Source organism: Aneurinibacillus terranovensis DSM 18919 (assembly GCF_000430625.1).
Taxonomy (GTDB): Bacteria; Bacillota; Bacilli; order Aneurinibacillales; family Aneurinibacillaceae; genus Aneurinibacillus_B; species Aneurinibacillus_B terranovensis.
On the sequence record NZ_AUMJ01000037.1, the window covers coordinates 1 to 57,671 of the forward strand.

Here is a 57,671-nt window from a genome sequence, read left to right on the forward strand (position 1 = left end):
ACGCCTTGTCCGAAGCCGATTCATCTCATGACGGAAGTCACGAGTGTTCTCGGCTAATTCATAAAAGGAAGAAGGCATTAAAACGCAATGTCTTTTTCTTATCTGCTTATCCGGAAGTTGAAAAGAGCCCGATTCCCAGCCGCTCATGCTTAATAATGTAATGTTGCGGAGATTTTTTCCATTTCTGCACCCGAAAAATTGTGATGATTCGGGGGATACTAAGTATCAAATGAAAGCTGAGCATAAAAAAACCGGTAATCAGGCCCCACCAGGCAGCCGCAAATAAACCGGAGGCAATCCCTACAACAAAAAACATGCATTCCGCCTGTTGATAGTTCGAAATGGAGAGGAAGCTGCTGGTCCTCCATCCTCCCCACGGAGAGAGCAGTGCATCAATATGCCAGCGAGGAGACAGGGAAGACGTGAAGCAAAAAGTGGAAAAAGAAGCTCCCTGAATCAACCAGAGCACGGGAATAAGGCCGAACGAATGAATGATCGATTCTTTGCTTATATGGAGATAGCGCTGGGCAAAAAGAAATGAAGAAGCAAACAAAATAAGTTGAAGTCCAATCATCGGAAGTTTCCACCGGTATCGGTAATACAGTGTATACGTGTAAAAGGTATTATTTTTATCTAACTTTTCTTTAGGTGCCTTCTTTTGCTTCACGGAATAACTAACCTTTCATAATAAATTTTGATTTCCTTTTCAAATTTATTATGACATGAATTAATATGGTTGAATATCCCTTATTGTGATAGGGAGTGATTTTTTGACTACCGAAAAAGAATTGTGGGGGGTTATCGGCTCTGGAAAAGCGGGAGAAACCGTTTGCCGTTTTTTATCAGCCAATGGGTGTGCCGTATTGTATTTGGATAACGCACAGAAGCAGCTATCTTCAGCCAAAAGAAAGACAAACGGAGAAATTATCTATATTTCTTCCCTCGAAAATATTTTCGGGGTAGACTATCTTCTCTATATAGGTACGTATCCTTTTGTACGAGCTGATGATGAAGTAGCTGTGCGGGAACTTTACGATATGATTAAAAAATTGCAGGAGCATGTAAAGGTACGTTCTTCTCAACAAAGCCAGTTTCCGCTCCTCCTGCTTGGCCGCCCTTTCCCTCTCGGTACAGAACAGAAGATAACCCTTTTTTTAGTAGATAGAGGGATCAACATGTCTTTCGTTTCTTTTCCTGTTCTCATATCCGACAATGAAGTGGGGGGTGCCCGGGTTCCGCAGGGCGTTATCATTGGCTGCGCGGACTGCGCTGATAAAAGAGTTAAGCGGCTCAGGCTCGGATTGCGAAATTTCTCCCTGCCGATTATGATTATGCCCCGCCGCGAGGCTGAATTGCTTGCCATCATCTGCTGTTATCAGATGTACGAGGCACATACGGTTGAAACCCTTATGGAATGGTGTGAAAATAATAGATGTGATGGTGCGACGATTCTTCGTGGGGCAGGGCTTATTTCTACAATGGGACAGAAGGCTCCTTCCTATGAAATAACGCCTATCCGGTGGGTGATGAATCTTATTCGATCCGTTCTAATGGATAAGAACGAGGGCCCATTTACTATTGCCGTATGGAAAGCAGGTTTACATGGAGAACGGGCTAAAGTTAAGGAAATCGCGGGGCTTATCGGCACTGGCTCTCTTCATGTATATGGAACCTCTTTGGATGCAAACGAAGACATCCCCAAACAAGGCCATGTTTCATTTATGTCTTATCGTGATAAATGGGAAACACTGAACAGGGCAGATGCCCTCGTCATTTTATCTCCGCATCCGGAATTCTCTTCCGTGCTTTTGAAAGATTGGCTTACATATAAATCCCGCTTAACAAACCCGTTTATTATTGACTGCTGCAATTTCTATGAGCCGGATGAGCTCAGGGCCATCGGCTATACGTACATTAGTCTAGGGAGAAAAATGCACCTAAATACTGTCACTCAGGTATAAAACGGAATAGAATAGGGAAAAATGGCACTTAAAAAGCGAAGGATGATTTTTCCATGGAGAAGGATGAGCACTGTATTGTTTGTGGCAAACAAGGAACAGAGGGTTTATTTATATTTAATTCTTTTGTTTGTAAAAACTGTGAGCAGGAAATGGTAGCAACTGATGCCTGCGATGATAAATATCTTTATTTTATTAAACAGATGCGTCAGATTTGGATGAAACAAAATGCATAGGCCCGTAAAACAAATTCCTTCTTGAACCCTAAGAAGGTTTTTTTCTTTTTCCCCAGGTATGGGAGAATGATAGAATAGAAAAAACAAAAGGGAAGGGGACCGCAAGACTTGAACCAGAACAAGGCGCCGCTCTATGAAGCGCTTTTAACCTATGAAAGAAAAAAAAACGTATCTTTTCATGTTCCTGGTCATAAGGACGGGACTATATTTGATGGACAGGCAAAGGAGCGTTATGCAGCAGTTCTGGCGATGGACGGAACAGAAGTGGAAGGCTTAGACGACCTTCACCATCCTCGCGGGGCAATTGCTGATGCCCAGCAGCTTGCCGCCGAAGCCTTTGGCGCTGACCAAACGTTTTTCCTGGTTGGAGGTTCGACAGCGGGGAATTTGGCGGCTGCCTTAAGTCTCTGTGATGCAGGGGATTGCATTATTGTGCAGCGGAATGCGCACAAGTCGGTATTTAATGGACTCCTACTTGCAGAAGCCCATCCGGTCTTTGTTTTTCCAAATGTGGAGCCGGAGACCGGAGTCGCACTCGGTTTAACGGACGCGGATGTTTCCCCGGCATTACAGGCCTACCCGGATGCAAAGGCGGTTTGGATTACAAACCCTAATTATTACGGGATGGGTCAAGATATAAAAAAAATTGCCCACGTGTGCCATCGTGCAGGAGTTCCGCTCATCGTCGACGAGGCGCACGGAGCCCATTTTGGACAGTCCGCTAATGTACCGGTATCTGCCTTAGCTTCAGGGGCGGATCTAGTGGTCCAATCTACACATAAGATGCTGACTTCCATGACGATGTCTTCTATGCTTCACGTTAAAGGAGACCTGATCCCACGGGAACGGCTGGCGGCGGTGCTTGCGATGATTCAGTCCAGCAGCCCATCCTATCCTTTGATGGCATCCCTTGATGTCGCACGCAGGCATCTTGTAATAGAAGGCAGAAAGATACTTTATCGGACGGTAGAGAGGTTGGAGAATAAGAGAGAGCAAATTCAAAGCGAGCTTACCTGCCTTTCCATTTACGGAGGAGGCTCGCATGTGTTCAGCAGGGACCCGTTGAAGTGGGTCGTTACCTGCAAACACCCATCGGTGAGCGGGTATCGGCTGCTTACGTGGTTACAGGAAATGGGCTGTATTGCCGAGATGGCCGATACGCGAAATGTTGTACTTGTATTTTCCATCGATATAAACGACATCTACATAGACAAACTGCACACCGCTCTCTTGCGAATCGATGAAACCATAAGGAATTCTTCTTCCCTAGAAGAACAGGACATACCCATAAGCGATACTGTTGCGGTTTTCGCCAAACCGGGTACGGTATCAGAAGTAACGATGTCTCTTCGAACGTCTTTTATGAGCACGAGAAAAATCGTGCCAATAGAGCAAGCCATTGGCTGTTATTGCGCGGAAATGGTGATTCCATATCCACCTGGTATCCCTCTTCTCCTTCCTGGAGAATCAATCATGCCGCATCACCTTGAGGCCATTCGCCACATTAGAGAAGCAGGAGGAGTATTCCAAGGTGCGGCTGATGATGAAATGAAGACGATAGCCGTGTTGTCCAAGAAGCAATTATAAAATAGAAAAAAACACGAGAGTGAGAAATTTTTCTTACTCTTTTTTCATATCTACTTCTTAGTCCTAAATATTCAAAGTTAAGTTTCTTTATTCTATTATTTTGCCCTATATACAAACGGTATGCAGTATAAGAAAAAAAGGATTATGGATGAAAAGGCTTACAGAAACCTGACTTTTTTAAAAAAAACAGGGGCTGCTCACTTCCCGGATGTTTATGAATTAATGAATATTCATTCGTATAGTTGGATTGTCATAACAGGAAAAAGTGATTATTTTCACAAGCGGGCAGCGCAGTACGCCACAACGGTGCTAGAGCAAGTCTCCTATAATAAAAGCATCAAGAGGAATTCCTCATGAAAGGCTAGCAAAATGGAGGAGAACGATATGAGACATCCATTGCATGTAACATCAGAAATAGGTGAACTGAAGACGGTCCTTCTTCATCGGCCGGGTAAAGAGGTTGAAAACTTAACGCCGGAATATCTTGAGAGACTTCTATTTGATGATATCCCGTATTTACCTGCTGTTCAAAAGGAGCACGATTATTTTGCGACAACACTCAGGAACCGGGGAATTGAAGTGGTATACCTGGAAAAGCTCGCAGCGGAAGCTCTGCATACAAAAGAACTCCGTGAAATGTTTGTCGAGGATATCCTGAATGAAAGCAAAGCGAACATCAATGGTGCCTACCATACGCTGAAAGAGTTTCTTTTGTCGATGGCCAATGAAGAGTTAGTTCTGAAGACGATGGCGGGAATTCGTAAAAACGAAATTAAGGAAGAAAAGAAAACGCATTTATATGAAATGATGGAAGACAAATATCCTTTTTATCTCGATCCGATGCCGAACCTGTATTTTACGAGGGACCCGGCAGCAGTCATCGGGGAAGGAATATCAATCAACAGGATGAGCCGTGGGGCACGCCGCCGCGAGTCTCTATATATGCAGTACATTATGAAGTATCACCCGCGGTTTGCGCCTCACAAAATCCCCATCTGGTTTAACCGGGATTATCGGTTCTCCATGGAGGGTGGCGACCAACTGGTCTTAAGCAAACATGCGATTGCCATCGGCATTAGCGACAGGACAACCGCTCATGCGGTTGAACGGATGGCTCTGAGCCTGTTTGTCGGACAAAAAGATATCAAAAAAATTGTGGCGATAGAAATCCCAAAATCACGCGCATTTATGCACCTGGACACCGTATTTACCATGGTGGATTATGATAAATTTACGATTCATCCAGCCATCCAGGGACCAAACGGTGAGATGAGAATTTATATTCTCGAACCGGGAGAGGAAGCGGATAAGGTCAAAATAGACGAACGCAGCAATTTAATTGAAACGTTACAGGAAGTACTGGAACTGGACGAAGTGGTCCTTATTCCATGCGGTGGCGGAGACAGCATTGCGGCAGCCCGGGAACAGTGGAATGACGGTTCCAATACGCTGGCCATTGCTCCAGGTGTTGTCGTCACGTATGACCGAAACTATGTTTCCAATGAACTGCTCCGCGAGAGCGGCATTGAAGTCGTGGAAGTCATGAGTTCAGAATTGGCCCGCGGTCGCGGCGGCCCACGCTGCATGAGTATGCCGCTTGTCCGCGAAGATATCTGACTATAGCAAAATCTTAAATCTATCATGAAATAAAAGGGAGAGATTCATCATGGCATTCAATTTAAAAGGCAGAAGCTTCCTCACATTAAGAGACTTTACGTCAAAAGAAATCGGGTATCTGCTTGATTTAGCAAAGGAACTGAAAGAGTTAAAATATGCCGGCATTCAGAAAAAGATGCTGGAAGGGAAGAACATCGCATTAATTTTTGAAAAGCCGTCCACCCGTACCCGCTGTGCTTTTACTGTTGCCTGTATTGATGAAGGAGCCCATCCTGAATATTTGGGCAAGGGGGATATTCAGTTAGGGAAAAAAGAATCGACAGCAGATACCGCAAAAGTATTAGGCCGTATGTTTGATGGCATTGAGTTCAGGGGATTTAAACACGAAACCGTGGAGCAATTGGCAGCCAATGCGGGTGTCCCGGTTTGGAACGGGCTGACGGATAAATATCATCCGACCCAGATTCTCGCTGACTTCCTCACAATTAAAGAACATGTCGGCCGTTTAAAAGGAGTTAAACTCGCATACGTAGGAGACGGCCGGAATAACATGGCGAACAGTTTGCTTGTCGGTTCCGCAAAAATGGGGCTTGATTTCAGAATCGCAGCACCGAAATCCTTATTCCCGGACCCCGAAATTGTTGCGTACGCTGAAAACGTGGCAAAAGAAACAAATGCCCATATTCTTATCACCGAAAATGTCGATGAGGCTGTGAAGGGAGCGGATGCTATCTATACGGATGTATGGGTTTCCATGGGTGAGGAGGATAAATTTGAAGAGCGCATTAAACTTCTCCAACCGTACCAGGTTAATATGGACATGCTTGACAAGACCGAAAATGAAGATGTTATTTTCCTCCACTGCCTGCCGGCATTCCATGATTTAGACACGAGTGTTGGTCGGGAAATCTTCGAAAAATACGGCTTAAAAGAGATGGAAGTCACGGACGAAGTCTTCCAGAGCCGTCACTCTGTTGTATTCGATGAAGCGGAAAACCGGATGCATACGATTAAAGCTGTGATGGTGGCTACATTGTAACATGTCATTCGCTAAATCAATCAACCCTTTTTTCCATAAGAGGATGGCTTCCCTTCTTCTACTTCCCCTCCCCCTTTCTTTTTTACAGGAGGGAGGGAAGCCACTCCCTAATGTTACAGGAGGGAATTGAAATAAAACATGGGGTGAGAACCATGAAAAATAACCAACTTGGAATTTTACCGCTTATCGCGTTAGTTGTCGGGTCCATGATCGGTGGTGGAGCTTTTAACCTGCCAAGCGATATGGCTTCCGGCGCCAACAGCGGTGCTGTGATTATCGGCTGGGTGATTACCGGAATTGGCATGATTACACTGGCGCTGGCGTATCAAAATCTTGCAAACCGCAGGCCGGAACTTGACGGCGGGATTTACAGTTACGCGAGGGCCGGTTTCGGAGAGTTTATCGGTTTTAACAGCGCGTGGGGATACTGGATTTCCGCGTGGCTTGGCAACGTGGCTTACGCGACTCTATTATTCAGCGCATTGAGTTATTTCTTCCCTGTCTTTGGAAAAGGTAACAACCTGCCATCCATTATTGGGGCATCGATTATCATCTGGGTTGTCCAGACGTTAGTGCTGCGCGGCGTTAGAGAAGCTTCTCTCGTAAACGTCATTACAACGGTTGCGAAACTTGTGCCGATATTTCTTTTCTTAATCATCATGATTTTTGCTTTCCACAGCGATGTATTCCTAAAAGACTTCTGGGGGAAAGGAACCGGGTTTAACTGGCTTACGGTGAAAGATCAGGTTAAAAACACGATGCTTGTTACACTGTGGGTATTCATCGGAGTAGAGGGTGCTGTTGTTCTCTCCGGTCGTGCGAAAAATCGCCGTGATGTGGGGCGGGCAACCGTCATCGGTTTACTCGGGACGATGGTGATTTACATTCTTATCTCCGTGATGGCCCTCGGGGTATTAAACCAGCCGCAATTAGCAAAGCTTAGCACACCTTCTATGGCATTTGTTATGGAGCACGTAGTAGGTCGCTGGGGCGCCGTCATCATTAATCTTGGACTGGTTGTTTCACTGCTGGGTGCTTTGCTTGGCTGGACGTTACTGGCGGCAGAGATACCGTATGTGGCAGCCAAAGACGGTGTGTTTCCTAAAATACTGGCAAAAGAAAATAAAAACGGCAGTCCAAGCGCTTCACTGTGGCTGACGAATGGGTTAATTCAACTGTTTATTCTCCTTGTTTTATTTGCTTCATCAACCTATCAGGCTCTGTATTCAATGGCCAGTGTGGCGATTCTTTTGCCTTATTTGTTCTCCGCTCTCTTCCAGGTGAAACTTTCTGTGACAGGAGAAAGCTATCAACCGGGTGAGGCGCGCGGAAAAGACAAATTTTACGGAATCATGGCCACTCTTTATTCAATCTGGCTGGTGTACGCGGCCGGAATGTCTTACCTGCTTATGACCGCTATTCTTTATACACCCGGAATTTTGGTATACATGAAAGCTCGAAAAGAAAGCGGTGCAAAAGCATTTAAAAGTTACGAGGCAGGACTTGCCGTTGTTATCGCTATGGCGGCGATAACAGCCGTTTACTTAATGGCCACCGGCAAAATAGCCCCTTAACAATCGAAACGTTAGAACAGGTGAACGTATGCAACAGGAGGGATCACATTATGAACGGAAAAAAAGTAGTAATTGCCCTGGGAGGAAACGCGTTACAGAATGGAAATAATGCATCTTCGGCCGAGGCTCAGCAGAAAGTATGCCAAATGACAGCAGAACAGCTTGTCACGATTATTAAAGACGGTTATGAAGCGGTCATTGCCCACGGGAATGGCCCTCAGGTTGGAAATATCGTCCTTCAGCAGCAGGCGGCTGTATCCGATAAAACGCCGGCTATGCCGCTTGATACGTGTGATGCAATGAGCCAGGGCATGATTGGATATTGGATGCAGCAGGCCATTGACTTTGCTTTAGCCAAAGCCGGGATTGATAAAGAATCAGCCAGCATTGTGACGCAGAGTGTAGTCGACGAGAATGACGCAGCGTTTAAAAACCCGGCGAAGCCAATCGGGCCCTTCTATACGAAGGAGGAGGCGGAAAAAATTTCGCAGGAAAAAGGCTTTATAATGAGAGAAGACGCCGGAAGAGGCTGGCGCAGAGTTGTGCCTTCCCCGCGTCCCGTCGACATTGTAGAGCGAAATGTGATTCGTGACTTAGTCGATAAAGGTTATATTACGATAGCGGTCGGTGGCGGAGGTATCCCCGTTGTCCGTAAAGAAAACGGAGCGCTGGAAGGGGTGGAAGCCGTTATTGACAAAGACTTAGGTGCGGAGAAACTTGCGGAACTTGTTGACGCGGATATTCTGCTTATTTTAACAGCAGTAGACAGCGTTGCGATACATTTCAATACTCCACGGCAGCAGCAGCTCCGTGAGACAACGACCGGGCAAATGAAGAACTACATGGAGGAAGGAGAATTTGCCCCCGGCAGCATGCTGCCCAAAGTGGAAGCGGCGGTTCAGTTTGCGGAAACGAAACCGGGCCGGATTGCCATTATAACATCGCTGGAAAAGGCGGCTGCGGCACTTCGCGGGGAAGCAGGGACCCGGATTACAGCAAATTAAATCGGTCACGTAACCAATCGTGTAATTCCTTTACATGCAAAGGTTGACCGACTACACAAACAAGAGAGCCGAGTTGGCCCTCATGTTTGTATCCAGGATTACATTTTAAAGAAATCTGGATCATGTATCGTAATGATTTTCGATAAAAATTCAAGCTTCCCTTGATTCCGGTAGTCTTGAAGCAGATGGCTGACTGTTTCTCTGCTCGTACCGGCCATATCCGCTAATTCCTGGGTCGTAAGCGGACAGGGAATCGTAATCGTATTCTCCGCAGTCTTCTCGCCAAGATCGTACATCAGAAAACTAAGCAATTGATGGACCCTTTGCGGTGCGTGAGTATGTGTCAGAATTTGCAGCCGGTATTCGTGGTCGAACAGCCGCTGGCTTATGATGCGCACCAGATGAGTCAATGCAGCGTTACTGCGCTGCAGAATGCGTTCCAGGGGCTCTGTGGTCATATACAAAATTTCTACATCGGTGACCGCCTCCGCCGAAAACTTATAATGGCTGTCTTCAAATAAGCCGACATAAGGGAACATGCTGTATGGCTTAACAAATATATAAAGGGTCGGTATTCCTTCGGTATTGGTATTGGTCAGTTTAATGTAGCCGTTTAGTGAAAAGTAGATGCGGTCTCTCGGATCTCCTTCCATGAAAAGACACTGTCCTTTCCTGTATTTTCGGAAAAAGAGATAGTCTCTGACTTCGTGCAGGAGTTTATCAGGTAAGCGATTTAAAATTTCAAATTTATGTAGGTGCTCCATTTTACTTGCATCCATACGAAGTTCCTTTCTTGTAAATGGTTGTTAAAACGATGCATCTATTTATTATTTAACCATTGATGAAACGGCTTTCAAAGTATTTCTTAAAAATCGTCGATAAAAAGACAATATAACAAAACAGGGCTTCCTTGCACTGGTCAGGAAAGCTTTTTTTTATTATGATAACTGCATGTACAATAAGGGAGGCTTTTTCCGTTGCAAGGGTGTTTTATAACGTTTGAAGGTATAGATGGATCCGGGAAGACAACCCAGATCAAAATGCTGTATGAATTTTTGCTGGAGCGGGGTCATGACGTGCTGTTAACCCGTGAACCCGGAGGAACGAGTATTAGCGATAGTATTCGGGCTCTCCTGCTGGACCCGGTAAACCGTGAAATGAAGAGGGAAACGGAAGTGCTGCTATATGCGGCTTCCCGTGCCCAGCATGTCCGGGAAAAAATTAAGCCAGCGCTGGAAAGGGGGGCGATCGTTTTATGCGACCGGTTCGTCGATGCGAGCATCGCCTACCAGGGATACGGCCTGCAGCTGTCCAGGGAAGATGTTATTCAAATTAATCAGTTTGCGACAGGAGGAATTCAACCTGATCGCACATATTTTCTTGACGTGCCGATAGAGATAAGCCAGAAAAGGCTTGCCCAACGGTTCGAATCTTTAGAAGGTCCCGATCGCATTGAGCAAAAACCGCTTTCGTATCATAAGCGGGTGAAAGAAGGATTTACCGAAATATGCCGGGATTACGCAGACCGTATTGTTATAATAGATGCTTCCAGAAGTCCTGAGACGGTACAGGGAGATATCCGTGAGAATGTTCTTCTATTTCTACAAGACCTGAGTGGCACGTAAGATGATAAAACGTTAGGGGTAGGTGATTGTATGCGGATTGGAGAAAACGCACCAATCGATCAAACGCAGGGGGTAGAACAAAGGCAAAAGGTGCTTCCCCAGTATATCGCTTTTGAAGATGTCATGAATAACAAGAGCCAACAGCTGGATGTTGAGAAATTAAACAAACTAATCCAACAAATTGATATTCAGGGAGAGCGCCTGAACCGTTCACGTACAATCAAAGATTTAAAACACTACAAATCGCTTGTAAAAAATTTTATGGAAGAAGCGGTAAAAAACGGTGTGGCTCTGGAAGAGCGGCATGGATTCAGCCGCCGGGGAAGAAGCAAGGTATACAAAATCATAACTGAAGTAGATAAAAAATTAACCGAAGTAACGAATGCTGTCCTTGATAAGGAGAAAAAGGGAATTCACATCCTGGATGCCATTGGAGAAATCAGAGGGCTGCTCATTAATTTATACATGTAGTAAAATGCAGGAAAAATACAAGGGATGATGTTATGTGGAAGGATTGTGTAGAACAGAAGCGAATTGCGGAGTATTTACACCGAAGCATCAGTAATGACCGACTGGCGCATGCGTATTTATTTTCCGGCACCGCCGGTTCAGGCAAGCGAAAGCTAGCCTTCCAGCTTGCAAAAGCGGTTTTTTGCTTGCGCCAGGACGGGGACAGCTGTGAACAATGTGACAACTGCAGGCGGATTAACACGGGCAATCATCCGGATGTGCATTATGTTTCTCCGGAAGGAACACGCATTAAAATCAAACAAATTGAGGATTTACAGAGGGAATTTTCTTACCGGGCCATGGAGTCGCAACACAAAGTATATATAATGGACGCGGCGGATAAAATGACCGTGGATGCGGCGAATCGTCTGCTTAAGTTTCTGGAAGAACCGCCAAAAGGTGTGGTAGCGATTCTGCTAACGGAGCAGATCCACAGCCTGCTGCCCACGATTCTTTCGCGCTGTCAGGTCGTTTCTTTCCCCTCCCTTTCTGACGAAGCGATTCTCGCGCGCCTTATCGAAGACGGGGTGAAACCCGGGCTTGCAAGAGTAACAGCGGCCCTCACCCTTAATATAGAAGAAGCTCGTGCGCTGGTGGAAGCAGATTGGTTTGCGCAGTTTAGAAATCTAGTGATACAATTAAGTGAGGATATTGTGGAACGGGGTGTGTACGCCCTTGTTACCATTCATGATAAACTTCTTAAAGCCGAGAAGGCTGCCGACGAAATAAACCTGTTTCTTGATCTCCTTGTCGTATGGTTGCGTGACTTGTTGCTTTATCTGTTGGGAAAGGAATCCCACATTACGAATATAGATCAGATGGAGACCATACAAAGACAGGCTGTGCGTTGGGGTCAACGTAGGCTCGTGGACGGAATGGGCACAGTCTTGAAAACGAAGAATAGGTTAAGCCACTATGCGAACCTTCAGTTAACTTTGGAAGATATGGTGCTTCGTCTGCAGGAGGGATAACAAATTTGTATGATGTTGTAGGTGTCCGCTTTAAGAAAGCGGGTAAAATATATTATTTTGACCCGGGTGATTTTGCGGTTGAAAAAAATGATTATGTGATTGTTGAGACCGCGCGAGGGGTTGAATACGGTCATGTGGTCATCGGACGCAAGCAGGTGGGGGAAGAAGATGTGATTCTCCCGCTGAAGAAAGTGCTACGGATTGCGGATGAAAATGACTGTATCCAGGTTGCTGACAACAAGAAACTGGCAGGAGAAGCTTTTACAATTTGTCAGGAAAAAATTTCGACCCATGCGCTGGATATGAAATTGGTCGATGTAGAGTACACGTTTGACAAGAATAAAATCATTTTTTACTTTACGGCAGATGGACGCGTTGATTTTCGTGAGCTAGTCAAGGATCTTGCAGCCATCTTCCGCACCCGCATTGAACTGCGCCAGATAGGGGTACGCGATGAAGCGAAAATGCTGGGAGGGATTGGTCCCTGTGGCCGCGTCCTCTGCTGCTCGACCTTCCTTGGTGATTTTGAGCCTGTATCCATCAAAATGGCAAAGGATCAGAATCTTTCACTCAATCCGGCAAAAATATCCGGCCTGTGTGGAAGGCTTATGTGTTGTCTGAAATATGAAAATGATAACTATGAGAGTGCCAGGGATGTACTCCCGGATATTGGACAGGAAGTTTTAACAGCGATGGGTACAGGCCGTGTAGTGAGCGTAAACATTCTCGAACGAAAAGTCCAGGTTGATTTATACGAAGCGGAACGCGTAATCGCGTTTAGCCTCGAAGAAATTGGCCCGCTTGAAAAGACGGTGTAGAGGGTTGAGGTGGAGCTGTGGACAAGCAAGGCATTTTTCAACAAGTTGCTTTGATTGAAGAACAGGTTGGCAGACTGCACCAGGAAGTTGGACAGTTAAAAGCAACCGTTATCGGACTCCTGGAAGAGAATAAGAACCTGGTCATTGAAAATCAACACCTCCGAAATCGTCTGCAGGAAAAAGAAGTGGACAAGGACGAACCGAATAAACGTGAGGCGTCCCAACCTAAAAACAGCAAGGAAAAAAGGCAGCCGGTTGGGGAAGGTTACGACAATCTTGCCAGGCTGTATCAGGAAGGTTTCCATATTTGTAATTTACATTATGGGAGTTTGCGAACAGAAGGAGATTGCCTTTTCTGCCTGTCTTTTCTTAATAAAGAATGAATCGGAAAGCGACCCGTTTACGCGGGTCGTTTTTTTAGAAAGGAATCGTCTTGTGAAAAATGTACCCCTTTATCCGGATGAACGAGTGGATGATTTGCTGACAAAAAATATGAAGATCATTCAAAGTGATGAAGTGTTTTGTTTTTCCATGGATGCAGTCCTGCTCGCCCAGTTTGTTTCCCTCCCCAATAAAGGGAGAATGGTTGATTTATGCACCGGAAACGGGGTTATTCCGCTGCTTCTCAGCAGCCGGACCGAGGGATTGATTGACGGGGTGGAAATCCAGGAAAGACTATATGATATGGCCAGCCGAAATGTCGAAATGAACGGGTTAGAAAATCGGATTTCCATTTACCATGGAGATGTAAAAGACGCGCTGTGTTATCTGGGAAATGGGACATATGATGTGCTCACCTGCAATCCCCCGTATATGCCGGTGGTCGGTGGGGAAAAGAATAAAAGCCCGCACGTGGCGATTGCACGACATGAGATTATGCTTACCCTGGAAGAAATGATCCGTGTTAGCGGACAGCTCGTGCGTTCCGGGGGGAAGGTCGCCTACGTACATCGTGCCGGAAGGGCGGCGGATATCTTTTTTTATATGAGAAAATACAAAATCGAACCGAAGCGCGTCCGCTTTGTTCACCCCAGAAGGAGTGCCGGAGCAAATATGATATTGGTGGAAGGAATACGGGACGGAAAGCCTGATTTGAAGGTGCTGCCGCCGCTGATTGTTTATAAGGATAACGGGAACTATTGCGATGAAATTTATGAAATTTATTATGGGGGAAAGGGAGGAGTTTAATTGTTTGTCCAAAAAAGCTTTGCGGAGGGACACGAAAAAGGCACGCTCTATCTTGTGGCTACACCGATTGGCAATCTCGAAGATATGACGATGCGCGCGATTCGGACGCTGCGGGAAGTGGACGTCATCGCCGCTGAAGATACGCGGCAAACGCGAAAGCTGCTGACACATTTTCAAATTGAGACGCGCCTGATTAGTTATCACGAGCATAATAAATTTGCGAGTGGGCAGGAGATCATCCGCTTATTAAATGAGGGCACTTCTCTTGCGCTCGTTAGCGACGCAGGGCTGCCAGCTATTTCTGACCCGGGAGAGGATTTGGTGAGAGAAGCCGCTGCGCACCGCATTCCGATCGTACCAGTTCCCGGAGCCAATGCGGGGCTTTCTGCACTCATTGTTTCCGGTCTGTCAACGGAGTGCTTCGTATTCAGAGGATTTCTTCCCCGCGATAAGAAAGACAGGAAAGCAGAACTTGAGAGGCTGAACACGTATAGGGAAACGCTTATTTTCTATGAATCCCCTCACCGGATTACGAAAACGCTCAAGGAGATGGAGGAAACATTCGGGAATCGTTCTGTCGTCCTGGGCCGGGAATTGACCAAGCGATACGAAGAATTTGTACGGGGAACGATCCGGGAAACCCGGGAGTTTCTCGAGAATCAGGAGGAAATACGCGGGGAATTTACCGTGATTGTAGAAGGAAATAACAAGGCAGAATCGGATGAAGAAAAATGGTGGGGAGAAATGGACATCATAACTCATGTGGATATGTACATCGCACAGGGAAAGAGCAAAAAAGAGGCGCTAAAGCAAACCGCTGAAGACCGCAGCCTGCCCAAACGGGAAGTGTATAACCGTTATCATCAGGAAGAAAAACACCCGCCTTCTCGCAGCTGACAGAGAAAGCGGGTATTTTTGTTATCACCGTTAAAGAAAGTATATGTTGCTTTACAGTGTTAAAGCAACATATACTTTCCTCCATGGGTCACCTGAGAAAAACTCGCGGGAGTGTGCCGAACGTTGCTTTTTCGATGTGGAGCGTGTGACCGGAAGGTCGATCAGACCGACAATTGTCTCCATCATTGAGGTACCCGGATGTTTTGTCGGTCCGACCTTCCGGTCACTAAGCGGCCGTTTCGCTTCCCTGCAGAAAAAGGACGAGCGGCAACGCCCGCGAGTTTTTCTCATCTGCATAAGGGCAACCTTGGTTATCACCAGCGGTTATGCGCGGTTAGGAACAGGCATGTTCTCAAGGCATTCCCCACAGATGATTTTATTCTTATACGTAACCGTATTTTCTACACTGCCGCAGAAGATGCAGGCTGGCTCATATTTTTTTAACATAATTCGTTCACCGTCTACGTAAATTTCCAATGCATCTTTTTCCCCAATACCGAGCGTGCGCCGGAGTTCAATTGGAATAACCACACGACCTAGCTCATCTACTTTTCTTACGATACCTGTTGATTTCATAATATCGATGTCTCCTCTCAAATTCCCTATTGTATAATTGTGTTGTATCGGCAAAATTCGACAAAATTATTTATCACTATAATAGCAAGGCTTCCAATTGTAGTCAACCCATTTCTTTACAATTACTTATAGTTGATAAACATGTTCACTGAAAACGACAATGATATTCAATAGAAAAAACGTTGGTAATACTAGCTTTTATTCTATATTACTATTTTTTTGAAATTGAACCAGTGTAAAATTTGCAGTATGCACTATATCGAAATATTACATATGTTCCATTAGTTGGGGGACTGTGGAATATTGTATCTCTATATATTTCGACATAATAGGTATTTTTTGTCGTGTTTTTTCGACAAATGAATGGGGCTAATAGTTACTGCAATGATGATATGAAGGTCGGTGAAGGCTCTTGACGAACCAAGGGGGTTTTTGTATAGAATAAGAGTAGTGTGGAAAAGATAAGAAATAATTAAAGCGAGTACGCGATCATATAAGCAATGATGGGAAGAGTATTCTGTTACGTTTCTTTAGCCAGAGAGCCGGATAAGGTGGGAACCGGTAAGAAAAAACAGGAGAAGATGGCCCCGGAGCTTTTTACTTTCGAGCTGAAGTAGTAAGAGAGTAACGTTCCCCCTCGTTACGGGGTAAGAGCCTGCTTTTTCACAGGATACGGTGAAAAGACGGGGAATTTGGGTGGTACCACGGAGTCTTTCGTCCCAGTTGTTGGGGGAGAGGCTTTTTTTTATTCGTGTAATTTCATAGAAAAAAGAGAGGAAGATAGAGATGGCAAAACCTACGTATTATATTACAACCCCTATTTATTATCCAAGTAATACGCTGCACATTGGGAACGCCTATACGACAATCGCCTGCGATGCACTGGCCCGCTATAAAAGATTGCGCGGCTATGATGTGTTTTATTTGACCGGCACCGATGAACATGGACAAAAACTGCAGCGGCGGGCTGCGGAAGAGGGAAAAAAGCCGCTTGAATTCATCGACCCGATTGTAGACTGGATCAAAGATTTATGGTCGCGCCTGGATATTTCTTACGATGACTTTATTCGCACAACGGACCCCCGCCACGAAAAAACCGTTCAGAAAATTTTTCAAAAGCTTGTGGATAAAGGTGATATTTACCTTGGTGAATATGAGGGGTACTATTGTGTGCCGGATGAGGCGTTCTGGACAGAGCATCAGGCTAAACAAGGCGATAAATATGTCTGTCCGGACTGTGGACGGGAAGTTTCCCTCGTTAAAGAGAAAAGCTACTTCTTCCGCATGTCCAGGTATCAGGATCGTCTGCTGCAGCATATTGAGCAGCACCCTGAATTCATTCAGCCGGAATCCCGGCGCAACGAGATGGTCAACAACTTTTTGAAACCGGGGCTGGAAGATCTGTGTGTATCGCGTACGACATTCGATTGGGGCGTTAAATTGCCGAACGACCCGGAACACGTTATTTACGTATGGATTGATGCGCTGGCCAATTACATTACGGCGCTCGGTTATTTGCAGGAAGACGACTCTAAATTTAAGCGTTATTGGCCCGCGGATTTGCATATGATTGGAAAGGATATCCTTCGTTTTCATACGATTTATTGGCCGATTATTTTAATGGCGCTGGACCTCCCGCTGCCGAAGCAGGTGTTTGGGCACGGCTGGCTGCTGATGCCGGATGGAAAAATGTCAAAATCGAAAGGAAATGCCATCGATCCGAAGTTTCTTATCGAACGCTACGGTTCCGATTCCATTCGCTATTTTCTGCTGCGTGAAATTCCGTTTGGCCAGGACGGGGTTTTTACACCGGAAGCGTTTATCCAGCGGCTGAATTTTGACCTGGCAAATGACCTTGGCAACCTCGTCAGCCGGACGGTTGCGATGATCGATAAATACTTTTCCGGAGTCATTCCGGTTCCTACGACAGGGGAACCAGTTGATGAAGAGTTGAAAGAAACCGCACAGCGCGCTTTCGCTGGGGTTGAGGAAAGCATGGAGGAAATGCGCTTTGGTTCCGCTTTGACCCACCTGTGGGACCTCATTAGCCGGACGAATAAGTATATTGATGAAACGGCGCCGTGGGTGCTGGCTAAAGACGAGGAAAAAAGGGAACGGCTTGCCACCGTTATGTATAACCTGGCGGAAAGCATTCGTATTGTATCCATTGGGCTACAACCATTTATGACGAAAGCCCCGAAAATAATATGGAGCCAACTAGGTATTACAGATAAGGAAGCGGAAATTGGCTGGGAAACTGCCAAAACGTGGGGCCAACTGCCAAGCGGGAGGAAAGTTAACCGGGAAGATGCATTATTCCCGCGCCTTGAGCTGGAAAAGGAAATTGCCGTTATTGATGCAACGACGGCAGCCGCCCGGAAACACGCGGAAGAAAATAAGAAAAGGCAGGACGAAAGCAGCCGAAATGCTGCAGAAAAACCGGCAGAAAAGCCCGAGATTACCATTGATGATTTTATGAAAGTTGAGCTTCGCGTCGCTCAGGTGATGGAAGCTGAAAAAGTTCCAAAGGCCGATAAGCTGATGAAGCTACAGCTTGATTTGGGATTTGAAAAGCGACAGGTCGTATCCGGTATTGCTAAATTCTATACGCCAGAGGAATTGGTTGGGAAAAAGGTGATTTGTGTAATCAATCTTAAGCCGGTCACTCTGCGCGGACAATTATCAAATGGTATGATACTGGCCGCCTCAGAAGGGGACAAACTCACGCTGGCTACAGTTCCCGATACGATGCCAAATGGTGCGATTGTAAAATAGTCCCCACACCGTAAGGAGGAAATTACTGAAGTGCTATTTGATACTCATGCTCACCTTAACGATGAAAAATTTAATGAAGATCGGCAGGATGTTATCGCCCGTGCAAGGGAGAATGGTGTTTCCCTTATCTGCAATATTGGTTACAATCGGGAAACGATTACTACTTCGCTTGAGCTTACCCGGCAGTATGATTTTATCTATACGGCTATCGGCTGGCATCCACAGGACGCAAAAACGATGACCGATGACGATTTGGCCTGGATTGAAAAATTGGCTTCAGAAGAGAAAAAAGTAGTCGCCATTGGCGAAATTGGCCTGGACTATTACTGGGACACATCGCCGAAGGACGTGCAGCACGATGTTTTCCGCAAACAAATCCGGTTGGCAAAAAAATTAAAGCTGCCGATCATTATCCACGACCGGGAAGCGCATCAGGATATTATCAATATTTTGCGGGAAGAGGAAGCGGAAGAAGTAGGCGGCATCATGCATTGCTTTTCGGGAAGCCCGGAAATGGCCACCGAATGCATAAATATGAATTTTTACATTTCACTTGGAGGCCCTGTTACCTTTAAAAATGCGAAGAAGCCGAAGGAGGTTGCGGAACACGTTCCACTTGACCGCTTATTAATTGAAACAGACTGCCCGTACCTAACTCCCGAACCATATCGTGGAAAAAGAAATGAGAGTGGGTATGTGCGTTATGTGGCCGAAAAAATAGCCGGGTTAAAAAATATTTCGTTCGAAAAAATAGCCGAAATCACGACAGAAAACGCAAAAAAACTGTTCCAAATACAGGTATAGAAACAAAAAATTGAATAATGATTGTCTCCGTTAAAGCGCGGTATGAGAGTATTTTAGTTCTATATCCCTATTTATTTTTGTTGAAGTGCGTCGAATGGACTGTAAGAAACTGGTTTGACAAACTTTTGGGATTTGGTCTACAATGGCTCTCGACCGTTAAGGAGGCAGATATGAGTTTTAAACAAAAGTTTATTCAGTTGCAAAATTTGAGATATCGAAAGACGATTCTCTGTACAGCTGGAGCGATGATTGTTGCCGTTAGCCTAGGGTTATTATTACATTCAGCTCAGAAAAAAAGCATACAATTCATCCAAATTGAAGAGGAGACACAAAAGCAGCCGGTTACGCTAAACATTGCCGGGAAGAAGTATATCGTGTATACACAGGGGCGTACCGTCGGTGATGTTTTGCAGGAGCAAAACATTCACGTAAACCCGTTAGATCAAGTGAATCCAGCGCTTAATCAGCCGGTAAGCGGCAACCAGACGATCACACTTACCCGCGTCACCAAACGAATGGAAAGTCAATTGAAAACAGTAGCCTTCAATACACAAAAAAAAGCAGAACACACTATGATGGAAGGACAGACCAAGGTTGTTCAGAAAGGACAGCCGGGCAAAGTTCTTGAAGGGTATGAAGTTGTTTATACGAATGGGAAACCTACTGGAAAGAAGCTGATAACTTCCAAAGTAATTCAGCCGGAGAAAGATCAGGTTGTGGCGATTGGAACTTCCCGTATGGTTGCGCTATCACGCGGTGAAGAATCCAGCCGACGCGCGATGATGACAGATGGCACAGGCAACGCCGATTTTACCCCGCGGAAAGTGCTGCACGTGACCATGACCGCCTATTCCTCTGACCCGGCTTCGAATGGAACAACAGCGAATGACCCGGCTCGTATGATTACGAAATCGGGAACTACTCTGAAGGAAGGAAGAACCATTGCCGTAGATCCTGATGTCGTACCGTTAGGATGGTGGGTTTATATTGAAGGGTACGGTTTTCGCAGGGCTGAAGATACCGGCGGTGCTATTAAAGGCAACCGCGTTGATTTATACTTTACGTCAGAAGAGGATGCCAGAAACTTTGGAATTCGAGAGAAAAAACTGTATGTGATCGGTCCGCATAAACCATAATAATGATATGATGATGCAGGGGAGTCAAGCTTCCCTGTGTTTTTTGTTTTAAAGGGAGAGGTCTTATGATTAAAGAAGTGATTGTTGTGGAAGGTAAGTCAGATACAATAGCGATTAAACGGGCGGTAGAAGCGGATACGATAGAAACGGGAGGTTCGGCTGTATCGGAGCGTGTACTTGAACGCATTCGCCGGGCCCAGAAGACAAGAGGTGTAATTATTTTTACCGATCCGGACTACCCTGGGGAGCGAATCCGCAAGATTGTCAGCCAGGCTGTCCCGGGCTGTAAACATGCCTTTATCAAGCGGGAAGAAGGTAGAGGAAAGCGCAATCTGGGCGTGGAGTATGCAACCCCGGAATCGATTCGGCGGGCGCTGGCCGAGGTGCGGACGGAAGCGGAAACTCCTGTGGAACAAATTACGATGCAGGATATGTCCGCCGCAGGGCTTGTCGGCGGCCCACAGGCAAAGAATCGGAGGTTTCTTTTGGGCGAGGAGCTCGGCATCGGCTATGCGAATGCGAAACAACTGCACAAAAGACTTCTTATGCTGGGAATCACGCCTGAGGAATTCGCACGCTCGCTTGCGTGGGTAAAAGCACAGGAGGAACAGAATGACTGACATTGCCACACCGACCAGAACGAAAGAAATTTTGAAAAAATATGGCTTTTCATTTAAAAAAAGCCTCGGGCAAAATTTCCTGATCGATTTAAACATTCTGCATAAAATTGTGGCGGCAGCTGAACTGACGCTTGAAAAAGGAGTCATAGAGATCGGTCCCGGAATCGGGGCCCTGACAGAGCAGCTATCAAGAGAGGCTGGCAAGGTGGTTGCCATCGAGATAGACCAGCGCCTTTTGCCGATTCTTGCAGACACTCTTTCTGTTTATCCTCATACAGAGGTTATGCATGGCGATGTGCTGGACATGAATTTATCCGCTTTAATTGAGGATAAGTTCAACGGAAAAAAGGTGAGCGTGGTGGCTAACCTGCCGTACTATGTAACGAGTGCGATTCTCATGAAGCTTTTAGAGGAACGACTGCCGCTTGAAAATATTGTAGTCATGATTCAAAAAGAAGTGGCTGAACGTATCGCGGCAAATCCGGGGAGTAAAGCGTATGGTGCGTTAACGGTGCTGGCTCAATTTTATGCGGAAGCGGATATTGTTACCATCGTTCCCCGTAGTGTGTTTATTCCTCAACCCAACGTGGATTCTGCCGTGCTCCGGCTCCGGATTCGCCAAACTCCTGCGGTTGAAGTGCAAAGCGAAGAGGCGTTTTATCGTGTGGTGAAAGCCAGCTTCGCCCAGCGGCGAAAAACGCTGGCAAATAATTTGCTGCATAATTTCTTTGGCAAAGAGCGCAGGGAAGAGATGTTTAACCTGCTTGAAGAAGTGGGAATCGACCCTACGCGAAGAGGAGAAACATTGTCCATTGCTGAGTTTGCCGCACTAAGCAATGTAATTACCAGACAGAGCAAATGAGGATTTCAGAACCCTTTTCACGGGCGGGCATATACTGACACCATGAGGAGGGGTTTTTCATGGCGCTTTCGGATTTCCAGATTGGCGATATTGTTGCCCGTAAATCGTACGGCCAGGATATTCTGTTTCAGATTATCGACTTTAATCGGGAGGATGGAACCGTATTTCTTCTCGGTCTCGAATATCGGTTGCTGGCTGATGCGCCTTATGACGATTTAGTCAAACTTAACCCCAAAGATGTGGAAGAACGCACGAAGGTAAACCAGCAGCGGGCGCAAGAGACCCTGCGTTTAATCGCCCAGGAGCGCCGTTTAATGCGGGAGAGTCACGAATGGCGGCTTGTTGTTCATACGGAGGATAACGAAGGGGGCACATTTGACTGGCCCGGTAAGGTTCTTCATATTGACGGCGATGCTAACTACCTAAAGAAATGCCTGACCGTTTACCGGGAACTAAAGATTCCTGTAGACGGATATTATATAAGAGAAAAAGAAATGCCCGAGAAAATACAGGGTCTGCTCCAGCGGCACCGGCCCAATATTCTTGTGATTACGGGGCATGACTCCCTGCAGCCCAAACGAGGTCCCTGCGATGATTTAAGTGGCTACCGCAACTCGAAGCACTTTGTGCAGGCGGTGGAAAGAGCGAGGGATTATGAGCCCGGAAAAGACAATTTGGTGATATTTGCTGGTGCCTGCCAGTCTTATTTTGAGGCTTTAATTGATGCGGGTGCTAATTTTGCCAGTTCGCCTAAGCGAATCAATATTCATACCCTTGATCCAGTATACATAGCAGAGAAAGTAGCGTATACGTCCATACGCCAGTCGGTGAATATGTTTGAAATGATAAAAAATACAATTACAGGCTTGGATGGGGTTGGTGGCCTGGAAACAAAAGGTTCTTTTCGCTTCGGTGTTCCACGGCATATGGAACAAAAAACGAGCAGTTTATAGCTGCTCGTTTTTTGTTGAATTTTGACCATAAAAATTCATTGACAATTTACTTATTCGATTGCTATAATTTTTGTTTTGTTTGACATAATAACGTAGGAGTGTTATACTTTTTGTAGTGAGGTGGTCTGATTGGCGAGAAGTACGTTATTGGAAATCAAACGTAGTTTGGATAGCCATCTTGGCGAACGAATTTTACTTCGTGCGAACGGTGGCCGTCGCAAGACCGTAGAAAGAGCGGGTGTTCTCGAAGAGACGTACCCGTCTGTGTTTATTGTTAAACTTGATGAGGACAAGCATTCTTTTGAGCGCGTGTCCTATAGCTATGCGGATATTTTAACGGAAACAGTGGAACTCACCATTTGTCGCAATGATGAACAAATCCGCATTCCTATAGAACAGTAGGATATATTATCCTGCTGTTTTTATTTTTTACAGTGAGATACTAAGTAAACCGGGGAAAAAGGGAGGATGCATCCATGGGTCGAAGAAGAAGCATCATGTCTGAACAGTTTAAAATGGAACTTGCGAAAGATTTGGGTTTCTACGATACCGTCCAGCGGGAAGGATGGGGTGGCATCACCACGCGCGACGCCGGAAATCTGGTGAAGCGGGCCATTCAACTGGCGGAGGAAGCTTTGGCCAAGCAATACTCAGAATAAACGCATTTCCCCGGACAAAAGACCAGGAGATTCTCCTGGTCTTATTCGCGTTGTGTTGCTTTACAGTTAATGCTAAAATGGTCAAAGCGATGTTTAGTAAAGGAGTAAAAGGCAAGTGACTGAAAAGCGGATGACCGATGTGCGTTTGATGGTGAAGGCCCCGGCTAAAATCAATTTAACTCTTGATGTACTGTACAAAAGGCCTGACGGCTACCATGAAATTGAAATGGTCATGACTACCATTGATTTGGCGGACAGATTAACGATTGAACCGCGTAGAGAAAATAAAATAACCTTGGACTGTTCCGCTTGCTACCTGCCGCTGGATGAGCGAAACCATGTGTACCAGGCGGCGAAGCTCGTAAAGGAGCGGTTTCACGTTGACGAAGGTGTGCATATTTATATCGATAAACAAATTCCAATTGCCGCGGGGTTAGCCGGGGGCAGCAGTGATGCTGCCGCTGCGATTCGCGGCTTAAATAAGCTGTGGGACTTGAACATGAGCGTGGAGGAAATGGCGGAGCTCGGTTCCCATATTGGCTCTGACGTTTCCTTCTGTGTATATGGGGGAACTGCGGTTGCCCGCGGGAGAGGGGAGAGAATTGAACGCCTTCCATCACCTCCTTCCTGCTGGGTAATTCTTGCTAAACCTCCGATTGGTGTCTCTACTGCTGAGGTATACGGAGCCCTGCGGATGGACCGGCTCACCGAGAGAGGGAAATCACAGCAAATGATCGAAGCGATTTGGCACCGGGACTTTCCCGGGATTTGCCGTTCGCTCGGCAACCATTTAGAGTCCGTTACTCTGGTGAAATATCCGGACGTGTGTGTAATAAAAGACAGAATGAGCCGTTTTGGCGCAGATGGTGTGCTCATGTCGGGAAGCGGTCCTACAGTGTTTGCCTTAACGGATAAGGAATCGAGAGTCAACCGAATCTATAACGGGTTACGGGGTTTCTGTAAAGAAGTGTATGTGGTTCGCCTGGCGGGGGAAAATCAATGGTGAGCTCTTGCACAAATCCGTACATAAATGGTATATTCACTTCATAATATTCGCCTTTTACGGAGGAACGTACATGAAAAAATTACGGAGGAGTGCTCGTCTGGTTGATATGACGCAGCACCTGCTAGCTCGACCACATAAGCTGATCCCTTTAACGTTTTTTGCCGAACAATACGGCTCTGCCAAATCTTCAATCAGTGAAGATTTATCGATTATTAAAGAATTATTTGAAACCGAAGGAGTCGGTTTGCTGAAAACAGTAGCCGGGGCAGCGGGCGGGGTGAAATACATTCCTAAGGTTAGCCGGGATGAAGCGGTTTTGATTATGAAAGAGCAGTGTCAGACATTAGAAAGCCCCGGCCGTCTGCTGCCCGGCGGCTACCTGTACATGGCCGACCTGCTCGGCAATCCGGAGGAATTAAGCCGAATCGGGAAAATTTTTGCTTCTATTTTTGCCGATTCGGGTGCGGAATTAGTGATGACAGTGGAGTCCAAAGGAATTCCGCTGGCATATGCTACCGCTCAATACCTTAACATTCCCGTTGTCATTGTTCGCAGGTACAGCAAGGTGACAGATGGTTCCGTGGTCAGCATCAATTATGTGTCCGGTTCGAGCAAGCGGATTCAGACAATGTCCCTCGCCCGGCGCAGTATGCCTGAGCTATCAAAGGTGCTTATTATTGATGACTTTATGAAAGCGGGCGGCACTGTTCGCGGTATGATGGATTTGCTGGAGGAATTCAAAACAGAAGTTGTCGGCGTAGGTGTTCTCATGGAAACGGCGAATGTGGAAGAACGGCTTGTCGATGAATACATTTCTCTGCTAAGCATGACGGAAGTGGATATACGCGATAAAGAAATTCGGCTCGAATTAGGAAATTATTTTTTCAAATAAGTTGATACGGAGGGATACATATATGAACGCTATTTCAACAAATCAGGCACCGGCTGCAATAGGCCCTTATTCACAAGCCATTAGGATGGGGAATTTTCTTTTTACGTCCGGCCAGATTCCGTTGACTCCGGAGGGAGAATTAATTACCGGTGACATTCAGGCGGCTACCCACCAGGTGTTTGCCAATTTAAAGGCAGTTTTGGCAGCAGCGGGCGCAACGCTTGAAAATGTGGTGAAAACCACGGTGTTCGTCAAAGATATCAATGATTTTACAATTGTTAATGAAATATATGGAAGTTACTTTGGAGACCATCGTCCGGCTCGCTCCCTTGTCGAAGTTTCTCGCCTGCCAAAAGATGCGGATCTTGAGATTGAATTAATCGCATTTATATAGTGTAAAACTGGTCAGAAAAACACCCGAACCACGGTTATTATCATGTAGGTGATAAAAAGTATATAAAATTCAAAAAAAGATCTAGTTTTTTTTTTGAATTAGGAGGAATTCACTAGCCTTTGGAGAAAACAGTTATCAAGCTTCAGATAATTGGTAAAAGGTGGTGAGCAGACATGGAAGTGACCGACGTGAGACTCCGCCGAGTGAACACGGATGGACGCATGAAAGCGATTTGTTCCATTACGATTGATAATGAGTTTGTCGTCCATGACATTCGAGTTATTGATGGAAATAACGGTATGTTTGTCGCAATGCCAAGCAAACGTACACCTGAGGGAGAATTCCGCGATATCGCACATCCCATCTCTTCGTCTACTCGCGAAAAAATTCAGGCGGCTGTTCTTGCCGAATTTGAACGTGCGGGGGAGTCGTCAGAGGAAGAATTGGTGGAAGAAGGAGCTTAGAATCAGTTGTGTAAGGGGGGCCTGCTGTTAGGAGGCCTCTTTTTCTTTTTACGTGTCTTGAAATCAGGCATTAATTAAGATATAGTCAGTGTGGAACTTATCAAAAATGGAGGTTACCATGTCTGAAAAATTTGCGGTTGTCCTGGCTGCCGGTCAGGGCACCCGAATGAAATCCAAATTATATAAAGTTTTACATCCGGTGTGTGGGAAACCGATGGTCCAGCATGTTGTGGACAATCTGGCTGAACTGCAGATGGACCGCATCGTCGTTATCGTAGGCCATGGGGCCGATAAAATTAAACAACAGCTTGGGGATGCAATCGAATATGCAATGCAAGAACAGCAACGGGGAACGGCTCATGCTGTTATGCAAGCGGATTCGATACTGAGTGGAAAACCTGGAACGACGCTTGTTGTCTCCGGTGATGAGCCGCTCATTAGCTCTGGAACGCTTGCTGCCCTCATCCAAGCGCATACTGATAATAAAGCGGCCGCCACGATTTTAACCAGAGTGATGGATGATCCCACAGGCTATGGGCGCATTATTCGCGAAGCAAACGGCAGGGTCGCCCGAATTGTGGAACAAAAGGACGCTTCAGAGCAAGAACGGCTTGTTCGTGAGATCAATACGGGCACGTATTGTTTTGATAATGAAAAATTATTTGCTGTCCTGAAGCAAATTGATAACAACAATGCACAGGGAGAATATTATTTACCTGATGCCATTGAAATTCTCGCCAAACAGGGCGAACGGATTGAAACATCGGTTACAGACGAACAAACCGTAGGCGTGAATGATCGGGTTGCTCTGGCCAAAGCGGAAGCCCTGATGCGAAACCGTATTCTTGAATACCACATGCGTGAAGGGGTAACCGTCATCGACCCGTCAAATACGTATATCGAGACCGGCGTAACGATTGGCAGAGATACTGTTGTTTATCCGGGTACCATCATTGGGGCAGGTACGACGATAGGGGAAGATTGCATCATCGGACCGCATGCGCAGGTAACGAATTGTGTAATTGGAGACGGGGTGGAGATCAAGCACTCCGTCCTAATGGACAGCCGCGTCGATAATCGAACTACCGTAGGTCCCTTTGCTTATATACGTCCAAATTCACATCTTGGCGAAGGGGTAAAGATAGGGGATTTTGTAGAAATCAAAAATACCAAGCTGGGCAAAGGAACTAAAGTTTCCCATCTGACGTATCTTGGGGATGCCGAGATTGGGCAAGATGTGAATGTGGGATGCGGCACCGTTACGGTTAACTATGACGGGGTTCATAAACATAAGACAATTGTTAAGGACCATTCCTTTATAGGATGCAATGCAAATTTAGTCGCTCCGGTAACCGTTGGGGAAGGGGCGTACATTGCTGCCGGCTCTACGATTACCGAGAATGTGCCGGATAAGGCGCTTGCGATTGCGCGTGAACGCCAGACAAATAAAGAAGACTATGCGGCAAAAATCATAAAGAAATAATAAGTGTGGAGGTCATAGAGTAGCATGGCGAATTATCGCGATCCTAAATTAAAAGTCTTTACGTGTAATGCGAATCCGGCACTGGCTAAAGAAATTGTTGACCATATCGGAGTTCCGATGGGCAATGCCCAGGTTGTACATTTTAGTGATGGTGAAGTTCAAATTAAGTTAAACGAAAGTGTTCGCGGCGCAGATGTATTCGTGATCCAGTCGACAAGCGCTCCTGTTAACGAACACCTTATGGAATTGCTGGTTATGGTGGATGCGCTTAAACGTGCTTCCGCTAAAAGTATTAACGTGGTCATCCCGTATTACGGATATGCGCGCCAGGATCGGAAAGCGCGGGCGCGGGATCCGATTACGGCTAAACTGGTTGCCAATTTGATAGATAAAGCGGGTGCCCACCGCGTTATTACCATGGATCTTCATGCTACTCAAATTCAAGGGTTCTTTGATATTCCGGTCGATCATTTACTCGGCGTTCCTATTCTCGCCAAGTATTTTGCGGAGAAGAAACTGGATGATATCGTTGTGGTATCTCCGGATCACGGGGGGGTTACCCGTGCCCGTAAATTAGCGGAACGCCTGGAAGCCCCGATCGCGATCATTGATAAACGGCGTCCGGAACCGAATGTAGCCGAGGTGATGAATATCGTCGGCAATATTGAAGGGCGCACCGCTATTATTATTGATGACATTATCGACACAGCAGGGACGATTACACTGGCTGCGAGCGCCTTGATGGAGTCGGGGGCAAAAGCTGTATATGCCTGCTGTACCCATCCGGTGCTATCCGGCCCGGCCATTAAACGCATTGATGAGTCGAGCATTAAAGAATTAATTGTCACAAATACGATTCCGCTTGGTCCGGACAAGCAAATTGCAAAAATCAAAGCCCTATCCGTTGCACCGATAATAGGGGAAGCCATTATCCGCGTCCATGAAGAACTATCCGTAAGCAAACTTTTTGATTAGAAGACGATTGATTTTCCTATGTTTTGGGTACAGTAAATACTATTGAATGTACGAATGAGGCATAGGAGGTTGAGGATAGTGACGATTGAATTACTGGCGGAAAAAAGAGATACATCGCATCGTTCAACCTTGCATGGATTGCGAAAAAACGGCAAAATTCCTGCGGTCATATATGGAAGCGGTTTGCAAAGCCAGCCGATTACCGTGGATGAAGGGCAATTCTTGCAAGTTATACGCAAGCAGGGCATAAACCATATTATTACGTTAAAAGTGGACGGCAGTCAGTATGATGTTTTAATTAAAGACGTTCAGCAAGAGCCGTTAAAGGGAAAAGTCATGCACCTTGATTTTAACAAGGTGAACATGAATGAAGAAATTGAAACCATGGTTCATATTGTGCCTGAAGGGGAGGCGGCCGGTATGAAGGAGGGCGGCATTCTGCAGCAATCGCTTCGCGAGCTTACTATTCGCTGCCTCCCGAATGCTATACCGGATGCCGTTACCGTATCGATTGAGCATCTTGCTATTGGCGATTCTGTATCGGTAGGCGAACTGCGAATCCCGGCCGGGGTGACACCTCAGCATGAAAAGGATGAAATCGTATTGAGCATTACAGCTCCACAACTCGATCCGATTCCTGATTCAGAAGAGCGGGCGGGTGAAGAGCAGCCGGCGAATGCAGCGGGTGGTCCCTCCGATGAAGAGAAATAACGTGAACTTGGCAGAAGAAAAGGTGTAACCAGGAAGGTTGCGCCTTTTTGCCGCGTTAAAAGGGGAGAATGTGGAACGATGAAAGTCATTGTTGGATTGGGAAACCCGGGAAGAGAATATGAAAAGACAAAGCATAACGTAGGCTTCTGGGTAATTGACCGTTTGGCAGACCAGTGGGATATTGCGCTTAATCAGGGGAAATTTAAGGGATTAATCGGGGAAGGCCGCGTAGGCAATGAAAAAATTATCCTTGTAAAACCCCTCACCTATATGAATTTATCCGGTGAGTGTGTAGCTCCGCTCCTTCATTTTTATAAGCTGGCACCCCAAGATGATTTACTCGTTGTCTATGATGATATGGATTTGCCCTGCGGGAAAATTCGCCTTCGCACGAAAGGAAGTTCAGGCGGGCATAATGGAATAAAATCCTTAATCGCCCATCTCGGATCCGAGGAATTTAAGCGGATTAAAGTTGGCATTGACCGTCCGCAGCCAGGCCGGAAAGTTGTGGATTATGTCCTGACTCCCTTTTCCATGGAACAGCAGGCAGAGGTAGAGGATGCGGTAAAACGGGCTTCCGAAGCGGTTAAAGCATGGACGGAGATTTCATTTTTACGGGTGATGAATCAATTTAACGGATAGTATAAGTCGGGGGTTCCATGGGAATACTGGTAGCATAACTTACGCTCAGGAGGCATAATGATGGCAATAAAATATGTCTGCCCCTATTGTGGAAAGCAGTATGCCGTTCTCGATCATCCCAACGCGACAGAAACGAATCTTGGATTGTATTCCTTGACCGAAGAGGATCGGGCCCATATAATTAGCTATGAAGCAAATGGTGACATTACAGCCAGTATCACCTGTGAATATTGCAGTGAAGCGCTTCATCGCCACCCTGAATTAACGAATCCTTTACAATAAATTGATGACGATAGAAATGCCTTGGCTTTCGCGCTAAGGCTTATTTTTGCATTTGAATCGTGTGTGAGAGGAGGATATGTGTGCGGGGATTAATAGATAAATTTTTTGAAGACAATGAATTCCAGGCTGTGATCACGGGTTATAAAGAAGGGCTTCGTGAACAGCTTGTTTCCGGACTGAGCGGTTCAGCACGGCACCTTTTTCTTGCGGCGCTATACCGAAAAGTCCAGCGCTCCCTTGTTATTGTTACGCACAATATGTTTCAGGCACAGAAAGTTTTCGAGGATATGAGCCAATTGGTTCCGCCTGATAGACTATGGTTTTATCCAGCGAATGAACTGATGCTTTCCGAAGTCGCCATCTCCAGTCCTGAAACGTTAAGCCAGCGCATGGAAGTGATGAACGAACTTGCCAGCGGAAAACGAGGCATTCTTATCGTTCCGTATGCGGGAATACGACGCTCGGTCGTCCCGCTGGAACAATGGAAAGGCGCACAGTTCGCATGCAAGGTTGGCCAGGAAATGGATCTCGGACTTTTCCTGGATAAAATGATAACGCTCGGATATGAGCGGGTGGACATGGTAGAGGATCCGGGGGAAATGAGTGTTCGCGGAGGTATTATTGATATATTTCCGGTGTACATGCAGCATCCTCTTCGCATAGAATTATTTGATGTTGAAATTACGTCCATTCGGACATTTGATATAGCCAACCAGCGTTCGGTAGAAAAGCTGGATGAGGTCACCATTGGCCCGACAAGAGAAGTGTTCGGAACGAGAGAAGTGTTTATACAAGCGGCCGAACGGCTTGAACAGGCGATGAACGATTCGCTAAAAAAAATACGTGATGTCCAGGTAAAAGAGCAAATTGTTGAAAAAATAGGGTCGGAAATTGAGAAGTTACGAGGAGGAATAGGGTTCCCGGAAATCTATAAATATAGTACTTTTTTGTACCCTGCCCAACAAAGTTTACTAGATTACATGGAAGCGCCGCTCCTCATTATGGATGAACCGTCGCGCATTGTAGAGTCAGCGGCACAGATGGAAAAGGATGAAGAAGAATGGAAACTGGCGCTCATCAGTGAGGGGGAATTCCTGCCCGATGTTCCTGTTTCTTTTCAGCTTGATCAGATTCTCGCTCCGAAAAAGCGGCCGATTCTTCACCTATCACTTTTTTTGCGCCAGGTGCCAAAGGCGAATCCGCAAAATATTGTTAATTTTAATTGTAAAACCATGCAAAACTTTCACGGTCAGATGAATGTGTTAAAAACAGAAATGGAGCGCTGGAAGAAGTCGGCTTTTACCGTCGTGTTCTGTGCAGCCGATGAGGAACGGGCCCGCCGTCTTGAACGCGTTTTCCATGATTACCAAATTGAAGCGGATGTTGTTTTGCAGGCGGAGGAAGCGCTTAAAAGCAAGCGTCCGGTGATTACGCTCGGAAATCTGCAGACAGGGTTTGAACTGCCGTTTCAGCACCTGGTCGTCGTAACCGAGAGTGAAGTATTTACGCAGAAGCAGCGGAAAGCGTCAAAAGTAAGGGCGAATCTTAGCAATGCGGAGCGTATTAAAAGTTATACCGAATTGCAGGTAGGGGATTACGTGGTGCACGTAAACCACGGAATCGGTAAATACCTTGGAATTGAGACGCTTGAAATCAACGGAATACACAAAGACTACCTGCACATTAAGTATGCGGGTAACGATAAGCTGTACGTCCCGATCGAACAAATCGATCAGGTACAAAAATACGTCGGTAGCGAGGAAAAAGAACCGAAAATCTATAAGCTGGGCGGAAATGACTGGAAAAAGGTGAAAAGCCGTGTGCGTGCTTCTGTTCAGGACATTGCACAGGATTTGATTAAATTATACGCGGAACGGCAGCAGACGAAGGGATATGCATTCAGTAAAGATACGGATGAAATGCATGAATTCGAAGCGATGTTTCCGTATGAAGAAACGGAAGACCAACTGCGGGCTATACGTGAAATTAAAGAAGACATGGAAACAGGCCGGCCTATGGATCGCCTGCTGTGCGGCGATGTAGGCTATGGTAAGACCGAGGTTGCTATCCGGGCCGCTTTTAAGTCGGTTATGGATGGGAAGCAGGTAGCGGTTTTAGTGCCAACAACAATCCTGGCTCAGCAGCATTATGAAACGTTTCGGGAGCGCTTTGCCGGTTATCCCGTAAATATTTCTGTAATCAGCCGCTTTCGCTCAAAAAAAGAACAAACTCAGACATTGAAAGGGGTCAAAGCCGGAACGGTTGATATCGTCATTGGCACCCACCGTTTGCTTTCAAAAGATGTTGTTTTTCGCGACCTTGGACTGTTAATTGTGGACGAGGAACAGCGGTTTGGCGTTTCTCATAAAGAAAAGCTGAAGCGGTTGAAGACAAACGTGGACGTTCTGACCTTAACAGCAACTCCTATTCCCCGTACACTGCACATGTCGATGCTGGGAGTCCGGGATTTATCCGTAATTGAGACGCCACCGGAAAACCGTTTTCCTGTTCAGACCTATGTGATGGAATACAGCGGCGCGCTTGTGCGGGAAGCGATTGAGCGTGAACTTGCCCGGGATGGACAGGTGTACTTCCTCTACAATCAGGTGCAGGGTATAGAAAAAATAGCGGACCAGATACGCATGCTTGTCCCGGAGGCGAAAGTGGTGATTGCCCACGGCCAGATGGCCGAGACGGAACTGGAAGCCGTGATGCTGAGCTTCCTGGAAGGGGAAGCCGATGTTCTTGTAAGCACCACCATTATTGAGACCGGGGTAGACATTCCAAACGTCAATACCCTTATCGTTACGAATGCCGACCGCATGGGCCTTTCCCAGCTTTACCAGCTGCGCGGCCGGGTAGGACGTTCTAACCGAATTGCCTATGCGTATTTCACATACCAGCGTGACAAAGTGCTGACGGAAGTGGCGGAGAAAAGGCTTCAGGCGATTAAGGAGTTTACCGAATTAGGCTCCGGGTTTAAAATTGCCATGCGTGATTTGGCGATTCGCGGTGCGGGAAATCTGCTTGGCGCGGAGCAGCACGGCTTTATTGCTTCCGTTGGATTTGACCTGTATAGTGAAATGCTCAGAGAAGCAATCGAGGAGTTAAAAGGGCAGCCCAAAAAGCAGGAAGAGATTCAACCTGAAATTACGATTACAGTCGATGCTTTCATTCCTTCTGAGTATATACAGGACGGAAAGCAGAAAATTGAAATGTATAAAAAGTTTGCGGCCGTTTCCACCGTTGAAGACATCAAAGAGCTTACCGAAGAAATGTTGGACCGGTTCGGGACGCCGCCACAAAGTGTTCAGAATTTGTTGTTTGTCGCCCGCCTTCGTGTCTATGCCATCCGCAACCGGGTGGTAGAGATCACCCAAAAAGCGCAGGAAATTAACATCCTTTTCCATGAAGACCAGACCGCTGCAGTGGATTGGAGCAAAATTTTTGAGCTGTCAGGGAAATTTCAACGAAGAATCGGGGTTTCGAAAACTGGACAACAGGTGTCAGTTGCTGTTAAAGTTAAGGGATTGACGCCCGATGAATCAACTGCACTTCTGGAGGAATTCTTCGAAGAATTTGAGGCGCTCAAAAAGGACAAAGAAAGTGAGGAACCATCGAATGTGGCGAAGTAGGCGACTGTGGTCCATCTTTTTAATTATGGGCCTTTTGGCTGCTATCATGGTTGGTTGCGGAAAAAAAGAAAATATTGTAGCCAAGTATGACGGAGGCCAAATTACAGAAAATCAATATAAGGATTATATTAATGTGCTAAAAGCGGTGTTTCAAGATCCGAGCCTTGCCCAGGAAATTGATGCGGGTAAGAAAGAAACGCTGCAGTTCGTGTTAAATTATCAGGTGATGAGCGATTATGTGGCCGCTCAGGTTAAAGACACCGATGCGATTAACAAAACGGCCGAAAAGAATTTCAATCAATACAAATCATTTGTTGAACAGCAGCTGGGACAAGCGAAGAATCTTAGCCAATTCTATGCCGATAAAAAAGTGACAGAGCAGCAGCTCAAAGATTTCTTTCTCCAGCAATCGAAAGTACAGGAGTACTTTTCTAAAGATATAACGGAAGTACAGAAGAAACAGAAGTATGATCAATTAAAGGCATCCGGAGATTTAACCCGTGCCGATGTCCGCCATATTTTGATTATGACGGATAAACGGTCCAAAGCGGAGGCGAAGAAGAAAGCAGAGGACATTCTCAGGCAGCTTCGCAATGGAGCCGATTTTGCCAAGCTGGCTGCAGCCAACACGGAAGATCCGGGCAGTAAAGCAACCGGTGGCTTGTATAAAGACATGGACCTGTCGCAAACCGTTCCGGAATTCAAAAAGGCTGTGCTTACTCTTCCGCTTAATAAAATTAGCGACCCTGTCGAAACCCAATACGGCTATCACATTATCCGGGTAGAGAAGCGCACGGTAGAGACTTATGACCAGATTAAGGATCGATTGACGCTTTCGATGGCGCAGGATAAACAATCGCAATTCCTTGATACGAAAGTGAAAGGCATTATAAAGGAGGAACAGGTGCCTCCTTCTATGATAAAAGCTCAACCGGCTCAATCAGCACCGGTACCGGGAGCACCACCAACCTCTTCCCAGGGACAGAATCCGAACCAACAGCCGCCAGCCAGCCAGGTACCGGCTGACCAGTCACCGGCCAAAAAGTAATATGTCGGAGCCGTTTCCAGTTGAAGGAACGGCTTTTTTTTGTGGTAATAATAATATATGCCATGGTGAATATTCTCCGTGTTGGAGATTAATACTACAAACAAGTTAGTTGCAGTCATGAGATTACTTCAAAGAAAGCGAGGCAACAAGATGAAAGCAACTGGAATTGTACGCCGCATAGACGATTTGGGGCGTGTGGTCATTCCAAAGGAAATTCGTCGTACTCTGAGAATTCGTGAAGGTGACCCGTTAGAAATCTTTGTGGATCGAGATGGAGAAGTCATTCTTAAAAAGTATTCCCCTATTGGCGAACTTGGTGATTTTGCGAAGGAATATGCAGATTCTTTATACGAAAGCTTAAACCATATTACATTAATTAGTGATCGAGACACCATTATTGCGGTGGCCGGCGTCTCCAAAAAAGACTACATGGATAAATCGATCGGTGAGATTGTGGAGAATTGTATGGAGGAAAGAAAGTCGAAACTTGAGACGAACGCGGGAGAATACGAAATCATCCGGGATAATAATGAATCTTTATCTTCCTATATGGTTGCCCCGATTGTAGCGGGCGGGGATCCAATCGGTGCCGTTATACTTCTAAACAAATCGAACCAAGGCATGAGCGAGCTGGAAATGAAGATGGCCGAAACGGCGGCCGGCTTCCTGGCAAAGCAAATGGAACAATAAGAAAACTTAGCTTTCCGAATCTTTGTCGGGAAGCTTTTTTTCTTGGAAGGAGTTCTTTTTGTGATATAATTTCGATAGTTTATTGGGAGGGGGGATTGTATGTCCAAAGAACAGGGTGCTTCATTTGTAAAAGGTGCGGCGATACTGGGTGCCGGTGCGCTTCTATCCAAGGTGTTGGGACTTGCTTATCGCATTCCCTATCAAAATATTACGGGTGATTTGGGGTATTATGTATATACGCAGGTTTATCCGTTATACAGTGCCCTGCTTATTCTGGCGACAGCCGGCTTCCCAATCGCGATTTCAAAAATGGTAGCTGAAAAGCTTGCTATTGGTGATACGCTCGGTGCCCGGCGGGTTTTTCGCGTTTCGGCGAGCCTGCTTGGGATAACCGGCCTTGTATTTTTTATTTTATTATGGGTTTGTGCTCCGCTTATCGCCCAACTGATGCATGACCGAAAGCTGGTGCTACCCATTCGCAGCGTATCGTTTGCTCTTTTACTCGTGCCGGTCATGGCGGCCATGCGCGGATACTTTCAGGGGCATCATAATATGATACCGACCGCCGTCTCGCAGATTATCGAACAACTTGTGAGGGTAATGACCATTATTATCCTGGCCTACTATTTCATGAAGACTACGGGCGACGTTTATCTTGCCGGGGCAGGTGCTGTATTTGGAGCGGTAACCGGCGCATTCGTTTCTTTTACCATCATGCTGATTTTTCTTCAACGCAACAAATATATTCGGCAGAAGCTTTCTAACTCTCAGGCCGTGACGAGAAAAGGATTCTATACATATGGACAGGAGAGTACGGGACAAATCGTTCGTCAGATTATGTACTATGCGATTCCTATCTGCCTGGGTTCACTCGTGCTGCCGCTCATGCAGCTCGCCGATTCGTTTACCGTCGTCAACATGCTTTCATACGGTGGAATTGTGAGCAAGGAGGCGTATCGTTTGAAAGGCATTCTTGACCGGGGGCAGCCGCTTGTCCAGTTTGGGGCCTTTTTTGCTACGGCGCTTTCGTTATCCGTCGTACCGGCTATTGCGGAAGCGAAGATACGCGGGATGAATCGTTTGATCGCTTCAAGAACCGAACTTGCGCTGCGGTTGACCTTCTTGATCGGTTTGCCCTGTTCAATAGGGCTTGCGGTCGTTGCCGGACCTGTCAACGTGATGCTTTATCAGAATGGCAGCGGAACCGACACGTTAATTGTTCTGGCGTTTACCACTATCTTTTCTACGCTCGGCATCACGTCGTCCGGCATCCTGCAGGGAATGGGACATGTCGTATTGCCGGTGCGAAATTTGCTGATTGGGGCCGTCCTGAAAATTCTTCTAAATGTACTGCTGGTGCCGTCTTTCGGGATTATGGGTGCAGCTCTGGCTACGGTCTGTTCCTACATGGTGTCGACGATGATGAATCTGTATGCCATATCTTTATACACCGGAATGAAATTCGGATTTAAAACCTTTTTCTTCAAGCCGATGGTGGCGGTATTTATGATGGGGATGGCCGCTTTTGTCGCACGGCGCATGGCTGAGAGAGGATTATTCGAAGTTATTTTGTCTCACAGGCTTTATTATTCGGCTGTGAGCCTGGCAGCGGTAACAGCGGGTGTCGTGATGTATGGAATAGCGCTGTTTGCTTCCGGTACTGTAAGCCGAACAGACCTGGAAAATACACCTGCGGGAAAAAAATTAATACCTTTTTTAACACGGTTGCGATTGTTGCATGATTAACGGAAAGGGGATTTATCTTTGCATAAAATAACTGTCATTGGACTTGGGGCGGGTTCGCTGGAAGGTCTGCCGCTCGGATTATACCGTCAACTTACAACGGCGAATCAGGTTTTTCTCCGGACCGTCAAGCATCCTGTTGTTGACGAACTGATTCGTGAAGGGGTTCGTTTGCAAAGCTTTGACAATGTTTATGAAGCCCACAGTCAGTTTCCAGATGTATATGATGAAATTTGTGAACAATTACTAACGATGGCAAAAAACGATGGAGATATCCTGTATGCTGTGCCCGGGCATCCGATGGTCGCTGAACGAACGGTTCAGCTCTTGCTTGAGCGGGGGCCCGATGTCGGCATTGATATTGACATAAAGGGCGGGCAGAGCTTCCTTGATCCGGTTTTTACCTTGCTGGGGATTGATCCTGTTGAAGGGTTTTCTTTACTTGATGCGACAGATTTGCGCTCCGAGCAACTGCAGCCGGCTGTGCATCTGCTTATTTGCCAGGTGTATGACCGGTTCGTGGCATCCGATGTGAAGCTAACGCTAATGGAAATGTATCCTGATGAATATCCGGTAACTGTGGTAACGGCTGCAGGCATAGCAGGGCAGGAGAAAATCACAACCGTTCCGCTTTACGATTTGGACCGATTAGAGGAATTTTCGAATTTGACCACTATTTTTGTTCCGCAAACTGCGCAGGATAACGTGCTGAATCGACAATTCTGGCGTGCAAAAGAAATCGTTCGTATCCTCAGAAGCCCTGAAGGATGCCCGTGGGACCGCGAACAAACGCATCAATCCATTCGAAAAAACCTGATTGAAGAAACATACGAAGTGCTTGAAACCATCGATGATAACGACCCGGATGCCATGTGCGAGGAAATGGGCGATTTACTTTTGCAAATCCTGCTGCATTCCCAAATGGCCGAGGAAGATGGGTATTTCACAGTTCATGATGTGGTCGAAACGCTCAACCGAAAACTGATTCGCCGCCATCCCCATGTATTCGGTGAGAGGGAAGCCGGAAACGCGGACGAAGCCCTTCAGAACTGGCAGAAAGTAAAAGAGGAAGAAAAGAAGGCAAAAGGGATTGACCCGGCATCGCTCTCCGTTCTCGAAGGGGTGCCGCGGGACTTGCCTGCTATGCTGCGGGCGTACAAATACCAGAAGAAGGCAGCGGAATTTGGATTCGACTGGGACAAGCTTACTGACATGTTCGAGAAGGTAAAAGAAGAATGGGAAGAGTTTCGGGAAGCAGAAACATGGGAACATCAGAAGGAAGAACTGGGTGATGTGTTGTTCGTTATCGTCAATGTGGCACGTTTCCTCAAAATCGACCCGGAAGAGGCGCTCGCTTTAACTAACAAAAAGTTTAAGTATCGCTTTTCCTACATCGAGCAGAAGCTGCGGGAAGCGGGAAAGACGTTTGCGGACACTTCACTTGATGAGATGGAAGCATGGTGGCAGGAGGCCAAACAAAAGAAAAAACAGGAACAGGGGGAAAGCTGATGCGGCTTGATAAATTTCTAAAGGTTTCCCGCTTAATCAAGCGGCGTACCCTTGCCAAAGAAGTATGCGATAAAGGGAGGATAAGTATTAATGGCCAAGTTGCGAAATCAAGCTCTGCGGTAAAGGTGGGGGATGAGATTACCGTCCGGTACGGAAATAAACTTGTCACGGCGCGCGTGGAAAAGCTGCTTGATACGACGAAGAAAGAAGAGGCGGTAACACTCTACACTATTCTTAAGGAAGAGTTGATTCCGCGGGAAAAGGAAAACGAATCGGAAGCAAATATCTGGTAAGGTGGACAGGCATACCCTGTCCGCCTTTTTTTGTTCTAAACGGAAGTTGTCCGCCATAACATGGTACAAAAAGGAGGGTGTGCCCTGATGGAGATGAGCCCGAAGAAGACCGTTCGGCATGATGTCGTCATGATTAACCGAAAAAAACTTGATATTACCGGTGTGCTGAAGGTAGAAAGTTTTGACCACGAGGAATTTCTGCTGCAGACAGAAGCCGGTTTCCTTACAATAAAAGGGAAAAATCTGCATATGAAAAATCTAAGTCTGGAGACGGGGCAGGTTTCCATAGAAGGCATTGTTTTCGCCATGGAATATATTGATGAATCTTATCAAGGGGAAAAGGCCAAAGGATTGTTTGGCAGGATCTTTAAGTGACACTCACCGGGCAGGCGGCCACCTTATTATCCATGGTGCTGTGTGGAATCGGAATAGGTATGCTCTATGATACGTACCGAACGCTTGAACGAAGGTGCGGCCTTTCCCTCTGGCTTGTCTGGGTATGTGATTTGTTATTCTGGATAAGCTGTACTTTCCTCGTGTTTGGGACCCTTCTTCGCATCAATGAAGGAATCGTCCGAATATATATTTTCCTCGGAATAGGGATAGGGGGAATTTCATACCTCTTATTCCTGCAGCGCACATACTTATATATTCTGGGGAGAATGATTTCTTTTATTTTGTGGGTGTACATGCTTCTAATGCGCCTGTTGTATTACCTGCTTATCGTTCCCATCCGGTTCCTATATCGCGCCCTTTTATCCATCCTCCTTCTTTTGGCAACCGTTTTGCTGACAGTAGGAAAATGGATACTGCGTCCGTTTTGTTGGCTCGGGTTGTGGTTATGGAAGAGAGCGGGTAAGGTATGGGAAAGGCCGAACGGTAAATGGCGAGGATTATGGAGGAAAATAAGGAACATCTTGACGAACTGGATAAAACATAAGAAAATGTGAATAGTCTATAGAAGAGGTGTTCCTTTATGCAACCATCTCCCTCAAGTAGCCAAGGTCGAAAACGTCGTATGCGCCTCCTGCTTATGGTTGTAACTCCCTTTATGATATGGGGGGGGGTTACGTATTACGCACAGAGTAAGCAGCTGACGGATAAAGAGAGTAAGCTGCACGAATTGCAGGCGCAGAAAGCCGCTGTGCAAGCGGAAAAGACGCAACTGGAACAAAAGGTTAAACAATTAAATGATAACGAGTATATTAGTGAACTGGCCCGGCAAAACCTGTTTCTTTCAAAAAAAGGAGAGGTCATCTTTATTACACCGGACGGAACGAAGAAATAGGAGGTCAACCTTCTGTTTCTTTTTTTTGCTCTTTTAAATCGTTATTCTCTGCGACAGATTTGTAAAGCCGTTTAAATATTTGTCGGAAACTTTTTTTGTGCCCTCCCGTTGTTTTGACAAATTTTCGAATCCACCTGTGTTTAAATGGGAATCACAAAAAATGTGAGAGGCGGTGCGGCAATATGATTCGCGGTGAATCTTTTTCAGTGTCTAAACCAGTTCATACTATTCAACAGGTGGGTGCCAGGGGCAGGAACTGGCTTTGGGTCGTATCCCATCAGTGGAGCCTTTTCCACCTGTTCATGGGATTCTTATTGGGACGGGCTCTAATCTTACAGGAACTTTCGCCTTTTGCCGTTCCATTCTTTGCGGTAATGTACTTCTTAAAGAAAAATCGGTTACTACTGATGACAGCAGCTTTACTGGCGGGGAGTGCTACACGATCAATCGGCATTGCGTCCGCAAATTTTTTCGGTATGGCTCTGGCGCTGCTCATGCTAACGTTTATGGACCGCAGAAGAAAGGGCGAGATGAATTATGCTCCGTTTATTTCATTTCTCGCGGTCCTCCTCAGCCATACTGGCCTTGATTATGTTATGCACCGCATGACATGGTACGGTATGTTTATGAATGGCGTTGAAGCGCTTCTGGGCATGATTCTTACCCTCATATTTGTGCAGTCCATCCCGATTGTTTCATTGCGGCGCAGTCACCATCAGCTAAAGAGTGAAGAAATCATTTGTTTAATTATACTTCTGGCTTCTGTCATGACAGGTACGGTTGGATGGAAAATTGAGGATGTGGACGTAGATAATATCCTTTCGCGCTACATTGTCTTATTATTTGCAGCGGTAGGGGGGGGCACCGTCGGAGCCGCGGTGGGGGTGGTAACCGGACTGGTTCTTAGTCTGGCAAACATTGACGCGGTATATCAGATAAGCCTGCTCGCTTTCTCGGGCCTGCTCGCGGGTTTGCTGCGGGAAGGCAACAAGCTGACGGTGGCGTTTGGACTTTTAATCGGTTCCTCCATTTTAACAGTCTACGTGGGGGAACAGCGGGAAATTATGCAATCAACGATTGAAACAGTAACAGCTATTCTCGTTTTTTTAATAACACCTCGCGGAGTTCTTGCTGAAATTGCAAAGTTCATCCCCGGCACCCAGGAGAATGCCGCTTCCCAGCACCAGTACTTACGCAGGGTGCGTGATGTGACGGTCCATAAAATGGATAAGTTTGCCGGATTGTTTTCGCAGCTTTCCCAAACATTTATTCTGCCGAATACGGAGGTGGTGGATGAAGAAGGGCAGCACGACGTTTTCTTAAGCGAGGTCACCAAAAGCACCTGTCAGCGCTGCTGGAAAAAGGATATGTGTTGGGTTCGGAATTTTCAGGAAACATACAGTGAAATGACCGGTATGATTCAGAAACTAAAAGAGGAAGGGGAAATAACAGTCTACGATGCACCCAAGAACTGGATTAAAAAGTGTATCAAGCAGGAACTCGTTCTCCAGAACATGGAACAGGAGTATGCCCGCCTGCGGAATCAGGATCACATTAAAACGCAGATAGCGAGCAGCAGGCGCCTGGTTGCCGAACAGTTGGCGGGTGTAGCACGGGTGATGCAAAATTTTGCGAAGGAGATTCAGAAAGAAGGCATACATCTTCATATTCAGGAAGAACAGATTATGAAGGCGCTGGAAGGGATGGGATTGTCCATCAGAAATGTAGATATTCTCAGCCTTGATGAAGGGAAGGTGGATATAGAGATAAGCCAGCCATCGTGCAGCGGCCGGGATGAATGCTCCAAAATCATAGCCCCGTTATTGTCCGATGTTCTCGGCGAGAAAATTACAGTAAAAGGAAGGGATTGTGAAGCCATGGCGGATGGCTACTGTACGATGTGTTTGGGTTCCGCGCAGGAGTTTGAAATTGAAACAGGCGTAGCCGGGGCTGCTAAAGGAGGACAGTTATTATCGGGTGATTGCTTTAAAATTATGGAGTTTGGATCGGGTAAGGTGGCCCTGGCTATGAGCGATGGAATGGGAAACGGGGAACGGGCCTATATGGAAAGTTCATCCACACTGGATTTGCTTGGCCAGCTCCTTGAATCGGGCATGGAAGAAACGCTGAGTATTAAATCGGTGAATACGGTGCTGTCCCTTCGTTCACCGGATGAGGTATATGCTACGGTTGATCTGGCTCTGATTGATCTGCATACAGCCCAAACTAAATTTATTAAAACAGGTTCAACGCCCAGTTTTATTAAGCGAGGCAATGAGGTCATTCCGATTTCAGCTAATAATTTGCCCATCGGTATTATTGACGATATCGAAGTCGATGTAGTGAGCTGCGGGCTTAAACCGGGCGATTTATTAATCATGATGACAGACGGAATTTATGAAGCGGCACGCGATGTAGAGAATAAGGATTTATGGATGAAGCGAAAAATTGCGGAATTACAAACGAATGACCCGCAGGAGGTAGCTGACCTGCTGCTTGAACTGGTCATCCGTCACCACTACGGAGATATTGTGGATGACATGACGGTCATGGTCTCTCGAATCGACCGGTACGTCCCGGCATGGGCCGCCATTTCTCTCCCCAATGCGCCCAAAATCGATAGGCCCCGTTATGTGAGTTAGGGCACGGGAGCAGTGACTGTCCGCGATTCTCCTCCATTTGGGGACCGGCCCGAAACATCTTTTTTGTACCGTCTTAATACACCTCTAGTAGTCTGTCCGACGAAGCATTTTTAGCGAATATTTATTCATGTATACCTTATAATCAATGCATAAAGCACTGTTGTTTGGATAAATATATAAAATTTTCATTCTGTTGGACAGACTCTTAGGTTAATTTTACCACAACCAGGCGGCTGCTTTTTGATTAATCAGCTAAAACTCTACCGTCACTATCAAGAGAAGCAACCCTATTGCCTTTCTATTCCTTAAGTTTCTAAGCTCGTCCACCATGTCCAGCGGTATCTTTGTCAATAACCCACCCTGTTTTAGGGTTTTTGTACGATACACTTCTCCTGACTTTATCGGTGAATTTACCAAGAACCACAGTAGTTTTATCTTTTTTAAGTGAACTTTGTATTTTAGCAGCTGTTGACTCGATATATGCGTTATAAACTGTTATCAACAGTGCTGAAGCTTTAGGTACGTAAATTTGGGATGAAAAGTAAATACGCAAGTTAAAATCAGTCAGCACGGACGGTCTGTGCTTCCCCGCAAGGAAAAACCCTGCAAAAAATAAAATGGTCCATTCCATTGCCCACCAACCTACGTTTACTGTCAAACGGTTACGAATGAATATCATGCCTGAAGAAAGCCGATAATAATGCGAAAAAAATTTTGTAACTTCTATGTTGATTAATCGTATACAATAGTACGGTAAGGAAAATGAAGGTGAAAAAGTTGCTGCAGGTTTTAGAAAAGACCATTTTGGATTACGAACTGCTTGGCCGTGGCGATAAGATACTGGTTGCTGTGTCAGGTGGCCCGGATTCTATCGCTCTTTTGCATGCATTTGTGTCTTTGCGTGATAAATATGGCTGGCAGCTTGCCGCCGCACATGTAAACCATGAGTTTCGCGGGAAAAGCGCAGTCGAAGACAGCATGTATGTGGAGGAAATGTGCCGGAAGTTTAAAGTTCCGTGTTATGTGACCTCAATTAATGTTCCTTGGGTGATTGAAGAGACGGGATTGAACCCTCAGGAGGCGGCACGCGAAGTCCGCTACAACTATTTAAAAAAGATTGCCGCTGATATCGGGGGAGCTACCATTGCAACGGCCCACCATGCCGATGACCAGGTGGAAACAGTTTTGATGCGCCTTGTGCGTGGTACAGGAATTGAAGGATTGGCTGGAATTCCTATTTGGCGGAAGGAAGGGGATATCAAAATCATCCGCCCGCTGCTTGAGGTGACACGCAGACAGATCGAAGCGTATTGCGAAGAAAATAACCTCAATCCCAGACACGATCCGAGTAATTTTAAAGGAAAGTATTTAAGAAACAGGATTCGTCTCCAGTTGGTTCCGCTTCTTAAAGAAGAAAATCCTGCTTTAACCGACGCGATCACACATTTAACAGCGGTTGCTAGTGCCGAAAATACATACATGGAACAAGAGAGCATAGCGGCGGCTAAAGCAATCATAGAAGAAGAAAACCAGAATAAAATGGTTATAAACCAAAATGGGTTTTTAGCCTATCACGTTGCTTTACAAAGGAGGATGATTAAACTAATATTAAGTTATCTATCGGGACAACTAGGTGAAATCGGTTTTGCCCATATAGAAAAAATCAGGGAACTAATCAAAGGTGATCATCCTTCGGCTCGTCTCATCTTACCCCACGGCCTGCAAGTTCAGCGGGAATATCACCGGATCATTTTTTCATCTATAACTGAATCCGTACTGACGTCCTCTTTTTGTTACCCTCTAAACATTCCGGGCCGAACGTATATACCGGAAATTAATCGGACATTTAACTGTTTTTATGGTGATGCAAAGGGAAATACAGGGAGCTCTGTCGCTGTGTTTGATCCGTCCGGCATTAAGGGTAAGCTATATGTAAGACCCAGACGAGCTGGCGACCGCATGACGATTCAAGGCATGAACGGAAGCAAAAAAGTAAAAGATATTTTTATTGATGAAAAAATTCCACGCACGATGCGAGACATACTTCCCATTGTAACGGATGAACAGAATATATTATGGATTCCCGGGGTGAAACGTTCAAACGAGTGTTTATATACAGCAGGAACAGGACCTTTATTATATGTTGAAGTAGAATAGTCGCTTATGTCTTAGGAGGCCAGTTATGGAAAATGACATTAAAGAAGTTTTGTTAACTGAAGAACAAATCGATGCAAAAGTTCGCGAGTTGGGTCGTCTTCTTTCCACTGAATATAAAGGAAAGAACCCGCTCGTTATTTGCGTTTTACGCGGAGCGGCGCTGTTCATGACGGATCTGATCCGCCGCATTGATATTCCACTCGAAATTGATTTTATGGCTGTGTCCAGCTATGGTGATTCCACCAAGTCCTCCGGGGTTGTCCGCATTATGAAGGACCTTGATACTTCTGTCGAAGGTCGTGATGTCCTCATTGTGGAGGATATCATTGACAGCGGACTTACTTTGAGTTACCTTATCGACGTTATTGACCGACGGAATGCAGCGTCGGTTAAAGTTGTCACTCTGCTTGATAAACCGGCCCGCCGTACGGTTGATTTGTTGCCGGATTACTGTGGGTTTCAAATACCTGATGCATTTGTTGTTGGATATGGCCTTGACTATGCCGAGAAGTACCGGAATCTGCCCTATATCGGGATTTTAAAGCCCGAAGTCTATAACTAGGTAAAGCAAGTTGTGGGGTGTGTTCCACTGTGGTAAAATAATGTAGGTGTTTTTAGCGCGCGAGAGGAGGTAAGGAATGAATCGGTTCTTCCGCAACACAGGATTTTATCTACTAATCATTTTAGTAACGGTTGGAATTTTCAACTTTATTACCAATCAGGGTACAGATACAGCTAAAATACCCTATAATGACTTCAGACAGGACCTGGTCCAGGGCAAAATCGCCGAGCTGAAGATTCGCCCTGATCGAGGTACGTATTATATTGAAGGAAAGTTAAAGGATGGCAGTGTCTTCTATACGAATGGGCCGCTTTATGATAATGCTGAACTGCTTAGGCAGATTGAACAGGCTCATGTTGCAAAAGAAGAATATGTGGAGCAAAAAGGTGACTCCGTCTGGCTCACGTTTCTGACATCCATCATTCCGTTTGTTATTATTTTCATCCTGTTCTTCTTTCTCTTGAATCAAGCGCAGGGTGGCGGCAGCCGCGTCATGAATTTTGGGAAAAGCAAAGCCAAATTATACAATGACGAGAAGAAAAAGGTTACTTTTAATGATGTAGCCGGCGCTGATGAGGAAAAAGCGGAACTTGTTGAAGTTGTTGAATTTCTCAAAGATCCACGCAAATTCTCGGTACTTGGTGCCCGCATTCCTAAAGGGGTTCTGCTGGTGGGCCCTCCGGGTACAGGTAAAACGCTTTTGGCGCGTGCCGTTGCAGGTGAAGCGGGTGTACCGTTCTTTAGCATCAGCGGTTCCGATTTCGTTGAAATGTTTGTCGGTGTCGGTGCTTCCCGTGTTCGTGATCTATTTGAGAACGCAAAGAAAAATGCACCGTGTATTATCTTCATTGATGAAATTGACGCCGTGGGCCGACAGCGCGGCGCCGGTCTTGGCGGGGGTCACGATGAACGTGAACAAACGCTCAACCAGTTGCTTGTAGAAATGGACGGCTTTGGCGCCAATGAAGGGATTATCATTATTGCCGCGACAAACCGGCCTGATATTCTTGACCCGGCCCTGCTTCGTCCCGGCCGCTTTGACCGCCAGATTACGGTGGATCGTCCGGATGTTAAAGGAAGAGAAGCTGTACTGCATGTGCACGCCCGGAATAAGCCGTTGAGCCCGGAAATAAACCTTGATATCATTGCCCGCCGTACACCTGGATTTACGGGAGCGGATCTGGAGAATCTTCTTAACGAAGCAGCCCTGCTCGCAGCGCGCCGCAATAAGAAGAAAATAGAAATGACGGAAGTCGATGAAGCGATTGACCGCGTGATTGCGGGTCCGGAAAAACGTTCCCGTGTCATCAGTGAGGATGAGAAAAGACTCGTTGCCTACCATGAAGCGGGGCATACGATTTGCGGGTTCTTCCTGAAAAATGCGGATATGGTTCATAAAGTAACGATTATTCCGCGCGGCAGCGCCGGCGGATACACGGTTATGCTGCCTAAGGAAGACCGTTATTTCGCAACCAAATCCGATTTGCTGGATAAAATTGTCGGGCTGCTTGGCGGCCGCGTAGCTGAGGAACTTGTGCTTAAAGAAATAAGTACAGGGGCTCACAACGATTTCGAACGTGCCACCGGTATTGCCCGCCGCATGGTTATGGAATTTGGCATGAGCGCCAACCTTGGCCCGCTGCAGTTTGGAAGTTCTCAGGGCCAGGTTTTCCTCGGCCGTGATTTTGGCCATGAGCAGAATTACAGCGATGAAACGGCCCGCCAAATTGACCAGGAAATTCAAACCATTATTCGTGATTGCCATGCACGTTGTACAGAAATTCTTACCGAACATATGAAAGAACTGGAAGCTGTTGCCCAGAAATTGCTTGACGTTGAAACGCTCGATGCTGAACAGATTAAGAGCATCATTGAAACCGGGACAATCAATAGCAAGGTTGACGATGTTAAAGAAGTCACAACCGGTGATGTAAAAGTTCAGATCACAGGCAAAGCGGGTGACGCTGTTGAGTATAATGGCATTGACACGGAGAAACGCGAAGAGTAGTAATGCAGAATCAGGAAAAGCCTCCCCATTCCAGGGAGGTTTTTCAGCTTTTTAAGGGTATACTTTTTGCCGGTTTAACGGTATCATACAGATTATTAGCCTTGTATGGCATGCGCCGGTGAGTATGGACAGGAGGGTTACTTTATAATGGAAGCGTTGGCTTTGGTGAAGAAAGAGCAGCAGAATCAGGAATTGCGTGAGAAGATTGCGCGGTTAAAAAAAGAGCGGAATGCCATTATATTAGCGCATTATTATCAACGTCCGGAAATCCAGGAAATAGCCGATTTTCTCGGCGATTCATTCGGGCTGGCACAGAAAGCAGCGACGACAAATGCGGATGTTATCGTATTCTGTGGTGTTCATTTTATGGGTGAAAGCGCTAAAATTTTAAATATGGATAAAACGGTTTTGATTCCCGATGAACGTGCAGGTTGTCCAATGGCGGACATGGTAAACGTAGGAGGGCTTCGCAAGCTGAAATCTCAGCACCCGAATGCGAAGGTAGTTGCTTATATTAATACGTCCGCGGATGTCAAAGCGGAGACAGATATTTGTTGTACATCATCGAACGCGCGCAATGTGATTGAGTCCATCGATGCGGAAGAGATTATTTGGGTCCCGGATAAAAACCTTGGTCACTGGGTTTCTCAGTTCACAGATAAGAAAATGACCATATGGGAAGGATACTGCAATACCCACGACCAGCTAACGGTAGCGGATGTATTGAAACTGAAGGAAGAACATCCGGATGCTCAGTTTGTCGTTCACCCTGAGTGCCGTCCGGAAGTGGTAGAGCTTGGTGATTTTGTGGGAAGCACCACAGGAATTTTAAAATACTGCCGTGAATCGGCTCATAAAAAGTTTATTGTCGGAACAGAAGACGGTGTAGGATATAAACTTTCTCTCGATAGCCCGGAAAAAGAGTTTATTTTCGCCTCAAAGTACCTTGTGTGCCCGAATATGAAAGTAAATAACCTTAAAAAAGTCGCGGATTGCCTGGAGACCATGCAGCCGCAAATCTTTGTGCCGGAAGAAATTGCGGATAAGGCACGCGCTTCTCTGGAGCGTATGCTAGCCGTAGAAGCTGTTCAATAACGCCTTTAGAAGGGATGGCTCATTATGGTACCAAGATATGTCGTAGACTTTAAACTTGCAGAGATTGAAACGATAAAAACGGATGTGCTAATCATTGGTTCAGGGGCGGCAGGGTTATACACCGCCCTCCAGTTATGTGATCAATGCAGCGTTACCCTGGTCAGTAAAACGTCGCTTACCCAGAGCAATACGCGGTACGCCCAGGGAGGGATTGCCGCTGTCACCGCTGAAAATGATTCTCCTGAACTGCATCGGCAGGATACCTTAATTGCCGGAGCGGGCATTTGTTCTCATGAGGCGGTTGAAGTCCTCGTTAACGAAGGGCCAAACTGCATTAACGATTTAATCAGGTACGGAACGAATTTTGATAAAAAAGACGGCGTGCTTGAGCTTACGAAGGAAGGGGCGCACAGCAAACGCCGTATCCTTCATGCGCATGGTGATGCGACAGGGGCGGAAATTGTACGCGCTCTTTCCGAACAGGCGCTAAAAAACGAACGTATTACGATTTTGGAAAATCATTTTACCATTGATCTAATTACCAACAAGGGAGAATGTATCGGTGCGCTTGTTTTAAAGCCGGATGGCAAGAAGGTTTATATTCGGGCGGATGCAACGGTTTTAGCTACCGGCGGGGCAGGCCAGCTTTACCGCTACACGACAAACCCGGAAATTGCTACGGGTGACGGGATAGCTATGGCGTACCGGGCCGGAGCGTATATTAAAGATGTAGAGTTTATCCAGTTTCATCCAACGGCTCTTTTCTACCCGGGGGCTCCGCGGTTCCTCATCTCGGAAGCTGTGCGCGGAGAGGGTGCCGTTCTTCGAAATATTAAAGGGGAACGGTTTATGCAGCACTACCACCCGCAGAAAGAGCTGGCCCCGCGTGACATTGTTGCCCGCGCTATTGTAACAGAAATGGAAAAGACAGGGTCAACGTTTGTGTATTTAGACATTACCCATGAATCGGAAGAGTTAATCAAACACCGCTTTCCTACCATTTACCAGGAATGCCTTCGCTACGGCCTGGATATGGTAACCGATTGGATTCCGGTAGCCCCGGCCGCCCACTATATTATGGGAGGAATCAAAACCGACTTAAAAGGTGAGACGGCAACCCCACGGTTATATGCTTGCGGAGAAGTATCCTGTACAGGTGTCCATGGGGCAAACAGGCTGGCGAGTAATTCCCTTGCAGAAGCCCTCGTATTTGGGCTGCGGATTGCCAATCATATTCGGAGCGAAATAAGCCCGTTGGACAACGAAATTCCGGCTGTTTCATTCTCTATGCTGCGCCAGCAGACGATGAATAATGAGACAACGGTAGAAAAAAGGCTGCGCCTGCAAAAGCTGATGCTGCGCCATGTCGGATTAAAACGGCATGAAAAGGGATTAACCAAGGCGATTAAGGAATTAGATCGGTTTATCAAAAGCTTTCGTTTTAAAATGGAGCGCCCTGATGAGTTTGAATATGTAAATTTGCTAACCTGTGCAAGCCTCGTGGCAAATGCCGCCCTGCAAAGGGAAGAGAGCCGTGGCGCGCACTACCGGGAGGATTTCCCGGAACGTGACGACCTTGTCTGGCGCAAACACATTGTACAATCCATTGAAGATGGTGTGTTAGAGGAGCGAAGTTTACATGATGATGAATAAAAAATTACTGACTGAGCAGATTGAGGCATGGCTTGCTGAGGACATTGGATTCGGGGATGTTACAAGCCTTACTACAGTACCTGCAGATTTGCATGGAAACGGGATTCTCTATACAAAGGAAGCCGGGGTAATTGCCGGTCTGGACGTTGCTGCCCGTGTATTTTCTGCACTTGATGCAAGCCTGGTTTTCAACGCGAAAGTACAGGACGGCGCTTACGTGGAAACAGGGACCGTCATTGCCGAAGTAGAGGGAAGTGTGCGCAGCATGCTCAGCGGTGAACGTGTGGCGTTAAATCTCCTGCAGCGCCTCTCCGGTATTGCGACCCTTACCCGGAAGTATGTGGATGAGGCACGCAAAGGAAACCCGAATGTGCGCATCGTGGATACGCGCAAAACGACCCCCGGCCTGCGGATGCTGGAGAAGTATGCTGTAGTCGCAGGCGGTGGGCATAATCACCGTCTCGGTCTGTTTGACGCGGTTATGATTAAAGACAATCATATTAAGGCCGCAGGAGGGATTAGCGAGGCAGTCAGAAGCGCCAGAGACCAGATTCCCCATACCATGAAGATAGAAGTGGAAGTGGAAAGTCTTGCTGAACTCGCTGAAGCGCTGGAAGCTACCCCGGATATTATTATGCTTGATAATATGGACAACGAAGCCATGGCTGAAGCGGTAAAGATTGTCGATGGACGAATTAAGCTTGAGGCATCGGGCGGGGTCAACCTTACAACTATACGTAATATTGCGGCAACCGGAGTAGATGTCATCTCCGTAGGAGGGTTAACCCATTCGGTATCCGCTCTTGATATCAGTCTGGATTTAAATGAGAGAAAACGGTAGGTGCGTATAGACCATGTTGTTTGTAATCGATGTAGGGAACACGAATATTGTACTTGGTGTTTTTGAGGGAAGTGAATTAAAGGAACACTGGCGCATCGGAACCGACCGGAGTAAAACAGATGATGAATTCGGCATGCTGGTTAAAAGCTTACTTTTTGATAAAGGGCTTTCTTTTGACCAGATAGAAGGGGCGATTATTTCTTCTGTCGTTCCACCGTTGATTTTTCCTTTGGAAAAAATGTGCCATAAGTATTTTAACCTCAAACCGATGATTATTGGGCCAGGGCTTAAAACAGGATTAAATATTAAAGCCGAAAATCCCCGGGAGATCGGGGCCGACCGTATTGTCAATGCGGTTGCGGCTATACATGAGTATGGTTCTCCGCTTATTGTCGTTGACTTTGGAACGGCCACTACCTTTTGCTTTATCGATGAAGAAGGCGGATACCATGGCGGAGCAATCGCGCCCGGTATCACAATTTCTACTGAAGCGCTTTACAGCCGTGCGGCCAAGTTGCCCCGGATTGAATTGGTGAAGCCGCCTAATGTCATTGGCCGCAACACGATCCACGCGATGCAGTCAGGGATTATTTATGGTTTTGTAGGCCAGGTGGACGGAATCGTGCGACTCATGAAAAAAGAAAGTGCCGGAAATCCGCGTGTTATTGCTACAGGTGGACTGGCTACTCTGGTCGGGAATGAATCAACGGAAATTGACATCGTGGATACGTGGCTCACCTTAAAGGGGCTACGCCTGATATACGACCGGAATAAAAAATAAACGTTGAAGCCTGCCAATAGGGACACCTCGCGGCAGGTTTTCTCGTATTTGTGGTAAACTAACTTTGATACGTTGGGAGGAATAACATATGAGCGATTACTTGGTAAGAGGCACAGCCTACAACGGATTTCTTCGTGTTTTTGCTGTGTGTACGACAGATACATTGAATGAAATACAGCGACGAATTGATACATGGCCTGTAGTAAGCGCTGCTCTGGGAAGAACACTTTCCATAGGAGCCATGATCGGCGCGATGCATAAAGGTGAGGATCGCTTAACGATCATTATTAAGGGCGGCGGTCCTGTTGGTCAAATTATCGTGGATGCAAATGCCAAAGGCGAAGTTCGAGGATATGTGACCAATCCGCATGTGCATTTTGAGTTAAACGGAAAAGGAAAGCTGGATGTGCGGCGTGCCGTTGGAACGGAGGGCTTCATAACGGTAACGAAGGACCTGGGCTTAAAGGAACCTTATCATGGGAGCAGTCCTATCGTATCCGGAGAAATCGGAGAAGACTTCGCATACTATTTTACCGCTTCGGAGCAAGTTCCGTCCGCTGTCGGAGTAGGAGTGCTGGTCAACCCGGACAATACAATTAAGGCGTCCGGTGGATTTATTATCCAGCTGATGCCTGATACACCTGAAGAAATTGTGGAACGCCTTGAAAATTCAATCGCTCGCACGCGTCCGGTATCCACCCTTGTAGATGAAGGGATGACCCCCGAGCAAATCCTGGCGGAGGTGCTGGGAGAAGAGGCGGTGATTCTGGGGAAACATGCTGTCGTGTTTAACTGCCACTGTTCGCTTGACCGGGTAAAGCGGGCGCTTATCACTCTTGGAGAAGAAGAGCTTACCTCGATGATTGAAGAGCAGGGAAAGGCGGAAATCACTTGTCATTTCTGCAACGAACATTACCGCCTGGAAAAGCCGGATTTGGAGAACCTGCGCTCTCTAATCCAAAAGTAATAATTGACGCAGGATAAATAGGATTGATATAATTTATGTAATCCTATAAATATAGTATGAATTCAGGAGGGACTCTAATGAGGGTAGCTCAATCGATCACCGATTTAATCGGGTATACACCACTTGTCAAATTAAATCGTTATACTGCTGAAGATGAAGCAAACATTTATTTGAAATTGGAGTATTTTAACCCCGGCAGCAGTGTGAAGGACCGGATTGCTCTTTCAATGATTGAAGCCGCGGAAAAAGCGGGAGATCTGAAGGAAGGGATGACCATTGTAGAGCCGACCAGTGGAAATACCGGAATTGGTTTAGCGATGGTTGCTGCCGCAAAAGGATACCATGCCATTCTGATTATGCCCGATACGATGAGCATCGAACGCCGTAATCTGCTGCGTGCCTACGGAGCGGAACTTATTCTGACTCCTGGCGCTGAAGGGATGGGAGGCGCTATTCGTAAGGGGGAAGAACTGGTTCGGGAACACAAGGATTATTATATGCCGCAGCAGTTTGAAAATCCCGCTAACCCGCGAATTCACCGGGAAACAACAGGGAAAGAATTAGTTGACCAAGGTCAGGAAATCGGCGGGATCGACGCGTTTGTCTCCGGTATTGGCACAGGAGGAACCATCTCGGGAGCCGGGGAGGTTCTTAAGGAGAAATATCCTGCTGTACGTATTGTTGCGGTAGAGCCGGCTGCTTCTCCCGTACTTTCAGGCGGAAAGCCGGGACCGCATAAAATTCAGGGACTGGGTGCCGGGTTTATCCCGAAAACATTAAACACCGACGTATATGATGAAATCATTAAGATTGAAAATGATGATGCTTTTGAAACGGCCAGAATCGTGGCCAGAGAAGAAGGGATTCTGTGCGGAATTTCTTCGGGGGCTGCCATCCATGCGGCGCGCCAAGTGGCGAAAGACTTAGGTCCGGGAAAAAATATTGTCGTGATTATCCCCAGCAATGGTGAGCGCTATTTAAGCACACCCCTCTATCAGTTTGACGAAGAATAAGTATAATATAGAAAGACGAACCCTTGTCGGATTGGCAGGGGTTTTCTTTATGAAAAAAGAACATCGGGGTGAGACAAAGGTGGCATTCAGCCGGGTACATTCAATAAAACAGTTATCGGGGTATGAAAGAGCGCCGTTATGGAAAACGGTTCCCTGGGTTTCGTTCGATCCATGGTCCCTTTATTTATCCATACAAGATCAAAATTCATACGCGTTTATTGTAGAAAGCGGACGAAGCGGGCGTTATACGTACGTCGGCTGTTCACCCGTTAAAACCATTAAGATAAAGAATAATACGGTCATTGAAAATAATGGGGTTCCGGTAAAAATGGACACGGACCCGCTGAATGTGGTGCGGCGGTGGATGGAACATGAGATAAGCCCGTATGTGGAGGAATTGGAAGGAAATGGGCTTCCCGACTGGATCGGTGGTTCAATCGGGTATCTTGGGTATGATATGGCCCGGCAATACGAAACGATTCCCTGCAGCGCGGTTGATGATCTGGATTTGCCGGATGTTTATTTAATGATGATGGAACAGATTTATGCATTTGATCATGTGGAGCGCAAGGTTTTTCTCATTGTTCACGTCGGTAAGCAAGCACAGCTCCCAACGATCGAAGCCGGCGAAGAAAAAATAGCGGAAATGGAAGGACAACTGGGCGCGTCCCTTCAAATGAGACATGCCATCCAAACACTGGAAGACAACGACTTCCCGGAAACGTCAGCGGTGAACGCTCCCGAGAAATCCTTTGACCAGGAGGCGTTTGAAGACGCCGTGAGAAAAGTCCAGGAATATATCGCTGCCGGTGACGTTTTTCAGGTGAATCTCTCCGTTCGCCAGTCGAAACCTATGGATGCTCCTGCCGAGGCTGTCTATCATATGCTTCGCCGAATTAACCCTTCCCCATATATGGGGCTTCTCCGTTTTCCTGAGTTTCAACTCGTCTCCGCTTCACCTGAACTGCTGCTTCAGGTCAAAGGGCGAAAATTAAGCACGCGGCCGATTGCCGGTACGCGACGCCGGGGGAAGGATGACACGGAAGACGCAATGCTAATGAAAGAACTGCTGGATAATGAAAAGGAAATAGCCGAACATATCATGCTTGTTGATTTAGAACGTAATGACCTGGGGCGGGTTAGCCAGTACGGGACGGTCCACGTGGATGAACTAATGGTTGTGGAAAAATACTCCCATGTGATGCATATCGTTTCAAATGTAGTGGGCGAACTCGCCGAAAATAAAGATATGTATGATGCGGTTATTGCGGCTTTTCCAGGCGGTACCATTACCGGTGCGCCGAAAGTTCGTACCATGGAAATCATCGAAGAACTGGAACCGGTTACCAGAGGACCTTATACGGGTTCCATGTGTTTATTCGGTTTCACCGGGGATGCGGTGTGCAATATAATTATTCGTACGCTTATCGCCAAAGATGGAAAAGCCCACGTTCAAGCCGGCGCAGGAATCGTGATTGACTCCCGGCCAAAAGCAGAGTATTATGAATCATTGAAGAAAGCGGAAGCGGTTTGGCGCGCCCTTTCTTTAGCCGAAGCTGAGTATAGCTAAGTTTAGGAAGAGGAGAGATGAGTGTATGATTTTGATGATTGATAACTATGATTCCTTCACCTACAATCTGGTTCAGTACCTTGGTGAGTTAGGGGAAGAACTGAATGTGGTCCGCAATGACAAAATTACGTGTGAAGAAATTGCGTCTTTGTCGCCATCGTATTTGATGATTTCACCCGGACCCTGTACACCGAATGAGGCGGGGATTAGCCTCGAAGCGATTGAAACGTTTGCGGGGAAAATTCCAATCCTTGGCGTATGCCTTGGTCATCAATCGATCGCCCAGGTATTCGGTGGACGTGTCATCCGGGCGGACCGGCTCATGCATGGGAAGACATCTGACATTCAACATGATGGACAAACGATATTTGCCGGGGTGCCATCCCCTTTTCGGGCGACTCGCTACCATTCGCTCATTGTAGAACGGGAAAGCCTGCCTGATTGTTTAGAGATATCGGCAGAGACCGCAGAGGGTGAAATTATGGGGCTGCGTCACCGCACGCTAATGGTCGAAGGTGTTCAATTCCATCCGGAGTCCATTATGACGGAGCATGGCAAACAAATGCTGCAGAATTTCCTTTCGTATTATCGGAAGCAAAGGGTTCCTCAGGGAGTTTGATACAAACGTGAAGATTTATTTAGATGGACGCATACTAAATGCGGCAGAAGCTGTGATTTCTCCTTTTGATCACGGCTTTCTTTATGGCTTGGGATTATTTGAAACGATGCGGAGTTACGGTGGAAAGCCTGCCCTTTTTACCGAACATTATAAAAGGCTTACCGCCGCCGCGGAAGAGATAGGAATCGCGGTTACGATGTCAGAGGCAGAACTCACGTCCGCAGTTCTTCGGACGCTTGCGGCCAATGATTTAACGGATGCGTATATTCGGCTGAATCTAACGGCCGGCCAGGCGGACCTTGGACCGACATCAGACATTTACGAAACACCCGGCTGGCTTATTTTTGCCAGGCCTCTCCCTGCCTTTTCTGTGCAGCTTTATCAAACGGGGAAAATCCTGCAGGTGCTGAACACCCGGCGCAATTCCCCGGAGGGATCCTGGCGGTTTAAATCTCATCATTATATGAACAACCGGCTGGCCAAACGGGAAATTGGTTCCAATCCACTCGTGGAAGGACTCTTTTTAACGAATGAGGACTTCATTGCAGAAGGAATTGTGTCAAACGTCTTCTTTGTGAATGATGGTGTATTGTATACGCCGTCTCTTGCGGCGGGTATCCTGCCCGGTACCCGCCGGGCTTTCGTGATGGAACTGGCGTATAAACAGGGATGGAAAGTGGAAGAAGGTTTATATAGGATAGAAGATATAATACGGGCGGATGAAGTCTTTATTACGAATGCGATCCAGGAAATCGTTCCGATCCATACGATAAGAGATGTCACCGACGGCCATCCGGTGAATGACTATGTCGTTGGAAAGGGAACAATAGGACCGGTAACGGCACGCCTCCTGGCGCTCTACCGTGAAAGGCTGCGGTAAGCCCGATAGATTAACAGAAGGAGTGGTAGCTATGCATGTTCAAGCAGGTACCTATTCACTGCCCCTCGATAAACGGACGATTGTAATGGGCATTTTAAATGTAACCCCCGACTCTTTTTCCGATGGTGGGAAGCACAACACAATAGAGCGCGCGGTTGAACACGCGTGGAAAATGGTTGAAGACGGGGCGGAAATTATTGATATTGGCGGAGAGTCTACCCGGCCCGGACATGAAGCTGTAGAAGCTGATGAAGAAATCGAACGGGTGATTCCTGTCATTGAAAGATTATCCCGGGAAATTGATGTTCCTCTCTCGATTGACACGTATAAAGCGAAGGTTGCCCGGGAAGCCATTCGCGCCGGAGCACACATTGTTAATGATGTGTGGGGAGCCAAAGCCGACCCCTTGATGGCTGAGA

Annotated in this window: 60 protein-coding genes, 1 pseudogene and 1 other annotated feature (1 of these 62 running past the window's edge); of the genes and pseudogenes, 56 read left to right on the forward strand and 5 right to left on the reverse strand. The window is 46.5% G+C overall.

Going from position 1 to position 57,671, the window contains the following annotated elements:
• Nucleotides 1-106: 106 nt before the first annotated feature.
• Nucleotides 107-667 (reverse strand): hypothetical protein, encoded by a 561-nt coding sequence (locus H525_RS0107760; protein WP_027415738.1) that lies wholly within the window; start codon nucleotides 665-667, stop codon nucleotides 107-109.
• A gap of 103 nt (nucleotides 668-770) precedes the next feature.
• Between H525_RS0107760 and H525_RS0107765 the strand changes: the two genes are divergently transcribed.
• The 8 genes from H525_RS0107765 to arcC all read left to right on the forward strand — a co-directional run bounded on the left by H525_RS0107765 (nucleotide 771) and on the right by arcC (nucleotide 9,015).
• Nucleotides 771-1,961, forward strand: coding sequence for a hypothetical protein (locus H525_RS0107765; protein WP_027415739.1), 1,191 nt, complete (start codon nucleotides 771-773; stop codon nucleotides 1,959-1,961).
• A gap of 53 nt (nucleotides 1,962-2,014) precedes the next feature.
• The gene (locus H525_RS0107770; RefSeq protein WP_027415740.1) at nucleotides 2,015-2,194 is read left to right on the forward strand and encodes a sigma factor G inhibitor Gin; all 180 of its coding nucleotides are present in this window, start codon (nucleotides 2,015-2,017) and stop codon (nucleotides 2,192-2,194) included.
• 108 nt (nucleotides 2,195-2,302) lie between these two features.
• Nucleotides 2,303-3,781: an aminotransferase class I/II-fold pyridoxal phosphate-dependent enzyme gene (locus H525_RS0107775; protein WP_027415741.1), complete on the forward strand. Its 1,479-nt coding sequence runs from the start codon at nucleotides 2,303-2,305 to the stop codon at nucleotides 3,779-3,781.
• A 144-nt stretch (nucleotides 3,782-3,925) separates the two neighbouring features.
• Nucleotides 3,926-4,138: a hypothetical protein gene (locus H525_RS29405; protein ID WP_027415742.1), complete on the forward strand. Its 213-nt coding sequence runs from the start codon at nucleotides 3,926-3,928 to the stop codon at nucleotides 4,136-4,138.
• A 27-nt stretch (nucleotides 4,139-4,165) separates the two neighbouring features.
• The gene (gene arcA, locus H525_RS0107785; RefSeq protein ID WP_027415743.1) at nucleotides 4,166-5,398 is read left to right on the forward strand and encodes an arginine deiminase; all 1,233 of its coding nucleotides are present in this window, start codon (nucleotides 4,166-4,168) and stop codon (nucleotides 5,396-5,398) included.
• 49 nt (nucleotides 5,399-5,447) lie between these two features.
• Nucleotides 5,448-6,437, forward strand: coding sequence for an ornithine carbamoyltransferase (gene argF, locus H525_RS0107790; RefSeq protein WP_027415744.1), 990 nt, complete (start codon nucleotides 5,448-5,450; stop codon nucleotides 6,435-6,437).
• 152 nt (nucleotides 6,438-6,589) lie between these two features.
• Nucleotides 6,590-8,011 (forward strand): arginine-ornithine antiporter, encoded by a 1,422-nt coding sequence (gene arcD / locus H525_RS0107795; protein WP_027415745.1) that lies wholly within the window; start codon nucleotides 6,590-6,592, stop codon nucleotides 8,009-8,011.
• 50 nt (nucleotides 8,012-8,061) lie between these two features.
• On the forward strand, nucleotides 8,062-9,015 hold the full coding sequence (gene arcC, locus H525_RS0107800; protein WP_027415746.1) for a carbamate kinase: 954 nt from the start codon (nucleotides 8,062-8,064) through the stop codon (nucleotides 9,013-9,015).
• A 98-nt stretch (nucleotides 9,016-9,113) separates the two neighbouring features.
• Here arcC and H525_RS0107805 read toward each other — a convergent pair whose 3' ends face one another.
• Nucleotides 9,114-9,794 carry a cyclic nucleotide-binding domain-containing protein gene (locus H525_RS0107805; protein WP_035100379.1) on the reverse strand — a complete coding sequence of 227 codons (681 nt, stop codon included), beginning with the start codon at nucleotides 9,792-9,794 and terminating at the stop codon, nucleotides 9,114-9,116.
• A gap of 198 nt (nucleotides 9,795-9,992) precedes the next feature.
• On the opposite strand from H525_RS0107805, the gene tmk reads away from it, so the two are divergent.
• The 7 genes from tmk (at nucleotide 9,993) to rsmI (ending at nucleotide 15,024) form a co-directional block, all read left to right on the forward strand.
• Nucleotides 9,993-10,640 carry a dTMP kinase gene (gene tmk / locus H525_RS0107810; RefSeq protein ID WP_027415748.1) on the forward strand — a complete coding sequence of 216 codons (648 nt, stop codon included), beginning with the start codon at nucleotides 9,993-9,995 and terminating at the stop codon, nucleotides 10,638-10,640.
• A 30-nt stretch (nucleotides 10,641-10,670) separates the two neighbouring features.
• A complete protein-coding gene (locus tag H525_RS0107815) occupies nucleotides 10,671-11,111 on the forward strand; it encodes a YaaR family protein (protein ID WP_051330894.1) in 441 nt (146 codons plus the stop codon).
• Nucleotides 11,112-11,143: 32 nt separating this feature from the next.
• Nucleotides 11,144-12,121 carry a DNA polymerase III subunit delta' gene (holB, locus tag H525_RS0107820; RefSeq protein WP_027415750.1) on the forward strand — a complete coding sequence of 326 codons (978 nt, stop codon included), beginning with the start codon at nucleotides 11,144-11,146 and terminating at the stop codon, nucleotides 12,119-12,121.
• Nucleotides 12,122-12,126: 5 nt separating this feature from the next.
• Nucleotides 12,127-12,939, forward strand: coding sequence for a PSP1 domain-containing protein (locus H525_RS0107825; RefSeq protein WP_027415751.1), 813 nt, complete (start codon nucleotides 12,127-12,129; stop codon nucleotides 12,937-12,939).
• Nucleotides 12,940-12,956: 17 nt separating this feature from the next.
• The gene (gene yabA / locus H525_RS0107830) at nucleotides 12,957-13,322 is read left to right on the forward strand and encodes a DNA replication initiation control protein YabA (RefSeq protein ID WP_027415752.1); all 366 of its coding nucleotides are present in this window, start codon (nucleotides 12,957-12,959) and stop codon (nucleotides 13,320-13,322) included.
• A 109-nt stretch (nucleotides 13,323-13,431) separates the two neighbouring features.
• Nucleotides 13,432-14,127, forward strand: coding sequence for a tRNA1(Val) (adenine(37)-N6)-methyltransferase (locus H525_RS0107835; RefSeq protein WP_245590431.1), 696 nt, complete (start codon nucleotides 13,432-13,434; stop codon nucleotides 14,125-14,127).
• On the forward strand, nucleotides 14,128-15,024 hold the full coding sequence (gene rsmI, locus H525_RS0107840; protein WP_027415754.1) for a 16S rRNA (cytidine(1402)-2'-O)-methyltransferase: 897 nt from the start codon (nucleotides 14,128-14,130) through the stop codon (nucleotides 15,022-15,024). It begins immediately after the preceding gene.
• Between the two features lie 51 nt (nucleotides 15,025-15,075).
• On the opposite strand, the gene H525_RS27135 is transcribed toward rsmI, so the two are convergent.
• Nucleotides 15,076-15,315, reverse strand: a complete 240-nt coding sequence (locus H525_RS27135) for a hypothetical protein (protein WP_155837187.1) — start codon at nucleotides 15,313-15,315, stop codon at nucleotides 15,076-15,078.
• Between the two features lie 33 nt (nucleotides 15,316-15,348).
• Entirely contained in the window at nucleotides 15,349-15,603 is a 255-nt protein-coding gene (locus H525_RS0107845) for an AbrB/MazE/SpoVT family DNA-binding domain-containing protein (RefSeq protein ID WP_027415755.1), read from the reverse strand.
• Nucleotides 15,604-16,091: 488 nt separating this feature from the next.
• Nucleotides 16,092-16,325: a binding site (T-box leader), on the forward strand.
• Nucleotides 16,326-16,386: 61 nt separating this feature from the next.
• Between H525_RS0107845 and metG the strand changes: the two genes are divergently transcribed.
• From metG to spoIIE, 28 genes and pseudogenes are all read left to right on the forward strand, one after another.
• Complete coding sequence (gene metG / locus H525_RS0107850) at nucleotides 16,387-18,375, forward strand: methionine--tRNA ligase (protein WP_027415756.1); 1,989 nt, start codon at nucleotides 16,387-16,389, stop codon at nucleotides 18,373-18,375.
• 30 nt (nucleotides 18,376-18,405) lie between these two features.
• Nucleotides 18,406-19,179, forward strand: coding sequence for a TatD family hydrolase (locus tag H525_RS0107855; RefSeq protein ID WP_027415757.1), 774 nt, complete (start codon nucleotides 18,406-18,408; stop codon nucleotides 19,177-19,179).
• A gap of 170 nt (nucleotides 19,180-19,349) precedes the next feature.
• Nucleotides 19,350-20,315 carry a resuscitation-promoting factor gene (locus H525_RS23280; protein ID WP_051330895.1) on the forward strand — a complete coding sequence of 322 codons (966 nt, stop codon included), beginning with the start codon at nucleotides 19,350-19,352 and terminating at the stop codon, nucleotides 20,313-20,315.
• Nucleotides 20,316-20,380: 65 nt separating this feature from the next.
• Complete coding sequence (gene rnmV / locus H525_RS0107865) at nucleotides 20,381-20,935, forward strand: ribonuclease M5 (protein WP_027415758.1); 555 nt, start codon at nucleotides 20,381-20,383, stop codon at nucleotides 20,933-20,935.
• The gene (gene rsmA, locus H525_RS0107870) at nucleotides 20,928-21,797 is read left to right on the forward strand and encodes a 16S rRNA (adenine(1518)-N(6)/adenine(1519)-N(6))-dimethyltransferase RsmA (RefSeq protein ID WP_027415759.1); all 870 of its coding nucleotides are present in this window, start codon (nucleotides 20,928-20,930) and stop codon (nucleotides 21,795-21,797) included. The genes rnmV and rsmA overlap by 8 nt, the downstream gene beginning before the upstream one ends.
• Before the next feature lie 59 nt (nucleotides 21,798-21,856).
• On the forward strand, nucleotides 21,857-22,750 hold the full coding sequence (gene yabG / locus H525_RS0107875; RefSeq protein WP_027415760.1) for a sporulation peptidase YabG: 894 nt from the start codon (nucleotides 21,857-21,859) through the stop codon (nucleotides 22,748-22,750).
• Nucleotides 22,751-22,879: 129 nt separating this feature from the next.
• Nucleotides 22,880-23,152, forward strand: coding sequence for a biofilm formation stimulator Veg (gene veg / locus H525_RS0107880; protein WP_027415761.1), 273 nt, complete (start codon nucleotides 22,880-22,882; stop codon nucleotides 23,150-23,152).
• Between the two features lie 74 nt (nucleotides 23,153-23,226).
• Nucleotides 23,227-23,409, forward strand: a complete 183-nt coding sequence (locus H525_RS0107885; RefSeq protein ID WP_027415762.1) for a small, acid-soluble spore protein, alpha/beta type — start codon at nucleotides 23,227-23,229, stop codon at nucleotides 23,407-23,409.
• Nucleotides 23,410-23,539: 130 nt separating this feature from the next.
• Nucleotides 23,540-24,415: a 4-(cytidine 5'-diphospho)-2-C-methyl-D-erythritol kinase gene (gene ispE / locus H525_RS0107895; protein WP_035100384.1), complete on the forward strand. Its 876-nt coding sequence runs from the start codon at nucleotides 23,540-23,542 to the stop codon at nucleotides 24,413-24,415.
• 70 nt (nucleotides 24,416-24,485) lie between these two features.
• On the forward strand, nucleotides 24,486-25,307 hold the full coding sequence (gene purR / locus H525_RS0107900) for a pur operon repressor (protein ID WP_027415764.1): 822 nt from the start codon (nucleotides 24,486-24,488) through the stop codon (nucleotides 25,305-25,307).
• Nucleotides 25,308-25,329: 22 nt separating this feature from the next.
• Nucleotides 25,330-25,701, forward strand: a complete 372-nt coding sequence (locus tag H525_RS0107905; protein WP_027415765.1) for a RidA family protein — start codon at nucleotides 25,330-25,332, stop codon at nucleotides 25,699-25,701.
• A 173-nt stretch (nucleotides 25,702-25,874) separates the two neighbouring features.
• The gene (gene spoVG / locus H525_RS0107910) at nucleotides 25,875-26,165 is read left to right on the forward strand and encodes a septation regulator SpoVG (protein WP_027415766.1); all 291 of its coding nucleotides are present in this window, start codon (nucleotides 25,875-25,877) and stop codon (nucleotides 26,163-26,165) included.
• Between the two features lie 118 nt (nucleotides 26,166-26,283).
• The gene (gene glmU / locus H525_RS0107915; RefSeq protein ID WP_027415767.1) at nucleotides 26,284-27,648 is read left to right on the forward strand and encodes a bifunctional UDP-N-acetylglucosamine diphosphorylase/glucosamine-1-phosphate N-acetyltransferase GlmU; all 1,365 of its coding nucleotides are present in this window, start codon (nucleotides 26,284-26,286) and stop codon (nucleotides 27,646-27,648) included.
• 24 nt (nucleotides 27,649-27,672) lie between these two features.
• Entirely contained in the window at nucleotides 27,673-28,623 is a 951-nt protein-coding gene (locus H525_RS0107920) for a ribose-phosphate diphosphokinase (protein WP_027415768.1), read from the forward strand.
• Nucleotides 28,624-28,701: 78 nt separating this feature from the next.
• Nucleotides 28,702-29,334, forward strand: coding sequence for a 50S ribosomal protein L25/general stress protein Ctc (locus H525_RS23285; protein WP_035100380.1), 633 nt, complete (start codon nucleotides 28,702-28,704; stop codon nucleotides 29,332-29,334).
• A 78-nt stretch (nucleotides 29,335-29,412) separates the two neighbouring features.
• Complete coding sequence (gene pth / locus H525_RS0107930; RefSeq protein ID WP_027415769.1) at nucleotides 29,413-29,976, forward strand: aminoacyl-tRNA hydrolase; 564 nt, start codon at nucleotides 29,413-29,415, stop codon at nucleotides 29,974-29,976.
• A 57-nt stretch (nucleotides 29,977-30,033) separates the two neighbouring features.
• A complete protein-coding gene (locus H525_RS0107935; RefSeq protein WP_245590430.1) occupies nucleotides 30,034-30,258 on the forward strand; it encodes an anti-sigma-F factor Fin in 225 nt (74 codons plus the stop codon).
• A gap of 80 nt (nucleotides 30,259-30,338) precedes the next feature.
• Nucleotides 30,339-33,893, forward strand: a complete 3,555-nt coding sequence (gene mfd, locus H525_RS0107940; protein ID WP_027415771.1) for a transcription-repair coupling factor — start codon at nucleotides 30,339-30,341, stop codon at nucleotides 33,891-33,893.
• Complete coding sequence (locus H525_RS0107945; RefSeq protein ID WP_162142484.1) at nucleotides 33,880-34,941, forward strand: peptidylprolyl isomerase; 1,062 nt, start codon at nucleotides 33,880-33,882, stop codon at nucleotides 34,939-34,941. Before mfd ends, H525_RS0107945 begins: the two co-directional genes overlap by 14 nt.
• A 150-nt stretch (nucleotides 34,942-35,091) precedes the next feature.
• Entirely contained in the window at nucleotides 35,092-35,631 is a 540-nt protein-coding gene (gene spoVT / locus H525_RS0107950; protein WP_027415773.1) for a stage V sporulation protein T, read from the forward strand.
• Between the two features lie 99 nt (nucleotides 35,632-35,730).
• Complete coding sequence (locus H525_RS0107955) at nucleotides 35,731-37,377, forward strand: putative polysaccharide biosynthesis protein (RefSeq protein WP_027415774.1); 1,647 nt, start codon at nucleotides 35,731-35,733, stop codon at nucleotides 37,375-37,377.
• Nucleotides 37,378-37,395: 18 nt separating this feature from the next.
• A complete protein-coding gene (yabN, locus tag H525_RS0107960) occupies nucleotides 37,396-38,883 on the forward strand; it encodes a bifunctional methyltransferase/pyrophosphohydrolase YabN (RefSeq protein ID WP_027415775.1) in 1,488 nt (495 codons plus the stop codon).
• Nucleotides 38,883-39,176: an RNA-binding S4 domain-containing protein gene (locus tag H525_RS0107965; RefSeq protein WP_027415776.1), complete on the forward strand. Its 294-nt coding sequence runs from the start codon at nucleotides 38,883-38,885 to the stop codon at nucleotides 39,174-39,176. Before yabN ends, H525_RS0107965 begins: the two co-directional genes overlap by 1 nt.
• A gap of 60 nt (nucleotides 39,177-39,236) precedes the next feature.
• Nucleotides 39,237-39,551 carry a sporulation protein YabP gene (yabP, locus tag H525_RS0107970; RefSeq protein ID WP_425387664.1) on the forward strand — a complete coding sequence of 105 codons (315 nt, stop codon included), beginning with the start codon at nucleotides 39,237-39,239 and terminating at the stop codon, nucleotides 39,549-39,551.
• A pseudogene (gene yabQ, locus H525_RS29410) lies at nucleotides 39,548-39,802 on the forward strand (spore cortex biosynthesis protein YabQ); the annotation flags it as partial. The gene yabP and the pseudogene yabQ, both read left to right, overlap by 4 nt.
• A 53-nt stretch (nucleotides 39,803-39,855) precedes the next feature.
• The gene (locus H525_RS29415; protein WP_425387666.1) at nucleotides 39,856-40,035 is read left to right on the forward strand and encodes a hypothetical protein; all 180 of its coding nucleotides are present in this window, start codon (nucleotides 39,856-39,858) and stop codon (nucleotides 40,033-40,035) included.
• Between the two features lie 174 nt (nucleotides 40,036-40,209).
• Entirely contained in the window at nucleotides 40,210-40,464 is a 255-nt protein-coding gene (locus H525_RS0107980; protein ID WP_425387665.1) for an FtsB family cell division protein, read from the forward strand.
• 182 nt (nucleotides 40,465-40,646) lie between these two features.
• A complete protein-coding gene (spoIIE, locus tag H525_RS0107985) occupies nucleotides 40,647-43,106 on the forward strand; it encodes a stage II sporulation protein E (protein ID WP_027415780.1) in 2,460 nt (819 codons plus the stop codon).
• A 313-nt stretch (nucleotides 43,107-43,419) separates the two neighbouring features.
• Here the strand turns inward: spoIIE and H525_RS0107990 are convergent, their stop codons facing one another.
• Nucleotides 43,420-43,737, reverse strand: a complete 318-nt coding sequence (locus H525_RS0107990; RefSeq protein WP_027415781.1) for a hypothetical protein — start codon at nucleotides 43,735-43,737, stop codon at nucleotides 43,420-43,422.
• Nucleotides 43,738-43,874: 137 nt separating this feature from the next.
• On the opposite strand from H525_RS0107990, the gene tilS reads away from it, so the two are divergent.
• From tilS to folP, 13 genes are all read left to right on the forward strand, one after another.
• Nucleotides 43,875-45,263, forward strand: a complete 1,389-nt coding sequence (gene tilS, locus H525_RS0107995) for a tRNA lysidine(34) synthetase TilS (protein ID WP_051330896.1) — start codon at nucleotides 43,875-43,877, stop codon at nucleotides 45,261-45,263.
• A 25-nt stretch (nucleotides 45,264-45,288) separates the two neighbouring features.
• Complete coding sequence (gene hpt / locus H525_RS0108000; RefSeq protein ID WP_027415783.1) at nucleotides 45,289-45,825, forward strand: hypoxanthine phosphoribosyltransferase; 537 nt, start codon at nucleotides 45,289-45,291, stop codon at nucleotides 45,823-45,825.
• 76 nt (nucleotides 45,826-45,901) lie between these two features.
• A complete protein-coding gene (ftsH, locus tag H525_RS23290) occupies nucleotides 45,902-47,833 on the forward strand; it encodes an ATP-dependent zinc metalloprotease FtsH (protein ID WP_051330897.1) in 1,932 nt (643 codons plus the stop codon).
• Between the two features lie 147 nt (nucleotides 47,834-47,980).
• Nucleotides 47,981-48,928 carry a quinolinate synthase NadA gene (nadA, locus tag H525_RS0108010; protein WP_027415784.1) on the forward strand — a complete coding sequence of 316 codons (948 nt, stop codon included), beginning with the start codon at nucleotides 47,981-47,983 and terminating at the stop codon, nucleotides 48,926-48,928.
• Nucleotides 48,929-48,952: 24 nt separating this feature from the next.
• Nucleotides 48,953-50,581, forward strand: a complete 1,629-nt coding sequence (nadB, locus tag H525_RS0108015; RefSeq protein ID WP_027415785.1) for an L-aspartate oxidase — start codon at nucleotides 48,953-48,955, stop codon at nucleotides 50,579-50,581.
• Nucleotides 50,568-51,422 (forward strand): carboxylating nicotinate-nucleotide diphosphorylase, encoded by an 855-nt coding sequence (gene nadC / locus H525_RS0108020; protein WP_027415786.1) that lies wholly within the window; start codon nucleotides 50,568-50,570, stop codon nucleotides 51,420-51,422. The genes nadB and nadC overlap by 14 nt, the downstream gene beginning before the upstream one ends.
• A gap of 13 nt (nucleotides 51,423-51,435) precedes the next feature.
• Nucleotides 51,436-52,203 carry a type III pantothenate kinase gene (locus H525_RS0108025; RefSeq protein WP_027415787.1) on the forward strand — a complete coding sequence of 256 codons (768 nt, stop codon included), beginning with the start codon at nucleotides 51,436-51,438 and terminating at the stop codon, nucleotides 52,201-52,203.
• 88 nt (nucleotides 52,204-52,291) lie between these two features.
• On the forward strand, nucleotides 52,292-53,170 hold the full coding sequence (gene hslO, locus H525_RS0108030; RefSeq protein WP_027415788.1) for an Hsp33 family molecular chaperone HslO: 879 nt from the start codon (nucleotides 52,292-52,294) through the stop codon (nucleotides 53,168-53,170).
• Nucleotides 53,171-53,247: 77 nt separating this feature from the next.
• Nucleotides 53,248-54,183 (forward strand): cysteine synthase A, encoded by a 936-nt coding sequence (cysK, locus tag H525_RS0108035; protein WP_027415789.1) that lies wholly within the window; start codon nucleotides 53,248-53,250, stop codon nucleotides 54,181-54,183.
• 49 nt (nucleotides 54,184-54,232) lie between these two features.
• On the forward strand, nucleotides 54,233-55,753 hold the full coding sequence (locus tag H525_RS0108040) for an anthranilate synthase component I family protein (RefSeq protein WP_035100381.1): 1,521 nt from the start codon (nucleotides 54,233-54,235) through the stop codon (nucleotides 55,751-55,753).
• A gap of 25 nt (nucleotides 55,754-55,778) precedes the next feature.
• Nucleotides 55,779-56,372, forward strand: a complete 594-nt coding sequence (gene pabA / locus H525_RS0108045) for an aminodeoxychorismate/anthranilate synthase component II (protein WP_027415791.1) — start codon at nucleotides 55,779-55,781, stop codon at nucleotides 56,370-56,372.
• Between the two features lie 7 nt (nucleotides 56,373-56,379).
• Nucleotides 56,380-57,252, forward strand: coding sequence for an aminodeoxychorismate lyase (pabC, locus tag H525_RS0108050; protein WP_027415792.1), 873 nt, complete (start codon nucleotides 56,380-56,382; stop codon nucleotides 57,250-57,252).
• A gap of 31 nt (nucleotides 57,253-57,283) precedes the next feature.
• Nucleotides 57,284-57,671, forward strand: partial view of a dihydropteroate synthase gene (gene folP, locus H525_RS23295; protein WP_051330898.1) — the beginning only. 455 nt of this gene lie beyond the right edge of the window; only the first 388 of its 843 coding nucleotides appear in the window; the start codon lies at nucleotides 57,284-57,286; its stop codon lies beyond the right edge, outside the window.

What these genes read in the sequence shown, in the direction of transcription:
- H525_RS0107770 (WP_027415740.1), top strand. Translation starts at nt 2,015, where the DNA reads ATGGAGAAGGATGAGCACTGTATTGTTTGTGGCAAACAAGGAACAGAG.
- H525_RS29405 (WP_027415742.1), top strand. Translation starts at nt 3,926, where the DNA reads ATGGATGAAAAGGCTTACAGAAACCTGACTTTTTTAAAAAAAACAGGG.
- arcA (WP_027415743.1), top strand. Translation starts at nt 4,166, where the DNA reads ATGAGACATCCATTGCATGTAACATCAGAAATAGGTGAACTGAAGACG.
- argF (WP_027415744.1), top strand. Translation starts at nt 5,448, where the DNA reads ATGGCATTCAATTTAAAAGGCAGAAGCTTCCTCACATTAAGAGACTTT.
- arcD (WP_027415745.1), top strand. Translation starts at nt 6,590, where the DNA reads ATGAAAAATAACCAACTTGGAATTTTACCGCTTATCGCGTTAGTTGTC.
- arcC (WP_027415746.1), top strand. Translation starts at nt 8,062, where the DNA reads ATGAACGGAAAAAAAGTAGTAATTGCCCTGGGAGGAAACGCGTTACAG.
- H525_RS0107805 (WP_035100379.1), bottom strand. Translation starts at nt 9,794, where the DNA reads ATGGATGCAAGTAAAATGGAGCACCTACATAAATTTGAAATTTTAAAT.
- H525_RS0107815 (WP_051330894.1), top strand. Translation starts at nt 10,671, where the DNA reads ATGCGGATTGGAGAAAACGCACCAATCGATCAAACGCAGGGGGTAGAA.
- holB (WP_027415750.1), top strand. Translation starts at nt 11,144, where the DNA reads ATGTGGAAGGATTGTGTAGAACAGAAGCGAATTGCGGAGTATTTACAC.
- H525_RS0107835 (WP_245590431.1), top strand. Translation starts at nt 13,432, where the DNA reads ATGAAGATCATTCAAAGTGATGAAGTGTTTTGTTTTTCCATGGATGCA.
- H525_RS27135 (WP_155837187.1), bottom strand. Translation starts at nt 15,315, where the DNA reads ATGAGAAAAACTCGCGGGCGTTGCCGCTCGTCCTTTTTCTGCAGGGAA.
- metG (WP_027415756.1), top strand. Translation starts at nt 16,387, where the DNA reads ATGGCAAAACCTACGTATTATATTACAACCCCTATTTATTATCCAAGT.
- H525_RS23280 (WP_051330895.1), top strand. Translation starts at nt 19,350, where the DNA reads ATGAGTTTTAAACAAAAGTTTATTCAGTTGCAAAATTTGAGATATCGA.
- rnmV (WP_027415758.1), top strand. Translation starts at nt 20,381, where the DNA reads ATGATTAAAGAAGTGATTGTTGTGGAAGGTAAGTCAGATACAATAGCG.
- rsmA (WP_027415759.1), top strand. Translation starts at nt 20,928, where the DNA reads ATGACTGACATTGCCACACCGACCAGAACGAAAGAAATTTTGAAAAAA.
- yabG (WP_027415760.1), top strand. Translation starts at nt 21,857, where the DNA reads ATGGCGCTTTCGGATTTCCAGATTGGCGATATTGTTGCCCGTAAATCG.
- H525_RS0107885 (WP_027415762.1), top strand. Translation starts at nt 23,227, where the DNA reads ATGGGTCGAAGAAGAAGCATCATGTCTGAACAGTTTAAAATGGAACTT.
- ispE (WP_035100384.1), top strand. Translation starts at nt 23,540, where the DNA reads ATGACCGATGTGCGTTTGATGGTGAAGGCCCCGGCTAAAATCAATTTA.
- purR (WP_027415764.1), top strand. Translation starts at nt 24,486, where the DNA reads ATGAAAAAATTACGGAGGAGTGCTCGTCTGGTTGATATGACGCAGCAC.
- H525_RS0107905 (WP_027415765.1), top strand. Translation starts at nt 25,330, where the DNA reads ATGAACGCTATTTCAACAAATCAGGCACCGGCTGCAATAGGCCCTTAT.
- spoVG (WP_027415766.1), top strand. Translation starts at nt 25,875, where the DNA reads ATGGAAGTGACCGACGTGAGACTCCGCCGAGTGAACACGGATGGACGC.
- glmU (WP_027415767.1), top strand. Translation starts at nt 26,284, where the DNA reads ATGTCTGAAAAATTTGCGGTTGTCCTGGCTGCCGGTCAGGGCACCCGA.
- H525_RS0107920 (WP_027415768.1), top strand. Translation starts at nt 27,673, where the DNA reads ATGGCGAATTATCGCGATCCTAAATTAAAAGTCTTTACGTGTAATGCG.
- pth (WP_027415769.1), top strand. Translation starts at nt 29,413, where the DNA reads ATGAAAGTCATTGTTGGATTGGGAAACCCGGGAAGAGAATATGAAAAG.
- H525_RS0107935 (WP_245590430.1), top strand. Translation starts at nt 30,034, where the DNA reads ATGATGGCAATAAAATATGTCTGCCCCTATTGTGGAAAGCAGTATGCC.
- H525_RS0107945 (WP_162142484.1), top strand. Translation starts at nt 33,880, where the DNA reads ATGTGGCGAAGTAGGCGACTGTGGTCCATCTTTTTAATTATGGGCCTT.
- spoVT (WP_027415773.1), top strand. Translation starts at nt 35,092, where the DNA reads ATGAAAGCAACTGGAATTGTACGCCGCATAGACGATTTGGGGCGTGTG.
- H525_RS0107955 (WP_027415774.1), top strand. Translation starts at nt 35,731, where the DNA reads ATGTCCAAAGAACAGGGTGCTTCATTTGTAAAAGGTGCGGCGATACTG.
- H525_RS0107965 (WP_027415776.1), top strand. Translation starts at nt 38,883, where the DNA reads ATGCGGCTTGATAAATTTCTAAAGGTTTCCCGCTTAATCAAGCGGCGT.
- yabP (WP_425387664.1), top strand. Translation starts at nt 39,237, where the DNA reads ATGGTACAAAAAGGAGGGTGTGCCCTGATGGAGATGAGCCCGAAGAAG.
- H525_RS0107980 (WP_425387665.1), top strand. Translation starts at nt 40,210, where the DNA reads ATGGTTGTAACTCCCTTTATGATATGGGGGGGGGTTACGTATTACGCA.
- spoIIE (WP_027415780.1), top strand. Translation starts at nt 40,647, where the DNA reads ATGATTCGCGGTGAATCTTTTTCAGTGTCTAAACCAGTTCATACTATT.
- H525_RS0107990 (WP_027415781.1), bottom strand. Translation starts at nt 43,737, where the DNA reads ATGGAATGGACCATTTTATTTTTTGCAGGGTTTTTCCTTGCGGGGAAG.
- hpt (WP_027415783.1), top strand. Translation starts at nt 45,289, where the DNA reads ATGGAAAATGACATTAAAGAAGTTTTGTTAACTGAAGAACAAATCGAT.
- ftsH (WP_051330897.1), top strand. Translation starts at nt 45,902, where the DNA reads ATGAATCGGTTCTTCCGCAACACAGGATTTTATCTACTAATCATTTTA.
- nadA (WP_027415784.1), top strand. Translation starts at nt 47,981, where the DNA reads ATGGAAGCGTTGGCTTTGGTGAAGAAAGAGCAGCAGAATCAGGAATTG.
- nadB (WP_027415785.1), top strand. Translation starts at nt 48,953, where the DNA reads ATGGTACCAAGATATGTCGTAGACTTTAAACTTGCAGAGATTGAAACG.
- nadC (WP_027415786.1), top strand. Translation starts at nt 50,568, where the DNA reads ATGATGATGAATAAAAAATTACTGACTGAGCAGATTGAGGCATGGCTT.
- H525_RS0108025 (WP_027415787.1), top strand. Translation starts at nt 51,436, where the DNA reads ATGTTGTTTGTAATCGATGTAGGGAACACGAATATTGTACTTGGTGTT.
- hslO (WP_027415788.1), top strand. Translation starts at nt 52,292, where the DNA reads ATGAGCGATTACTTGGTAAGAGGCACAGCCTACAACGGATTTCTTCGT.
- cysK (WP_027415789.1), top strand. Translation starts at nt 53,248, where the DNA reads ATGAGGGTAGCTCAATCGATCACCGATTTAATCGGGTATACACCACTT.
- H525_RS0108040 (WP_035100381.1), top strand. Translation starts at nt 54,233, where the DNA reads ATGAAAAAAGAACATCGGGGTGAGACAAAGGTGGCATTCAGCCGGGTA.
- pabA (WP_027415791.1), top strand. Translation starts at nt 55,779, where the DNA reads ATGATTTTGATGATTGATAACTATGATTCCTTCACCTACAATCTGGTT.